The sequence below is a fragment of the Luteibaculum oceani genome, from assembly GCF_007995015.1.
In the GTDB taxonomy this organism is placed as follows: domain Bacteria; phylum Bacteroidota; class Bacteroidia; order Flavobacteriales_D; family Luteibaculaceae; genus Luteibaculum; species Luteibaculum oceani.
Genome location: NZ_VORB01000002.1, coordinates 1 through 57,671, shown reverse-complemented (window position 1 = coordinate 57,671; position 57,671 = coordinate 1). Strand labels below are relative to the sequence as shown.

The 57,671-nt window shown below is 40.5% G+C and carries 25 protein-coding genes (1 of these 25 running past the window's edge); 4 read left to right on the top strand and 21 right to left on the bottom strand.

Annotated elements, in window-relative coordinates; genetic code table 11:
- Together FRX97_RS02355 and gcvT are read right to left on the bottom strand one after the other, a co-directional pair.
- Window positions 1-611, bottom strand: partial view of a 2-phosphosulfolactate phosphatase gene (locus tag FRX97_RS02355; RefSeq protein WP_147012999.1) — the 5' portion only. 112 nt of this gene lie to the left of the window's left edge; the window shows 611 of its 723 coding nt (coding positions 1-611); the start codon lies at window positions 609-611; its stop codon lies beyond the left edge, outside the window.
- A 3-nt stretch (window positions 612-614) separates the two neighbouring features.
- Window positions 615-1,697 (bottom strand): glycine cleavage system aminomethyltransferase GcvT, encoded by a 1,083-nt coding sequence (gcvT, locus tag FRX97_RS02350; protein ID WP_147012997.1) that lies wholly within the window; start codon window positions 1,695-1,697, stop codon window positions 615-617.
- A 65-nt stretch (window positions 1,698-1,762) separates the two neighbouring features.
- On the opposite strand from gcvT, the gene FRX97_RS02345 reads away from it, so the two are divergent.
- Window positions 1,763-3,616: a polysaccharide biosynthesis protein gene (locus FRX97_RS02345; RefSeq protein WP_147012995.1), complete on the top strand. Its 1,854-nt coding sequence runs from the start codon at window positions 1,763-1,765 to the stop codon at window positions 3,614-3,616.
- On the opposite strand, the gene miaE is transcribed toward FRX97_RS02345, so the two are convergent.
- Window positions 3,613-4,191, bottom strand: a complete 579-nt coding sequence (gene miaE / locus FRX97_RS02340; protein ID WP_147012993.1) for a tRNA-(ms[2]io[6]A)-hydroxylase — start codon at window positions 4,189-4,191, stop codon at window positions 3,613-3,615. The genes FRX97_RS02345 and miaE overlap by 4 nt on opposite strands.
- A 92-nt stretch (window positions 4,192-4,283) precedes the next feature.
- Here miaE and FRX97_RS02335 point away from each other — a divergent pair, with 92 nt between their 5' ends.
- Window positions 4,284-10,028 carry a T9SS type B sorting domain-containing protein gene (locus FRX97_RS02335; RefSeq protein WP_147012991.1) on the top strand — a complete coding sequence of 1,915 codons (5,745 nt, stop codon included), beginning with the start codon at window positions 4,284-4,286 and terminating at the stop codon, window positions 10,026-10,028.
- Window positions 10,029-10,075: 47 nt separating this feature from the next.
- Here FRX97_RS02335 and FRX97_RS02330 read toward each other — a convergent pair whose 3' ends face one another.
- On the bottom strand, window positions 10,076-12,769 hold the full coding sequence (locus FRX97_RS02330; RefSeq protein WP_147012989.1) for a T9SS type A sorting domain-containing protein: 2,694 nt from the start codon (window positions 12,767-12,769) through the stop codon (window positions 10,076-10,078).
- A gap of 303 nt (window positions 12,770-13,072) precedes the next feature.
- Here FRX97_RS02330 and FRX97_RS02325 point away from each other — a divergent pair, with 303 nt between their 5' ends.
- Window positions 13,073-13,477 carry an RrF2 family transcriptional regulator gene (locus FRX97_RS02325; RefSeq protein ID WP_147012987.1) on the top strand — a complete coding sequence of 135 codons (405 nt, stop codon included), beginning with the start codon at window positions 13,073-13,075 and terminating at the stop codon, window positions 13,475-13,477.
- Window positions 13,478-13,581: 104 nt separating this feature from the next.
- On the top strand, window positions 13,582-14,196 hold the full coding sequence (locus FRX97_RS02320; RefSeq protein ID WP_147012985.1) for a phosphoadenosine phosphosulfate reductase domain-containing protein: 615 nt from the start codon (window positions 13,582-13,584) through the stop codon (window positions 14,194-14,196).
- A 43-nt stretch (window positions 14,197-14,239) separates the two neighbouring features.
- On the opposite strand, the gene FRX97_RS02315 is transcribed toward FRX97_RS02320, so the two are convergent.
- From FRX97_RS02315 to FRX97_RS02235, 17 genes are all read right to left on the bottom strand, one after another.
- The gene (locus FRX97_RS02315; protein WP_147012983.1) at window positions 14,240-15,694 is read right to left on the bottom strand and encodes a glycosyltransferase family 39 protein; all 1,455 of its coding nucleotides are present in this window, start codon (window positions 15,692-15,694) and stop codon (window positions 14,240-14,242) included.
- Window positions 15,687-16,955 carry a glycosyltransferase 87 family protein gene (locus tag FRX97_RS02310; RefSeq protein ID WP_147012981.1) on the bottom strand — a complete coding sequence of 423 codons (1,269 nt, stop codon included), beginning with the start codon at window positions 16,953-16,955 and terminating at the stop codon, window positions 15,687-15,689. Before FRX97_RS02310 ends, FRX97_RS02315 begins: the two co-directional genes overlap by 8 nt.
- A 120-nt stretch (window positions 16,956-17,075) precedes the next feature.
- Window positions 17,076-17,672, bottom strand: coding sequence for a 4'-phosphopantetheinyl transferase family protein (locus tag FRX97_RS02305; RefSeq protein WP_147012978.1), 597 nt, complete (start codon window positions 17,670-17,672; stop codon window positions 17,076-17,078).
- Complete coding sequence (locus tag FRX97_RS02300) at window positions 17,669-18,358, bottom strand: thioesterase II family protein (protein WP_147012976.1); 690 nt, start codon at window positions 18,356-18,358, stop codon at window positions 17,669-17,671. Before FRX97_RS02300 ends, FRX97_RS02305 begins: the two co-directional genes overlap by 4 nt.
- Before the next feature lie 4 nt (window positions 18,359-18,362).
- On the bottom strand, window positions 18,363-19,604 hold the full coding sequence (locus tag FRX97_RS02295; RefSeq protein WP_147012974.1) for an MFS transporter: 1,242 nt from the start codon (window positions 19,602-19,604) through the stop codon (window positions 18,363-18,365).
- 20 nt (window positions 19,605-19,624) lie between these two features.
- A complete protein-coding gene (locus FRX97_RS02290) occupies window positions 19,625-30,340 on the bottom strand; it encodes a non-ribosomal peptide synthetase (protein WP_147012972.1) in 10,716 nt (3,571 codons plus the stop codon).
- A gap of 10 nt (window positions 30,341-30,350) precedes the next feature.
- A complete protein-coding gene (locus FRX97_RS02285) occupies window positions 30,351-34,172 on the bottom strand; it encodes a condensation domain-containing protein (protein WP_147012970.1) in 3,822 nt (1,273 codons plus the stop codon).
- Complete coding sequence (locus FRX97_RS02280) at window positions 34,169-35,230, bottom strand: HAD-IIIC family phosphatase (protein ID WP_147012968.1); 1,062 nt, start codon at window positions 35,228-35,230, stop codon at window positions 34,169-34,171. Before FRX97_RS02280 ends, FRX97_RS02285 begins: the two co-directional genes overlap by 4 nt.
- Window positions 35,231-35,240: 10 nt before the next feature.
- Complete coding sequence (locus FRX97_RS02275; protein ID WP_147012966.1) at window positions 35,241-36,209, bottom strand: 3-oxoacyl-[acyl-carrier-protein] synthase III C-terminal domain-containing protein; 969 nt, start codon at window positions 36,207-36,209, stop codon at window positions 35,241-35,243.
- Window positions 36,210-37,361, bottom strand: a complete 1,152-nt coding sequence (locus FRX97_RS02270) for an acyl-CoA dehydrogenase family protein (protein WP_147012964.1) — start codon at window positions 37,359-37,361, stop codon at window positions 36,210-36,212. It lies immediately after the preceding gene.
- Between the two features lie 5 nt (window positions 37,362-37,366).
- Window positions 37,367-37,618, bottom strand: a complete 252-nt coding sequence (locus FRX97_RS02265; RefSeq protein ID WP_147012962.1) for an acyl carrier protein — start codon at window positions 37,616-37,618, stop codon at window positions 37,367-37,369.
- A 25-nt stretch (window positions 37,619-37,643) separates the two neighbouring features.
- On the bottom strand, window positions 37,644-38,483 hold the full coding sequence (locus FRX97_RS02260) for a 3-hydroxyacyl-CoA dehydrogenase family protein (RefSeq protein ID WP_147012960.1): 840 nt from the start codon (window positions 38,481-38,483) through the stop codon (window positions 37,644-37,646).
- 8 nt (window positions 38,484-38,491) lie between these two features.
- On the bottom strand, window positions 38,492-53,161 hold the full coding sequence (locus FRX97_RS02255) for a non-ribosomal peptide synthetase (protein WP_147012958.1): 14,670 nt from the start codon (window positions 53,159-53,161) through the stop codon (window positions 38,492-38,494).
- Window positions 53,162-53,759: 598 nt separating this feature from the next.
- Window positions 53,760-54,542: a hypothetical protein gene (locus FRX97_RS02250; protein ID WP_147012956.1), complete on the bottom strand. Its 783-nt coding sequence runs from the start codon at window positions 54,540-54,542 to the stop codon at window positions 53,760-53,762.
- 96 nt (window positions 54,543-54,638) lie between these two features.
- Window positions 54,639-55,376 (bottom strand): TlpA disulfide reductase family protein, encoded by a 738-nt coding sequence (locus tag FRX97_RS02245; protein ID WP_170226994.1) that lies wholly within the window; start codon window positions 55,374-55,376, stop codon window positions 54,639-54,641.
- A gap of 243 nt (window positions 55,377-55,619) precedes the next feature.
- On the bottom strand, window positions 55,620-56,207 hold the full coding sequence (locus tag FRX97_RS02240) for a T9SS type A sorting domain-containing protein (RefSeq protein WP_147012952.1): 588 nt from the start codon (window positions 56,205-56,207) through the stop codon (window positions 55,620-55,622).
- Between the two features lie 124 nt (window positions 56,208-56,331).
- Entirely contained in the window at window positions 56,332-57,291 is a 960-nt protein-coding gene (locus FRX97_RS02235; protein ID WP_147012950.1) for a Fic family protein, read from the bottom strand.
- Between the last annotated feature and the right edge of the window lie 380 nt (window positions 57,292-57,671).

The window sequence follows — 57,671 nt, the reverse complement described above, 5'->3', positions numbered from 1 at the left end:
CTGTGGGATGAAGATTTAAGAAAACCAAAATAGTTAGTCTTTGCACTTTGGTATAAATACTTTGCCGCTACCGACGAATCGTGGTCCGAAATATGAGAACCTTCTGCAACGAGGTAATCTACAATTGCACCTCCACAAATGGTATCTTCGAGATTAAATCTATCCTTCCAACCAGAGCAAAGAATAAGGGTATCCCTTTGCTGCTCTTTTAAATATTGGTTTACCGCGTCGAGGTTTACAAAACCAGCAGCAATAACCGTTTCGGCCTTGTTAGCTGTGTTTATGGCACGGGTTCCATTGGTTGTAGTTAGGACTATGGTTTTACCATTGAATTTATCTGTCATAAATCCTGTTGGTGAGTTACCAAAATCGAAACCATCCACTATTTTCCCATTTCGCTCTGCCCCAACTAAAAATCCCATTCGCTGGTATTCAATCGCCTCTTCTAGGCTAGATACAGGAATGATTTTCTCCACTCCATATTCGAATGCAACACACATAGCTGTTGTCGCACGTAAGACATCAATTACAACTACAATGGGTTGGCCCTGATAATATAAATCGAAACGATCGGGGCTAAAACAGACTTCTACACTTGGTTTATCTGCCATCGCTTATTTTAAAAATGGAAATTTAACGGTCTTCGCTTTTAAGATTTTATTTCTCACCTTTATACCAACCTCGGTACCTTCGGAACTAAAATCTGTAGCAACATACCCCATGGCTATGGCCTTTTTCATAGAAGGAGACATGGTTCCAGAAGTAATAAAACCTATCTTGTTTTCATTGGCGTCAACAATGTCATAACCTTGTCTAGCCACACCTTTATCCACTAGCTCAAATCCAACTAGTTTTCTCTTTACCCCTTCTTCTTTCTGCTTTTGAATAATATCCTTAGCAGTGAAGTCTCCTTTTTGGAATTTGGTAATCCAGCCTAAACCAGCCTCTAGCGGTGACGTTTCATCGGTTATGTCATTTCCGTATAAACAATAACCCATTTCTAGCCTAAGGGTATCACGAGCAGCCAATCCACAAGGTTTTAGGTCTACCTTATTCCCCGATTCAATAACAGCATCCCATACCTCACTTGCCTTAGCAGCTGGAATGTAAAGCTCAAACCCGCCGGCCCCGGTGTATCCCGTTGCGGAGATAATTACGTTATCTACGCCGGCAAATTTCCCTTCTTTAAAAGAATAGAAAGAAATAGCATCTAGATCTTCATCGGTTAGCGATTGAAGCGCAAAAGTAGCCTTGGGTCCTTGAACCGCTAAAAGTGCATAAGAATCACTAACGTTGGTTAGCTTAGCATCACCCTTTAGGTTCTTTTCTATCCAGCTAAAATCTTTGTCAATATTAGAGGCATTTACTACTAATAAATACTTGTGGTCGGCCATTTTGTACACCAAAAGGTCATCGATGATTCCACCTTGTTCGTTTGGCATACAGGTATACTGGGCTTTTCCATCCACTAACTTCTCTGCATTGTTAGTAGTAATGGCCTGAATGGTTTCTAATGCCCCCTCACCTTCGAGAAGAAATTCACCCATGTGCGAAACATCAAAAACACCAGCGGCAGTTCTTACTGCTTCATGTTCGGCATTAACCCCTTCGTATTGAACAGGCATTAAAAAACCTCCGAAATCAATGATTTTAGCATTTAAGTCTACGTGCTTCTGGTATAATGGCGTTTTCTTCATAATCAAAATTAATTGCCGGCTAAAGTAAGTAAAATGCCATATTCGCAATTGGTTAATTTTGAAGAATGGCTGTACTAAGTAAAGACCAGGTGGGCCCTAGGTGGATAATTTTTATCGCAGATATTTTTATTTGCCTGTTATCCATTGTGTTATCCTACACATTGCGATTCGAATTTAACATTCCCGAGGTAGAAATCGAATTGATGAAAATTGCTCTTCCCATCTACATAGCGGTGCGTGCCATCTCCTTTTTAATAGGTAGAACCTTTGCCTCCTACGTTAGATACACGAGTATTGAAGACAGTAAGCGCATTGTACAGGTAATTTTTCTAGGCACTATCGTACTATTTTTATCCAACCTAGTTCGCTACCTTTTTATCGACGGACTTTTTGTCTTTCCCACTTCCGTTTTACTCATAGATCTATTCCAGTCGGTTTTATTCTTAATGGGGGGAAGGATATTCATTAAAATGGCCTATTACGATAGGAAAGGCACCCAGTTAAAGAAGAAGGTAATTATCTATGGTGCCGGTGAAATGGGGCTGGTTACCAAAAGAGCCTTAGAACAAAAAAAAGGTGGAAATAAATCGGTAGTTGGTTTTATCGACGATGACCAAAAAAAGGTTGGTATGCGTATTGAAGGAGTAAAAGTGTACTCCTCTAAAAATCTGGATAAAACCATTGCAAAATTTAATGCCGACGAGGTCATATTCAGTATTTTAAACCCTTCCAGAAGTAAGCAGCAAAAGGTTGTAGATCAATGTTTAAATACAGGAGTAGCAATGCTTCATGTCCCGCCAGTAAACGATTGGATTAACGGCGAACTCAATGTCAACCAGATTAAAAACTTAAAAATTGAAGATTTACTGGATAGGACAGAAATAAAACTTGATCCAGAAAGACTAAGATCCTTTTTAGGTGACAAGGTGATTTTGGTGACAGGTGCAGCAGGTTCTATTGGATCCGAAATTGCCCGCCAAATAGCACTAATTGGTTGTAAAAAACTATGGCTTTTAGATCAGGCAGAAACACCCCTCTACGAGCTAGAACAGGAACTTTTGGGTAAAGGCCATAGAAATTTTGAGGCCATTATTGCCGATGTCACCCAATTTGATAGAATCAGGTACATTTTTAACACCATAAATCCCGAAATAATTTTTCATGCGGCGGCATACAAGCATGTCCCTCTAATGGAAAACAACCCAGTTGAGGCCATAAAGGTAAATGCCCTAGCCACAAGAAATTTGGCTGAGTTGGCTCAAGCTGGCAATGTGGAAAAGTTTGTATTTGTGTCTACTGATAAGGCGGTAAACCCAACAAATGTAATGGGCGCCTCCAAGCGTTTTGGTGAATTACTAATTAAAAATTTAGGAGGCGATTGTCACTTCATTTCCACCCGATTCGGAAATGTATTGGGATCTAATGGAAGCGTTATCCCGCTTTTTAAAAAACAAATTGAAGCGGGAGGTCCAGTAACTATTACTCATCCCGAGATAACGCGGTATTTCATGACCATCCCAGAGGCCTGCTCCTTGGTGCTCGAGGCTGGATTTATGGGCGACAAAAATCAAACTTTCGTTTTTGATATGGGGGAGTCAGTAAAAATAGTAGACCTCGCTCGAAACATGATCCGGCTTTATGGTTTAGAACCCGAAAAGGATATTTCTATTATCTATACCGGATTGAGACCTGGGGAAAAGCTGTACGAAGAAACTCTGGCGGATGGTGAAGTAAATGAAAACACCCACCACCCTAAAATTCAAATATTTAAAGATCCAACCCCTTCGAGCTTAACCATAGATTTCGACCGCATTGAAAATTTGGTAAGCAACAATGACAATGAAGGGCTGATTAAAGAATTAAAACGGATTATTCCAGAGTTCAAATCCAACAATTCGGTGTACTCTAAGCTGGATTAACCGTGTATCGTTTCCTTTTTACCGTATTTCCTCATTAAGCCGGCTTCAAATTCTAAAAATTGCTGCCAGATTGCATCTACATCTCCTTCTCCATATTTACGAGCGAAACTTATGAAGGTAGTGTAATGATTAGCCTCTGAAATCATTAGTTCTCTATAAAAAGACTTTAGGTCGGGATCACTTATTTCTTCTGATAGAATCTTAAATCGTTCACAACTTCTTGCTTCTATCATAGCTGCAAATAACAAACGATGTGTTAGTTGGGTCATTCTAGACCCTCCTTTCGGGAGAAAGGCACGTAAATCATTTACATAAGGGTCTTTTCTCTCAAAGCCCAATTCAAACCCGCGCTCTAGTATTTTATCATGAACCATTTCAAAATGTTGCATTTCCTCTTGGGCAATGGCACACATTTCTTTCACTAAATCTGGAAATTCTGGGTACTTAACAATAATTGTAATTGCATTGCTAGCGGCCTTTTGCTCACAGTATGCATGATCCGTTAATATCTCGGAAATGTTCTTTTCTACGATGTTTACCCACCGTGGGTCGGTTTCTAATTTTAACCCTAGCATTGCGTTATAAATTTGTGCAAAGATATTAATGTTTAAAAGTGACGCCCAACTAGCAACTTTGGGATTTTTATTCGTCTACATTTGTGTTCCGCATGGCGCTTAGACTCGTTTATAGTATACTTTTTTTAGCCCTCGCAGTAACGGGTTGGGCGCAGTCTCCCCCAAACAATCTTTGCGACGATGCTAAATCCATTGTTTTTAATAGTGAAGGAAGTGCCTGCGTTTTTCACGATGCTCTAACCCCAACCGAGTCTGGATTTACCTTTACCACCACTACCAATTGTTCGTTTACACCCAGTGGTCCAGATCTTTTCTACAAGTTTACCGCGCAGGCTTCGAGTTTAACGATAGAATTAACGCCCTCTGGGACTTCAGCAATAAAAGACCCCGTAATTTTCCTCCTTTCTGGAGATTGCAATAATTATACAATCGAAAAATGCTCATCCACTCCCGGATTTAACAAGCTTACTCTTAATGCAACCGTTACTGCGGGAGAGAATTATTTTGTAATCATCAGCTCCAAAACCGAACAATTCGGACATTACCAATTGTGTTTCACAAACAACTTTGACACCGAAGACCCGGGAGACCGATGCGATAATGCTGGAAGAGTCTGCAATAAGAGCACGCTGGAATTTGAAAACCTCGTAGATTACCAATCATCTGGGATGTGGCCAGATTGTTTTTCCTTTGAAGTAAGGAGAGATGTATGGCTCATGTTTACCGTTTCCAAAACGGGAACGCTAGAATTTATAATAACTCCAAAGGGAGATAGCGAATACGACTGGGCACTTTTAGATATTACCAACGGATGCCCGTCCACCTCTTCAAGGCCGGTAGCAGAGCAGTGCAATTACAACTTTGCAGGTGAAGATGGAGCTCCAACCGGTATGGCTCCTAACCCAGGATCCTATCCCAATCCAGGAGAAATTTCTCCTGTTATTACCGTAGATAAAGGCAAAACCTATGCCTTACTCATTGATAACTTCTCTAAAACTACCGATGGCTTTGTTTTGGAATGGGGTGGATCTTTTGAAATTGTCAACTCTGACTTTGAGATTGATGAATTTTTAGGTTGCGACTCGCTTGAGGTAAACATTACACACTCTAGCGCTACCAATTTAAATTACACCTGGGATTTTGGTGATGGTACATCCCATATTGGGCCCAATCCCCCATCCAAAAAATACACCGAACCAGGAAATTACATCATTAGTTTATCGGTAGACGATATTGCTTCGGGATGTAGCTCGGTAAAATCTAAAGTCGTTACCGTTTCCAAACCCATTGCCTCCATAAACAACAATGACACCACCATTTGCGAGGATGAAGACTTATACCTAACGGGCAAGGTGAAGCTCACCGAATTTGCTTCTCCCCTTCAATTCAGCAATAGAAAAGACCGAGTAATTCCAGACAATAACCTCAACGGAATTAACTCTGGTATTGACGTTAACATAACCGGAGCTGGTAAGCTAGCGGCGGGAGATTTGGTTGGAGTTTGCGTGAATTTATCACACACCAGCGTAGGTGACTTAACCCTTAAATTAAAGGCACCAAACGGTTCATCTATAACTCTGGTAGACAAGGTTGGGCCCGACAGTATAAATTATGAGGGCACGTGTTTTACTTTATTATCCAACACCTCTATAGCAACTGCCAACGCACCCTACACAGGTAGTTTCCAGTCTAAAAACAACCTCAACGACCTAGTAGGAACAGATATAAATGGAACTTGGGTATTGCAGGTAATAGATAATATTTCGGGCAAAACGGGTTATTTAGATGATTGGTTTTTAAACATAAAAAACGAAAACAAAGCCACTACCCTTTGGCAGCCACCTGGATATTTTTCGGATCCTAACAACCCCACACAAACTGTTAATCTCTCAGCAAATGGTGGCAACCAGGAATATTTGCTAACCTTTTTGGCAGAAGACAAAATTGGATGCCGATCTACAGATACCATTCGAGTTACGGTGATTGACAAATTAAATGAAGGTAGAGGCGACACCCTTTATTTATGTCGTTTTGGTACCATAGACCTGGATAACCAGCACCAAATGAAACCCAAAAAGGGAGGTATTTGGAATGGAAGAGAATCGTCATTAGGCTTAAATCCTAATACGGGTGAATTAGATTTAACTGCGAATCCTCCCGGAACCTATCACTACGATTATACCCTACCATCCAATGCTCCCTGCCCGCCGCAGCAAACCACCATAAAAATTTACTTAGAAGAAAGACCTTCACCGGGATTGGATAAAACAGTTACGGTATGCGCTTCTACCGACAGTCTGAAACTGGAAGACGAGTTGAGTGCCGATGCAGATTTAGGTGGTCTTTGGGAAGACATGGATAATAGCGGTCAGCTAGATGCCGCGAGAGGCGAAGTTTTAACTGAGTTTTTAAACGGGACATACCGATTTAAGTATAAGCACCAGGCTAATAACAACTGCCCAGAATCTGAAGCGATTATTTCTGTATCCGTTCGCCAAAGCCCTGAAATATTTGTAGACAGCATTGTATGCAATAGCGAGAACAACGCCTACCGAATTTACGCATCAATTTCTGGCGGAGATCCAAACAGCTATTCGGTTAGTCCCGCTACTGGCACTTTGGTTGGCAACCGTTTTATTAGCGACTGGATGCCAACAGGATCGAATTACAACTATACCGTAACCGATCAATACAATTGTACACCCATGGATTTTAAATCGCCGAACATTAAGGGTAGATTTTCGTGCGATTGTATGTCTGATGCTGGAAGTTTTCCTGGTGCTCCAGGCGATTTATTACTGTGTTATAACGATACGCTGGACTTAAACCATTTAGGTGACCACCACCTTGATGCTAACGATACCATAGTGCAATATTTGCATACTAGCCCAACTTTTAACCCCAATGAAGTAGTTGCCCAGTATAGTTTTTATCCCAACCCCAAAGTTTTTTACCAACCCCATTTAAATTTTGGAACCACTTATTATTTAACCACAGTAGTTGGGGATAAAAACGCTAACGGGGTAGACTTAAATGACCCAAGTGGTTGCATGGCTAAGAGCGCTACCTACTCAGTTGCTTTTTCGCCCAAACCCGAACTTATTATAACTCCACTTTTTAGCAATCCACGCTGTGTAAATTCTGAGGTACGCTTTTTATTAGAAAGCAAAAAAGGAGACAACACCTTTAATTTTAAAGCCAACGGAAACACCATAAACGATATAGAAAGTGGGGAAACCTTTGGAATTAACATTAGCTCTGAGGGAACCAATAATGTGTTTCTAAGTGAGTTCAGGGATGAAATTGGATGTCCAGCAGATACCTTAATCAACATTACGGTTAACGCCACCAAACCGGTAGATCATACAATACTTGCTATAAGTTGCGACGCTAACAACGAAAATTATAAAATGCGTATTCGCATTGACCAATCAGATGGTTATACTGTGGAGCAACGAGGCATCTCTAGTTTTACCGATTTGGGGAATAATGAGTATTTGAGTGAAGACATTCCCAACGGAAATGAAATCTATACCATATTCAATTACAGCACTGCTCATTGTCCAGAAGACACCTTAAGAACAAAACATTTTTGTTCATGTGGAAGCGATGCAGGACACCTCAATACGCTTTCTAAAGGCCTGTTTTGCGAAAGCGAAACCATTCAGTTAACAGAATCCTCGCCTGCAGTTGCCGAACCCAATGACAATGTATTGTTTGCAATAGCTACAGACTCCAATAATATCAATACCGTTATTGATTTTCAGTTGTCCTCGATAATTGATGTTTCCAATTTTATCTCTGGACAGGAGTATTTTATTTCTAGAATGGTTGGAAATGCGATTGGATCGGACTCCATTCAACTAGCAGACACCTGTTTAAGTGTGAGCAACTGGATAACCTTAACCGTCTACAAAAACCCTGGGATTGCCGACTTTTCTACCCAAAAGGACTCGATTTGTGAGGGAAATACCTTTAATCTGGATATTACCCTATCGGAAACTCCCGCTTTAGATGGTTATGTAACAGGAAGAATGAGCGGGTCGGTAGATACTAGCTTTACTATCCCCTTTTCTGCTGGGCAGCTGAATTTTAATAAAATCCTGCCGCATAGTGGCTTTGGAGATTTCATCCTTCACATAGATTCTGTCCAATACACCCAAACCCCAAAATGCTTTAGCAAGGTGGATTTGCAAAAGAGCATGTATGGAATTCCAATGCCAGAATTTGAGGTTTTAGGTCAATATCAAATCTGCCCCGATGCTGGTGACAGCGCAGCGATTATTGTAAGGCATATAAAAGGTGATTTTCCAGTAGAAATAACTTTAACCGATGGAACGGATGAGTGGAAACAAGTCCTTTTAAATGAAAACGACTCCATTTTCACAATGAAACTGCCTAGCGGTAGTTACTCCATTACGGGAACAAAAGCTACAGGCCTAACATCAGCTGGATGTAGTGGTACCATAAATGGGATTGCTGGCTTATTGGTTTTTGATGAACCAAGGATAGATTGGATTAAATTTAATGACCCCATTTGTCAGGATGGTCCATTGGAAATTGATTTCCAGATTCTTGGAAATAATGCTCCCTATCAATTTAGAATTCGATCTAGTGATCAGTTTTTCGATACGCTCTACACCAATGTAAATGGACCAGATGTTAAGTTTTTCTTCCCATCCCTGTCCGAGACGACTGGAGTTTACTTTGAAGATATTGTAAGCAGGGATGGCTGTACAGGTCACTGGAGATATAGCACTGCATGGACCAAGCCTAGGCCTTATTTAACCTATGAAACTCCTCAGTACTTTTGCAATGATGAAACAAGAGTGATGGCTATCTCTGGCTTTGGAGGCGATACGGTCTCTTTTGAAATAAAAGAAAATAACGACACCACTTATTCTTTCGAAATCACATCTAATCCTTCAAATAATTCTCTATTTCCAATAAACCCCAAGCTTGGAGAGAATATCTATGAAGTAACCTCGATAAGATCGGACAATGGGTGTGAGGCCTTAGGTTTGCCAGATACTATAAATGTGTTAGTTAAGCCCAATCCAAGCACAGATGTATGGTTAAACTCCGACAGTAGCTGTTCATATATCGACGCAGAATTGGTGGTAAACGCTGACATCCCTTTACAAAACTGCCGAATTGTATTCGATCACCATTTATATACCTCCTGCGATACCATAAAGCGCCGGATATATAACAGCGAACTAATGCCCATTAAGATCGATGTTTTGGGTGAAAACAACTGTTCGAGCGATACAACCATTTACAGGCGGTTTAATGTATTCCCCGACCCTATTGTTGATTTTACACTAAGTCCAAAACGCGTTACCAGAACTGCACCTAGAGTGACTTTCACCAACCATGGATCTAGAAGCAATAAATATACTTGGGTAATCGGTGGACTGGACACCATTCCGAAATTTCAGACGGATTATATTTTTCCCAGAAACGACACCGGAACCTATGTCGTAGAGCTAAAAGGTGAAACACCAAAAGGCTGTAGAGACTCATCGTGGCAAAAAGTTATTGTAACGGATAAATTAAATGTATTTATCCCCAATTCTTTTACCCCAGATGGAGATGGAATTAACGACTATTTTATCCCAGTAATACCTGATTCAGACCTTGAATATTTTGAAATGACGGTTTATAATCGCTGGGGAGAAATGATTTTCAAAACCCAGAATATCAATAATGGCTGGGATGGTAAATACCTCGGAAAAGAGGTGCCAACTGGAGTTTATTCCTTCATGATAAAGATTAAATCGGTATTTGAAGACCAACTCTATAAAATGCCAGGGTCGGTAAGGGTATTGAGATAAAAAAAGCACGGCCAATACCGTGCTTTTTCTAATATTAAGATCAACTACTACTTAATCACTACTTTTTTCACCTGGGTTCCCCTTGGTCCATTAATCAGCAACATATAAACTCCTGAATCCCAATTTTTACAAGGGATATTATTAATTCCTTGGTTCAAATCACTTTCAAAAACCTGCTTTCCACCAAAGTCTATAAGCGTTACTTTTAAATCATTTGCTTGCGCTACATCAATGGTTAAAAAATCTTCCGCCGGATTAGGAAAAACCTTTAGGCTATACTTAACCACATTTAAAACCCCTACCGATGTAGATTCCTTTGTTGGACCAGAAGGCGTATAGCCGTTTTGGCGTAGCACCTTTGGTGGCATCCAGGTGTTTTCTTCCTCAAAGATTCTTTTCATCACCTCTGCTCTTTGTTCCGCACTCACACCTTGAGATTGTGGTGTCCACCATTTACTTGCTCTTAAACCAGGGTATAAGTTGCTATTTCCATTACTATTAAACCAGTTTTGCATATCATAACAAAAGCATTCAGAGCTCGCGTTTCTTTCATCGTTACACATATCATTTGCATCTACAATGGCTATCCAGTTACACAACTCTTGAAGCGCGTGGCCAAATTCATGTACACCGTGATCGAACCTTCTAAATCCAGTGTCCATAGGTCTATTTACAATACCTGTTTTACAGGTTAATTCCTCCGATACCAATATCCATCTACGAGGAGCTAGATACCCCGCAGAGCCTCTTAAAGAAGCTACGCTAAAAGAGTTGAATCCCTTGGTAAAATAGTAATTAGGTACGCTATAGTTTAAGTCGTTCTTCCCTATAATTACCAAGCTCTGCCCTGCCATCACATCAAGCTCATTAATAAGAGAAGGATTCACTTTCGGATCGGCGGGCTTAGGTTTTTTAACGGCATTCATCATATTATCAACGGTTAAATAGTAATTAACCGTAACCCAATCAGAACATGTGTTTGTAGAGAAAATGGTTACCCCATTACTCGCTTTAAGGAATTTGTTATATGCACTTTCAATTTCGCTGGCATCTGTGCTTAAATTGAAATTTGGATTATCTGTATAATGAGTCTCCAAATTACTACGAGTTGGTACAGGTAGGAAATAATCCCTTACCATTTGGTTAAATTGAAACAACCAAGTTTGAGTGGATCCAGACTGAACAAAATCTCCTAGAGCAACACCAAATACATATTCTAAGGCCTTGTTACCATTATCTCCAATTACTTGGTAGCCATTTGTTCCGTAAACCTCTTTATTGGAAACTTGTACATCCCATAATTTCTTACCCTCAGTTTTACTAAAAATGAGAGTATTTTGATTGGAAAGAGCAAGCATGGTATCACCCTTAGCTTTATTAAAAATGTATTTTTTACCATTGCCGGCATCAACTACTCGCCAGAGAAATTCCTCACAATTTCCAGTTTTTGGGATAATTCCTACTGTTATCTCTCCAGTACTTGATACCTTAAGACCCTTAATGTGATCAAGTTGCACGTTGCTACTTTCAAGTAAGGTTTTAGGTTGCCAAAAACACCAAAATCCTTCATCAGAAGCCTCTGGACTTACGCCTGTAAATAAAGGGGTGATTGATTTCCAGTTTTCTCCATTCCATCTAGAATATTTTCCCTCAGCATCAATTTTAATTAATTGATTGTCGTTGTCTTGAAGCAAAACGGCGGAATTAGAAATTTGCCTGGATTGACTACCCGGGCGTGTTAATTCCCAAACCGATTTATCACTGGATTTAATGATGTATGATATTCCAGCTACAGTAATTATTTGATCAACATCTACCCATTTTTCTTGCCCAGCAGGCGTGTGCAATTTAATTTTACCTTCTCGGGTATGAACAAGGGCATTTCCGTTTTCACATCTTAATACATCACAGTTATCTAGGGTTTGTACATCCTGATAATAGACCTTATCCCCGTAAAGAAATATTGGAAACTGTTGGCAGTCTAATTTTTGCTTTAAGTACTGGGTATTAAAATTTTCATTAAGAAACATTCTAGGTTTTTCTTCTCCTTGTTTCATTATGGATAAAACATTGGCATCTACGCCTTCCCCCGTTGAAACATTAGTCACATAACCCCAGTCTTTTTCAACCGATATCACGTTTGACTCTATAGGAATAAGCTGCTGCCCAACCTCCTCATATAATGTGCCATTGTTGAGTACGAAGGTTCTGGTTACCCCATTTATGTTTACCGGTATCTTTTGTTGAACAAACAAATCATAGGTACCACTAGCACCCTGCCAACCATCTACTATAACGTAATATAAACCTTGGTCTAAATAGGCGTTTATATAAGAATCTGCAGTTCCTGAATTTCCTCCACCAGAGTACGCAAAATCATTATTATCACATGCGTTTAATAAAATAAGATCTAATCCTGCAGATTTATTTGTTAGCGAAATTAGCACATTACCTCCTGGCCAATTTAACTCATGTACCTTTTCGGGACCCGTAAGTTGCCACCATGGGTCGTTATTGTAAGTGGACACATTACTATTACCGCCAACGGTGGTTCCACTATAGGTTTGATTTAAGGCAAGTTCTGCAGCACCAGAACAATTTAATTGTGCATTAACCGCTTGGTTGGTGGTAAAAACAAGTACCACTAGACAGAGTATAAACTTGATATCGCCACCAAAAATCACTCTAAATCGTTTTAAATGCCTTTGAGGATAGGCCAAATTAAGTTTTGAAAAGATCATGGAATTTGAATTTAAAGGAGGCAAGATATTCCATTTATTACAAAAATCACTAAACAGTCTATGAATAAAAGAAAAAAGGATCGAAACCTTATAAAATTCAGATGATTGAAAATATTTAGTATTCCTAAAATGGAATTAAACAAAATTACAGGTTCACAACTATATTTCAAGCCCGTTTTACCACTGGAGTACCTGAATTCCCATTAGGCACAACTCACAAAACACATGTTGCATCCAAGAAAACATTTACATTTTCACCGAATTCTACTTCCGATAAAAGCGATTAATTGCGTTATTTGAATTGTGATTTCCAAGAAAACTAAATACGGATTAAAAGCGCTGGGCTACCTTGCCAAAACGCCTCCTGGCGAACCCATTTCTACCGCGGAAATTGCTAAGAATGAGAACATCTCACCAAAATTTCTGGAAAGCATATTAGCAGAGCTTAAAAAGCAGGGCATCATTGCCTCTAAAAAAGGTAAGGGAGGTGGATGCTACCTAATGAAACCGTCTAAGGAAATAAGTATAGCCTCGGTGATTAGAATTTTAGAAGGGCCTATTGCTTGGCTTCCCTGTGTTAGTTTAAATTATTACGAAAAGTGTACCGATTGCGCTTCTGAAGAGAGCTGCTCGGTGCATAGCATGTTTGAAAAAGTACGGGACAACATTCTAGAAATAGTTGAAAACCAAACACTTGCGGATTTGTAATATATTTTTTCCACTTTAATCCTACTTAACCTATAGGATTTACATATGTTTGTACTCAGAAATTAATGCTCGAGGGTTTCCTCATCAAAAAACTATTCTACGGCATGAATGACGAGTTAGTAAATCTTGAATTAGCAGGAAAAGAACCAGTTGAAATTGTTGCTTGGGTACTTCAGCGCGCTAAAAATCCTATCATAACCACCAACTTTGGTCCGCGTGCCGCCTCTTTACTTCATTGCGTTACACAACTTAAACCTGATATTCCAGTGGTGTGGATAGACACAGGTTATAACACCTCGTTCACCTATAAACACGCGGTTAAGCTTATTAAAAGACTAAAACTGAACATAAAAATCTTTGTGCCCAAGCAAACTGCAGCTTTTAGGAATAGCGTTTTGGGTACCCCACAACCAGATACAGAAGAACATGAGATTTTTACCGAACAGGTGAAATTAGAACCCTTTAAAAGAGCATTAGCCGAATTGAACCCAGATTTTTGGTTCACCAACCTTAGAAAAGGTCAAACTGCGCTGAGAAATAATTTATCCCCAATAAATAAGGGGCCAAACGGTATTTACAAAATCTGCCCATTTATATCTTGGACGGATGAAGAAGTAGATGCCTACCTACAGAAGTATCAGCTACCCTCTGAAAATCGCTATTACGACCCTACGAAGGTATTCGAGCACAGAGAATGCGGATTGCATAAGCTTAACTAGAGTAGATCACCCTAGTTACTGATTCAGATGGAGTAATTGTGATTTATTGGTTAACGCTGTATTCGCTGATGGTTAATACCTTAAAATCCTGATTTACCTCCTCCAAATGGAAATGTTGATCTAAATGTGATTTAATACTGTTTTGAGGATCGACCAACTCTGTCCATCCTGCTACAAAAATTAATTTAGAAGCATTGGTAAGCATGGCTACATCTATATCCTGGGCCGTATACAGGGCCAATACATTTTTTTGCGCTAATCCTTCCTCGAAATTCCTGTAATCCTTAAAAATGTTAGAGTAGAGGTGGTAACTAAAACCGTGATTTAGCCAAGGCGGACAAAGCAAAATAACAGTGTTATCGTCTTTTTTTGTTTTAAGGTAGCGCACAGCCTCTTCCAAATCCCCATCGGGTGCATTTTGATAATTACAGGTAAGGATCATCATCAAAACCAATCCCCCTCCTACAATGGCATACACCTTTTTCGAATTAATAAGGCTTTCCAACGAGATGGCCAATAACATATAGAAAGCTACAGAGATAAAAATTAGGTAGCGATCTAGGAACATGGGAAGCAAGAAGGAAATAAGGAAAATAAAAAGGAAAGGGAAGAAAAACCATAGCGTTAATAATTTAGTTGCCGCATGTCTCTTTTTAATTCCCATTTTCATCCGAATTGCAAATGCTACCCCCGCCGTTATTAACAGAAGAAGGAAAATTGAAGTATTAACTGGAGCGTTACTAAATTTCCAGAGAAGATTATAGAGACTTTCCCACTTAGGCGCTGCCACCCAAGTCCCCCCGGATGAAGCTAAAAAGCGACCCAAAAAAATCTTTAAGTACGGTATGTAGGTAAGAAAAACCAATACTACGCTGTACGAATAAGCCTTAAAAAAATGTTTTCTATAATCCGAGATTAACAAAACCCCCAAAGCCTGAATAACAATAATAAAAAAGCCAAAGAAATGCGCATAAATAAGCAGGGTATTGCTAAGCACCAACAGGGTAAAATAAGCACCGAACCTTTTCGATTCTCTGGCATTTAAAAAAGCGTACATGGAGAGTACCGTGAGCAATGCGAAAAGAGCATAAACCCTGGTTTCGTGGGCGAAATAAAAATGAAAGCTGGAAAAGGTAAATAGCAAAGTCCCTAACACCGCTACCCGCAAATTAAAAAACTGTTTGCCCAATTTAAACAGGTAGACTGCGGTAAGGGAACTAAAAATTAGCGATGGAAAGCGCGTTGAAAATGCAGAAATCCCGAAGCACTTTATCCAAAAATGCAGGATTAAAAAATGAAGTGGTGGATTGTTTTCATTTCGGAACAGCTCGAATAAATCGGCAAGCTTTTGTTGGGAATAAAAAATGGTAAAGGGTTCATCCCCCGAAATGGAGCCTGCATCAAGATAGATTATTTTAAGCCCCAGGTTTAGAAAGAAGATCAAAATTGGTAGCACCACCTTATATAGCTTATCCATACCAATCCAAGAACTACTCATTGTCTTCCGAAATTTGAAGGTTTGGTTTCACAAGGATCAGAGCCCCAATTAGGAATAAAGCCCCCCAGGTTATGGTCTTATAGTGTTGTGTAATATTGCTAAGCTCCCTGCCTATTACTCCATCTGTTGTTAGGGTCATTAGTACAAATCCAATTCCCATAAACACCAGTATTGCAACCCATCGGAATTTCCCTATCGCTTGATTTCTATTAGCATATTGGGAAAAAACAAAATGTAGAAGATAAAAACATGCTGGCAGAATCAGCGTGAAGGCATATTTCAGTTGATGCGGAAAAATTAGGGGAATTAGCAGGATGATGTATGCAATAGCCCTAAAGTCGTAAAAAGCATTTTTTGCTTTCTTAAAGGGTAACGACGATAGAAAGTAAATGGTGAATGCAACTAAGGAAAATCTAATGGCGTTGGATATGCTCAAGGCCCAATATTCATCTAGGTTAAAAAGATTGCGCTTTAAATCTAATTTCCCATCTGTTTCCGTCAACAAATTTGGTATAAGCGCAGTTAAGCTATGTACTCCCAAATCAGTTTCAATAGTATGTTCCGGATTGCTAGGATTAATTACCATCCACCAATCCTGCAAAAGGATATAATTAACCGACCATCCTAAATAAATTGATGGTAAAAGGAGTAAAACCATTAGAAAAAAGAGACTGGACAAAAAGCCTTTGTAATAAGCCCTGTACAACAAATATGGAAGAATTACGATGGGGAGAATCTTAACATTAATAACGAAAGCAATCAGTAATCCCCCTAATCCAAACCGCCCTTTTCTTATAAGATCCAATCCCTCTAATATTCCCCACAGCAAAAAGACAGTCATTTGGATCATTCCAAAGTTGTACAGTAAAAACCTCACGGTCATGACTACGCACAGGAACTGAATCCAAAACACCTTTTTCTGAGACAACTCCTGTAAATTAAGGTAGTTGCCCATAAGCCGAAAGCAGCGTAAAAGAAGAAGGAAGTTTAGCGTTAACCAAAGTAGGTTAGGTACAAAGTTGGGTAAGTATGAAAAGGGAATCAGCAGGGTGGCCCAAAGAGGGCTGTAGTAGTACAAGCAATAGTTTCCTTCACTTACAAAAATCCATTTATTATATGGGTTTTCACCATTTCTAAGCATTTTGGCCGCTTCCAAAAACACTTTAAAATCACCATTGCCCATCGCTTCTTTAATAAAGTAAACGGCCAACAAAAGGTATAGTAACCCAAAAGCTATTCTAGTATATTTTTTAGCTAACATGGCATATAGGGTTAAGGCTAAGTGAATTTATATTCATTGCAATATCCACCTGATTGGGTAACTAATAACAGCAAACACAAAGTCGGTTAAAAAGCCCAAAATTGGCAAAATAATTCTTCATTAGGACTGGTAAGCAACCGCACAAAGATGATCCTCAGATAAGAAGCGAGTTTCAACATGAAAAAATTTACCATCGAGATTTGCGGAATGGTTGCTAATAGCAACTTTATTCAGTGGCACACTCAATCCCCTACCATCGGCTTTCAACACGGCCTCTTTTATGGTCCACTTCCTGTAAAAAGTGTGTTTTGGCTCCTCACTACACTGGATCTCATTCCATTCCTGGGTGGTAAAAAACTGCTGAAAATCTATAAATTCTACTTCCCTTATTTTTTCTACATCTACCCCAATTACATCTTTTGCAACCGCACAAACAACCAATTCTTCGGTATGGGAAATACTAAAATTGATTTCCTCGTTTAAAAAGGGTTTTCCAAATCTATCCACCTGTACTCTGGCCAAATAATCATCATTATTTCCATAAAACTCTTGAAGAGATGCTTGGAGCAACTCTCGCGATATTATGCAAGCCTGGCGGTCTTGCCATTTTTTGTATCGCAAGGCTTTTTGTTTTATTTCAAGAGGCAGAGCCGTTAATCGAGAGTTCGTTTCCTGATCACTCCACTTATCTCTATTAAAAGCATGCTTAAAGATCATGCATCAATATCTTGTTTAAGGCAGTTCAAAAATTGCTGAGCATTAGAGAAAATAAAAAAGTGGTTGCCACTTATTTCAGTTAAGGTTATTTTTTTATCCGAGATAACCTGCCAATTTTCGCACTCCTCTTTAGTACACTTATCATGCGATCCGTAGTAAACAGAAACTGGGATATCTAATTTGTTAATCTTCGGATAAAGGTAAGTCTCCACCGCCTCAAAATCAGCTCTTAAAATGGGTTCCATTAACTCCATTAACTCAGGATTATCTAATACTTCCTTAGGGCTACCGCCTAGCTCAAATACCTTTTTCTTGAAATCATTCGGGGGTAATTTATGCCATTCTCTGTGGGTAATCTCCGTATCTGGCCCCCCTCTTCCTGATAGCAGTAGTTTTTTTGGTAAGGGCTTATCGAGCTCGTGCAATTTTTCGCATATGCGCTGACCTAGAATTGCTCCCATACTGTGGCCAAACAGGTAATAAGGTTCGTTAGTAAAGGGAAGTATTTGATTATACAGATCATGGGTCATTTCGTCTATCGACCTCAACAAAGGCTCATTAAAACGCATTCCTCTTCCAGGTAGATCTAATCCAATAAAATCTAAGGAACCAACACCCATATTATTAAACTGGTTGTACGCATACTTAGAGGCTCCAGCAAAAGGAAGACATATAATTTTTGGCATATTGTTAGCCGTGTTTTTGATTTTTATCCGATAAACTCAATTCCATTTTAAAGGCCAGAAAAGTTTTAGAGTAATTGGCATAAACGCAAAGTCCCAGAATAATAATTGCCGAAACCAGGCATATGTATCTCCATTCGAAAGATTGCAGGAAACTTCCAAATAAAAACATTCCAACCGGGGTAGACACCATCATAAAAACGCTTACAAACCCTAGTACTTTTCCCCTTAAGTTATCTGGGATGGTTAACTGTATGTATGAAAATAGCGGTACGTTCTGAATAACGTTAAGTAAGCCAATGATGAGTAAATTGGCGGACAAGAATATGCATACTGCCCACTTTAAGTGTTCAAAATGCAGTTGTTCGGGAAGAACCCATAGCAGGATTAAAATAGCTTGAATGGCCAGCAAATAAAAAAGTTTTTGGATGTAGGGAATGGTGTTTTTTTGGGTGGCAATAAATATCCCACCTAAAGCACCCCCAATAGCCCAAGCGGCCTCTATAACAGAGAGTTGATAACTGGAAACCTGCATGATTTCATAACTGACAAATGGAATTACCAATAAAATTAAGGGCATGTATAATCCATTGATCACAATTGCCAAACCAATAAACAATCTCAATACCGGCTTTTTCACCAAAAACTGGTATCCATCCTTCATTTCGCTCCAATATCCGTAGGATTGAGCCTGAGCAAGTACCCGAATAGGCTTTAGAGTAATTTCAAGCAAACCGGCGGCCAAAAAAGAAATGGCATCTAAAATTAGGATAAACTCCATGCTAAAAATAGCATAGCACAATGCTCCTAACATGGGGCCAACAAAAGAAATAAGGGTATTAACCACTTGTAAAATAGAGTTGGTGGCATTCACCTTTTCCTCTTCGACCAATTCGGGGATAATACTTAGCACCGCCAAATTGTTCAATGCTTGTATCATGCTCAAAAAGGCAGAATACAACACGATAAAAGGAATAGATTCCTGAAACTGTGTCCACAAGGGCAACATCAAAAAAATGCACAAAGCAGAGAGTACATCTGTGGCGATAATGATGCTTTTCTTGTTCCATTTATCTACCAAAGCCCCAGCAAACAAATTCACTAAGACCCCTGGAATCAGGGCGAAGCCCAAAACAACAGAAAACAAAAAAGCAGACCCACTCACGTCGAGCACGTGTAGGCTAAGGGCAAAACTAAATATCCCAGACCCCAACCCAGAAATAAGTCTTCCTCCTATCAATGTGTACATAGGAATTGTAGATTGATTTTTCAATGGGCAAGAAGATTTTTAGTAGATGTTATTTCCTGGTTAATAGCCTCAACAATCCACTCACAGTTTTTAACTAAATGCTCTCCTTGAAGCATCTCACGATGCAAACCATATCCATTAAAATGGATAAATTTTTCACATAGCTTCTCCCAGCCCTGCGTAGCAATTCCATTGCTTCGAGACTCTTCTGAACTGATTTGATAAATGGTAGTTTTTGCCAATTGAGTACTGTGAACCATTCGATATAACAAGGCGTCGTATGATTTTATCTTAGCGGATATGGATTCCCTTACTTTGGGATCGGAAAGCAGCGGATGCACCGGTTTTTCATCGGGAGCTCCAATTAAAGAAATCACCTGTTTTTCCAGGTCTTTTTCCTCAAAACGCTCTTCTTTTTCAGCACATTTACCATCAATAAAAATTAACTGAGAAACCCTTCTTCCTTTTTGTTCCAGGTATACAGCAAGCTCGTAACTAAGATTCGCCCCTCCAGAGTATCCCCCTAGAATAAGTTCCCCAGCTGGTTGAACCTTAGAAATGTAATTGAAATACTTTTCAAATCGATTTTCGTCATTTAAGTAGTTGGCTGCATAGACATTAAAATCATGCAATTGATCTGCTACCTCTCTAAAGGCAAAATAAGCACCTAACGCAGGCGGCATGAAAAATATAGATTGCTTCTTTCCTTTGGTCAAACAATGGAAAGGCTTTTCCAATTCCATTAAAACTTCTTGGTTTTCGGATTCGAAGGTTCTAACCTCAGCAAAAGCATTCAACATTTGTTGCAGATTTGCTTCGAAAATCGACGCCAACTGTCCTATTGCCTCATTATCCACCCCAGTTCTACTCTCGAACTGGATATGGAGTATTCCTTGTGCAATCGCCGCAGTTATAGAAAGGCGAATACGATCTATATTAGATACTGCCACACTTAACCCGGTATCTAAGGGGGCTAAACCAAAATCGGTTCTATCTTTTGTTGCGTTATTTAAATGACCTAAATAATTAAACTCTACTTCAGGTTCATTTAATTCTTTATCCAATTTGTCCACCCAAAAATCATAACTAGCCCCTTCGTGTGGCAGTAATGATCTTTGGTTTTTATGAAATTCCAGTAAGTCACTTAAATTCCAGAATTGCTCATTTTTTAATTCATAGGGATACACACTGGTAAACCAACCAACAGTTTGAGAAAGGTTTAAAGCTGGATGTCCATTTCGGCCGTGTCCTTCCAGCAGAATTTTAACGCTACTCTTTCCTTTCCAATGCTGTACACTTTTGGACAATGCTGCCAACAATACATCATTAACGTTATACCCCTTACCAGCGTAGTCCTTAATAATAATCTGGGTTTGTTCTGGAGATATTGATACTCTGAAAGAATCCGATTTCGCGTTTTTGGTCTTGGGAACTTCAAGATTTTCTATCGCTATCTTTTCTTGCCAAAAGTTTGCCCAATCGTTGTCTCCAGCCTCTAAGAGGCTATTGTATCCATTTAACCAATCTTTAATGCTGTGGGTTCTTGGCGGTAATTGTACGGAACTACCCAGGGCAAGTTGAGTATAGGTGGCAGCCAGATCTTCGGAGAGTATTCGCCAAGAAACAGAATCAATAATGAGATGGTGGCAAACCCAATGAAGATAATTTCGTTGGTTATGGTTGACCACCCCCAAGTTCATTAATTTACCCTTTTCGATATCTAAGCTGGCCTGCCAACTATTAAGCAACTCATCAGTAAGCGACAAGGCAGCATTACGCCCAATAATTTCAGGGAAATTAAACTCCGATGCCGGGACTATAGTCTGTAACCATTCCTTGCCTTGTTTTTTGAACTGCGCCCTTAATCCATCGTGCTTTTGCAAAAGTAAGGTTAGCGCTTTTTCAAGTGTTTTTTCCTCATAATTATCGGGCAGCTCAAGTAAAACGGCTTGGTTGTAGTGGTTTATGTTTTCGAAGTTCTTTCTAAAAAAGCGCTTCTGAATTGGTGACAATGGCAATGCTCCTTCCAATGGATCTTGTGGAATATCGATAAGCCCATTTTCCATTGCAGCAGCCATTGCTTGGAGTGTAGGGTATTGAAATATCTGTCCAATTTCAATACTGCGGCCCATCTTTAGCAGACGTGCACTTAACTGAATGGCCTTTATGGAATCTCCTCCGCAATGGAAAAAATTATTTTCTCTATATACCTGGTCTAGGCCAAGCAACCCTTTCCATATTTCGGCAAGTTCATTTTCGGCAGCCCCAATAGGTGAAGACCATTTTTCCTGAGAAAATTGCTTATCCAAACGCAATGGCAGTTCCTTCCTATTTAGTTTTCCATTGGCTGTTGTTGGAATGGTTTCCAGTTGTATCAACTGATTAGGAAGCATATATGCTGGCAAATTCTTGCCAAGGGCCGTGGTAATTTCGTTTACATCAATTGTATTTTTGCCCGTGAAATACCCGATAACTTGATCCTGACCGGATTCATCCTTAATGGTAATTACCGCGGCATTATCCACCTTATCCATGGATAACAGTTGTTGTTCAATTTCGCCGAGTTCTATTCTAAAACCTCTTATTTTCACTTGAAAATCCAGTCGCCCGTGGTAGGCAATTTCGCCCTGAGGAAGCCAAGAAACCAGGTCGCCTGTCCGGTATATTTTCTCTTCATTTAAGTGTGGTGCGGCAACAAATTTCTGTCGGTTTAAATCCTCCCTATTTAAATAGCCTCTCGCCAATCCGTCTCCAGCTATGCATAGCTCTCCAGGGGTTCCAATTGGCTGTTCTTGCAGATTTTTGTTCAATACATAAATCCTGATATTAGAAATAGGTCGTCCGATAGGAATCGCGGAGAATTCGCTGGCTCTTGCACAATCAAAATGAGTTACATCTATGGCGGCTTCTGTTGGACCATATTTATTCACCAGTTGTACCCTGCTTCCGAATAGGTTTTGGAATCGATCTACCTGATTTTTATTTAAAGCCTCGCCTGACACATAAACCAATCGAAGTGATTCCAGAATTGGTTTTTCCGTCATGGACTCTAAATATTCTAACCAAACCGAAAGCATGGAAGGTACAAAGTGGAGCACACTAACCCCATTCTCAATAGCCCTGTTAATTTCGGTGGGATCCTTTTCTCCTCCGGGGTTTAGGATACTTAGTTTAGTTCCAGAAATACACCACAAAAGCATTTCCCAGACAGAAACATCAAACGTGTAGTTGGTTTTCTGAAGGATAACATCAGAAGTACTTATAGGGTAGGCCTCTAGCATCCAATTTAATCGATTCAACAAAGCTCCATGCTCTATCATCACCCCCTTTGGGGCGCCTGTGGACCCAGAAGTGTAGATAACATAGGCCAAGTTTTTGGCAGAGTGGGACACAGCCGGAAGTTTACTTTTCGTTTGTATCAGATCCTCAATTCTAAGCCCATTTGGATGCAAATCTGATATTAAGCCTTTTGCCTTACTGTCTTCTAAAATGAAATTAAGCCTAGATTCTGGCGTGTTTGGATCTATAGGTAAATAGGCAGCTCCCGATTTTAAAATCCCCAATATTGCTATAGGCATCCATTCGCTACGCTCTATGGCCAGCGCTACAATGTCATTGGCTTTAATCTTTAATCGGTCGATAAGACCTGCTGCAATTTTATCGCTTAATTCATGAGCCTCTTGGTGGCTATATATTTTCCCCTGAAACTCAAGCGCTGGTAATCCTGCATAGGAAGCTCGACCCTCATCCATTTTTGACAAAAGGGTTGTTTCTGGATAGGGTGCAGTTTGGGTGTTATTGAATTCCCTAATAGTATCTATGTCCTTTGGTGAAGTGGCTTTCAGCTGATTTATTGGAACATCGGGACGATGGATTACCTGAGATGCCAGGGTTTGCAATTGTTCTAACAATGAATCCATTCTCCAGCGGTCGAATAAATCCGTATTGTACTCCAGCAACACATGAAGGCCCTCTGTTTTTTCCTTGAAATAGAAAGAAAGATCAAATTTGCTTACTTGTCTTTCCACCTCAATGCCCTCCATTTTTAGCCCGGAAAACTGCGCATCGGTCTCATCGTAATTTTCCATTACCACCATTACATCGAAAAGAGGCGATCTACTGGTGTCTCTATCCACAACTACCTCATCTACCAAACGATCGAAGGGATATTGTTGATGAGCGAATGCTTCAAGCGTGCTTTCTTTTAACACTTGAAGAAACTGTTCGAAAAGACTTTCGCTTGGAATTGCACTTTTTAGGGCTAGGGTATTTACAAAACAACCAATTAAATTTTCTGTCTCAAGCTGCTCTCTTCCTGCAACCGGGGTACCAATAACAATTTCTTTTTGTCCACTCTGTTTGTACAGTAGCACCTTTGTAAGGGCCAAAACAAACATAAAAGGGCTCACTTCTTTTTGTTGACAATAGGCTTGGATTTCGCTACTTAGTTTGCCATTAAAATTAAAAGAAATTGCGGTTCCAACGTTGGTTTTAATTTTTGGTCTGGATCGATCTGTAGGCAAGTCCAGCATTGGAATTTCTCCGCTAAACTGATGCATCCAATAAGCAGCCATTTTCTTACCAGCCTCGCTTTCTAAAAGGTTGTTTTGCCATGCACCAAAATCCTTGTACTGAATGGAAAGATCTGCTAACCTTAACTCCTCCCCTTCTAGCTCGGCATGATAGAATGCAAGTAGTTCTTGAATTAAAATATTAATAGACCATCCATCAGAAATGATATGGTGCATATTGAATAAGCAAATAAATTCATTTGCTTGTTGCTCCAGCACCTTTAATCGAATAAGAGGTGCTTTCCCCAAGTCGAAGGGATCCACAGCATCCTTAGCAGCTATGCGCTCAATTTCTGAAGGGCTTTTGGTTGGATGGCGTTCTAATTGAATATTAACCTTTAAGTTATCGTGAATTACCTGAACAGGAAGTTGATCTTTGACATGGAAGGAAGTTCGAAGTGCCTCATGGCGGTCTACCAATTGCTGGTATGCCTTTTCTAGGGCCTTGATGTTAAGATCTCCAATTAATTTAAAGGCCGCAGGAAGGTTATAGGCAGATTGTTGTTCTTGAAATTGATGCAAAACAAAAAGCCTTCTTTGTGCGGCTGATAGCGGATAACTATCGGCTTTTTCAATGGGCTTTAGTTGCTCGGTCTCGAAGGCTTGCCCTTTTTCCAGTATTTTACTCAACCCTTCAATAGTAGGATTCTGAAAAAGATCGGCCAATTTTAAGTCGAGTTTGAGTTCTTTGTGCACTCTTGATATGACCTGAGTTGCTTTTAAGCTATGCCCGCCTACCTCAAAAAAATTATCGGTTATTCCTAAATTATTTCTATCCAGCAGGTCTTTCCAAATCACCAATAACTGAGACTGCAACTCATTTTTAGGCAGAACTACCTCGCCCTTTTTGCTAACTAGAACATTTTGTCCTAAACGGCGTAATTTTTGAGTATCGGTTTTCCCGTTGCTGGTTAAAGGCCAATCTTTTACTTCAACAAAGTGCCATGGGACAATTGCCTCAGGTAAAATTTCCAAAAGCTCTTCCCTCCAAGCAACATTTCGATCGGCTTTATAATAACCCACCAAAAACTTATCATTTCCATCTTGATGCAGAAGAACCTGACTATACCGAACTCCATTTAAAGACCGCATTTGAGATGAAATTTCTCCCAGCTCTACTCGCTGTCCCCTAATTTTTATCTGATCATCTATTCTGCCTAAAAAGTGGATTTCACCTTCTTTAGTCCATTTAGCAAGATCGCCTGTATGGTAATATCGTTTTCCTCCAAGATGTTGATGATATTTAAAGGCCTTTTGCGTTTTTTCTGGATCGTTTCTATAGCCCCTTGCAAGGCCTGGTGAACTAATGCATAGTTCCCCTGGGGTACCCACACCACAAATGGCATCCTGCCAGTTTAAAATTCTAATCTCCGTATTGGGATAGGGTCTACCAATAATATTTTCGTTAAAAGATCGAAGATTCTGGTTACAGATCACATCAATGGAGGCCTCTGTGGGACCATAGTGATTATCGATAAAAACACGATCCCCAACAAAGGATCTGAGCGATTTGAATAAAGCAGGATCTAGAGATTCTCCTCCCACACATATCACGGATAAATGGTGATCTTCTTCCAACCTTACCCCGCTCTCAATCATGCTTCGGTACAGACTGGGCGTACCTTGGAAATTGGTAACCTTCTTATTCTTAATAAGTGGAATGAGGTATTCAAAATCCAACACTTTTTCATGGTTTGGGATGAATAATTTTCCACCTACCAAAAGCGGAAGAAAGAACTCCAAAAGGGCTACATCAAAAACAGGATTTGTTTGTTGAAGGGTTACCGTACTTTCACTCAATCTTAATATATCTCGTTCCGACCAAAGCGTGTGCATTAGGGAAGCATGCTCTATCTCCACACCTTTAGGCTGCCCCGTTGACCCCGATGTATAGAGCACATAAGCCAATTGATTTCCTTTTGGTAATTGGTACTTGTACTCTTTTTCTGGCAGTACAGAAAGGTTTAATAGCTCGAGCTGATCCTTCTTACGGTTTTCTATTTGCTCTTGGTTAGCAAGCATCTTTTTTATACCCGCATCGTTCATAAGGTTTTTTATCCGCTTACTCGGATGATTTACATCGAAAGGAACAAAGCAGCCTCCCGCCTTCATTATCCCTAGAATGCAAATGAGATAATCAATACTTCTTGGCAGTAATATTCCCACACACTCTTCTGGTGCTATACCACTCTCGATTAGAAGTGCTGCTAACTGGTTAGATTTTGCATCCACCTCCTTGTAACTGAGTGCGGTGGTATCGTCTTCTACACAAATGCGATCTCCATTTTTTAGAACTTGACTGGAAAAAGCCTCTACAATAGAAGCAAAAGGCGGCGCTGGAATATCTTCTCCAAAAGAAAACCGCTCCATTAATTCGGCTTCTTTTTCTGGGATAAAAGAAACGTCGCCAATAGATAACTGGGAATTATCTGCTATTTTCTTCAGGATGGTAACCAACCCATCTCCCAAACGCTCCATTGTAGTTTTTTGAAATGCCGAAGCAGGATAATTAAATCGCAGTACAAAGGCCTTTTCTTTTTCTTCTACCTCCAGGGTCAAATCAAACTTAGCTACCCTCTCGTTTGATGCAATAGGTTCTATTTCTAACCCTTCAAATGCGAACTCATCAAATTCAATGTTTTGATATACAAAGAGGGTTTGGAAGTAGGGATGTTTATGTCTGGGAACTTCAATTTCCAGTACTTCGGCCAAATCCTCAGTAGGATAACATTGATTCTCATATATCTGAAGTCTGAGTCGATTATTTTTTTCAATCAACTCATCTATGCTATCTACTTCGGAAAGGTCCAAACGGTGGGGCAAAGTGTTGACAAACATCCCCAAAACCTCTTCCATTTTTGGATTAAGTCGTCCGGCATACACAGTCCCTATAGAAACATCCTTTTTATTAGCCCATTGACTTATCAAAAGCTGATAGGCACTAAGAACCAGTGTATATGGAGTAGATTTTAATGCTTTCGCTTTGTTAAAAAGGTCTTCGGAAATCTTGGCAGGCAAATGGACTTCGAAATTTTCACCCCTGCTATGATCCTCTTCGGCGGGTATTTTGTCAAAGGGAAGCTCTAAGGGTTGCAATCCCTGTAATTGATCCTTCCAAAATTGCTCCTGTTTTTGAACCGTACTTTCTGAAAGATTATTGAGCCAATAGGCAAAATCCTTATAGTGGTAGGCCTGAGTTTTCAGGTGTTTGCCTTTGTATATGGCATCAAATTCGCGTAAAAACTGACTGGCTGAAACTCCATCAGAAACAATATGATGCATATCTATCAGCATCAGATATTTATCTGTAGACCATTTGCAACATCCAATTCTCAGTAAATTTCCAGAGGCCAGATCAAAGGGGCGTATAAAGCGGGTTAAGACTTCTTCAATAGTTTCCTCGTTACGGCTTAACCACTCGATCTTAAATTCGTTTTTATCAATGATTTCTTGAACAGTACTCCCTTCCTTTTGCACAAACCTAGTCCGCAGTCCTTCGTGTCTTTGAATCAGGTTTAAAAAGGCATCCTCGAACCGTTCAAAATCTACCCTTCCGTTAATAAAGAAGGCTCCAGGCATGTTATAAATGGTGCTCTTAGGATCTACAGCCTGGGTTAAATACATGCGCTTTTGGGCATGAGATAATGGGTAGTATGCTAGGGAAGGTGCTTTCTCTATTTCATAAATAGATTTAGAATGGTCATCAGCACTCAATGAGGCCGCCAATCCTGCAACCGTATAAAACTGAAAAACAGATCTAAATGGAACCGATATCTTGTGATTGTCAAAAAGGTGAGCCACCAATTTTGCCGCTTTAAGCGAGTTTCCTCCATAATCAAAGAAGGAATCGTTAATACCCATTTTACAATGGAGAACCGCTTCGAACGAAGCTAGAATTTGTTTTTGTAACTCGGTCTCTGCTGTGGCAACTTGGGCAGATTCAATAAAAAATTTAGGCTCAGGGAGATTCTTCCTATCCGGTTTTCCATTTCTAGTTAAAGGGATTCTTGGGATAAAATTCCAACTCGATGGAATCATATATGCAGGTAAGGTACTGCCCAAATATTCACGTAAAACCGTTTGTGATGTTTCTGTACTTACCAAGTAGGCACATAACTCCAACTGGCCATCTTTTCTTGCTGCTACAACAAGAGCTTCGGAAACCGCCTCGTGTTGCATCAACACCTTTTCTATTTCACCAGGCTCTACCCGGTATCCTCTAATTTTAAGCTGATTATCTATTCTCCCAATAAAATGAACATTCCCCTCTTTGTCCATCACAACTCGATCGCCGGTAGCATAAATTTTATGAGGATGAATGTGCTTATGAATAGCGAATTTTTCCCGAGTTAATTCGGGTCTATTCAAATATTCAATAGCCAAACCTATTCCCCCGACGAAGAGCTCTCCTGCAACACCAACCGGAGCCCTTTGTCCGTGCCGATCTAATACAAATAGTTGCGTATTTAAAATGGCTGTACCAATAGGTACTACGCGTTTTTTGGGTTCTTGAGAAGTAACCCTAAAATAATTAGATCCCACTGTTATTTCACTGGGACCATATCCATTTAAAATCTCTAATTGTGGTAGTGCATCTAAAAATCTTTGCAGTTTTTCATCCAGGATGGCCTCTAAACCAACGTGCAATTTTTTTAAAACGAAATCTTGCGGATTATTGGCTATTATCTCACCAATTTCCTGCAAATAAATAGGCGGCAGATAACAAAACGCGATTTTTTCATTTCGTAAACATTCGGCTACTTTTTCTGGGTTCACCACGCGTTCTTCCTCTAAAACATAAAGCGTGCACCCAGTGTGAAAAGCAAGAGCATACTCGTATAAGGCAACATCAAAGGCTGGATTGGCCATACTTAAGCAACGATCTTCCTCTGCAAACCACTCGTCGTGCCGATCTTGTATACTATGAATATAGTTTCCAAGTGCATCGTGGCGGATTACTACTCCCTTAGGTTTTCCCGTAGAGCCCGACGTATAAATTATATAACAGGGGGCTTCAGGTGCAATGGGCTCAAAGGGGTATTCTTTTTCTGGTAGCGATTTGTTTAAAGACCATTGGTAAACGGAAGCGTCAACATCTACTTTAAAATCCTTTGAAGAGATAACCAGCTTAGTATTGGCATCTTCTACGATAAAATTGGTTCTATCCGGTGGATTGTTGAAGTCTATAGGTAAATAGATGGCGCCAACCGACTGGCATGCCAACAGAGTTAAGGGTTGTAGAACAGACCTCGGAGCACAAACGGCAACAACATCCCCAGCCTTAACATCACTTGCCACCATTTCATTCTGCAGGATCTGAATTTGCCGAAGCGTTTGCTCAAAAGTTAGGGTACAGACTGCATCCTCCAGAGCTATTTTTTCTGGTGTTTTTTCTGCCTGCTCTAAAAAGTAGTCTAATAATGATCGAAATGGCAGATTACTTGTGGTTTCATTAAATGCATCTAGGTGGCTCAATTGATCCTTACTGAGCAAGGATAAAGATCCCAAAGAAGCTTCGGGGTTTTGGAGCATAGCACCCAGTAACTCCTGATAAGACCATGCCAACTCCTTTAAAACAAATTCATTGTGATTTTGAGTAAAGGCCCTAAACGTAATAAAGTAGTTTCCTCCTTCGCTAGCCACCTGCACATCAAAGTTGGATGTTTCATTAATCGGCGCCAGATTTTCATACGCATACCCAAAATGAAAATTGTCTTCGAACCCGCAGTTATTGGCTTCTAACTTTGTTTTGAGCTCAGCAACAGCAGCCGATTGCTGAGACCATGCTTTTTTTAGGTCCTCTTGCAAATGTCTGAACAATTCTTTCACCTTCATATCCCCCGAAATTTCGGCCTCCGTAAAAAGAAAACCATTGGGGTTATTGTCGTTCAATGCAGGAGAAAGGCTTCGAATAAAGTCGGAGTTCGACAGTTTAGAACCCAAAAGAAACAGGGGAGCTTGAAACAAGATGAATTTCGAAAAATCCTTGTTATTGCTTCGCTGATCTATCAACTTGCCAATGGCCAAATTAAGTTTCTCCTTATGTTCTATCCTGGTTCTATCCTCATTGGTATAAACTCCTAATCTTAAGGGGTCGATAGGGGTTTTGAGTTTATTGAACCAATAATCGACAGCTTTTTTAGATTGCAGTAGGTCCTCGCGCATGCTTCGGTTATTAAAAGTTTAGTTCGAAATCAGGAGCACTATTCCCAGATATTTCATTGCTTTCTTCTCCTATTTCATGAATCTCAATGGCCACGCTATCTACCGTCTGATCAACAATCTTCAGGTACTTCTGGGCCATAAGCTCCATTGTAACCGAATCAAATAATTCGGCGTTGTAATAGAGGTTTACTAGGTAATTAGCACCATTTTCATTGATTTCCATGGTCAAATCGAATTGAGCCGTTTGATTGGAAAAAGGCAAAGATGAAATCTCAATATCCTCCAATTCAACCTTCTTTTTCCCCAAGTTTTGCAACACAAAAAGGGTATTGAATAGTTTTGCATTTTGCATACCAAGTTTTTCTACCACCCTTTCGAATGGGTAGTCCTGATGCTCAAAAGCTCGGAGCGCGTTTACTTTAACTGTTTCGAAAAACGCTTGAAAATTTCCCGTTTCCGCCGTGCTATTTCTCAAAGGGAGGGTGTTTACAAACATCCCAACTATTTTCTCCATCGCCTGCTGCGACCTTCCTGCAATAGGGACACCAACTGTAAAGTCTTGTTGGCCACTATACTTGCTAAGCATTAAATGGTAACAAGCGAGTAAATGCATAAATGGAGTCCCCCCCATTTCATTACTGGTTTTTTTAATCTGCTTAACCTGTTCTTCGGATATTTCAAATGAATAGGTCGCCCCCTTTGGAGCAACTGAAGTTTCTGATTTAAAATCATAAGGCAATGCCAAAAGCTCTGGAGCACGTTCAAAAACCGATGTCCAATAGCTTTCTTGCTGCTGCATATAACCATTACTGAAAGCAGCCTCCTGCCAAAGGGCGTAATCGCTATACTGAAACTCCAATTCATTCAGCTCATTGCCTTGATATGCCTCTAGAAATTCCGAAGTAATCATTCCTAAGGATACCCCGTCAGAGATAATATGATGCATATCGAATAGCAGCAGATATTCATTTTCAGCCACTTCCACACACCTCACTCGCCATAACGGAGCGTTTTTAAGATCGAAGGGTCTTAGAAAATCCGACTTTATTTTTTCCAAATCTTGGAGGGACCCAGAAGACTTTTCCATTTGAAAATCAACTTCCGTTAATACACGCTGAAATGGCGTCCCTTTATCTTCGTCAAAAATGGTGCGAAGGGAATCATGTCTTGCCACCAATAATCTGAGGGTTTCCTCCGCTTTATTGAGGTCAAACTTTCCTTTAATTTTTAGTGCTGCAGGAAGATTATAGGCCAAGTTACTGCCTTGGCTCATTTCATGAATTTGCCAAAGTCTTCTTTGGGCTTCAGATAAGGGGTACTCCTGCCGTCTCGGTTGCTTTGTCATAGGGTGTTTGTGGTTGGATTTTTGTCCCGATTCCAGCAACTCATCTATCCCCTGAGCAAGCGTTTTTACCGTTGCAAACGTGAATATATCTTTAAAAACTAGCTTAATTCCATAGGTACTTTCTATTCGCGAAATTACCCGAGTGGCCATTAGCGAATGCCCTCCCAATTCAAAGAAATCGTCTGTTAAGCTGATGGAGTCCAGACTTAAAACCTCAATCCAAATGGCGGCCACCTTTTGTTCCGTTTTCGTCCAAGACTCCGGTATTAAATCCCTATGTTTTTCTTCATTTACAGCACTTAAGTCTTCCTTTGGTTGTAGTTCAATGGAAGCTTCATCTACCGAGTCTATTTCCTTTTTATGCTGCCCTGTGCTTACCGGCTTGAGCCAGCACCTTATTTTTTCTAAAGGCGTAGAAGGAAGGGGATATTTCTGCAGCGGTTGATGGTATACTTCTGTCCATTTCACGGGATAACCAGCCAGGAAAATTTTCCCCATTAACTCATCCACTGACGCTTCATCGTCCAACCAAATCAGGTCCAATGACTCATCTTTGTCGGGATAGGGTAATTCATTCAATTGCCTGCTCAAGCAACCTGTAGTTCCCAATTCAACAAAAAGGGTTTTCTGCGCTTCGGTTTCTCTTTGTATCAGAGATCTAAGTTTCTTTTTCAGGTTTTGCGCTTCCCATGCTTCCAATCCGTGGGCTTCTGAAATTGCTTCTTCAAAAGTCATTTCTTCCAAAATACAAGCCACCACTAAATCTCCAGTTCCAAGTCCTAGTAGATTCTCAGATAAAATCGCGCGGCTTTTTAGCGCATTAAAAAGCCCAAGCTGCATTACAAACCTTCTTGAATTGTGGTTAAGTTCACCCACTACCTTCATTGCTTTTTGCGCCAGCATCGAAATTTCTTCTTCAGTTGAACATAGCTGTTGAAAAGCAGTTGACGTTATTTCAGAATCAGGGGAAAAGAGAAAGAGAATTTTTTCTGCCGGAAGTTGATCCTCAGGAGCATATCTTGATTCTGAAAGAGTTCCCGTAGCAGAGATGGTAAAATAACCTTTAGTTGGCAATTGGGTTCGCGCCGTACAAGCTGTATATGCTGCAGCTGTTTTTTCTTCTGGAGATTTATCCCCAAGGCGGGCTCTGATTTCCTCATCCAAAAGCATTAAATTTTCTTGGCTTTTAGCCGAAAAAGCAAGAATACAATTTTTGGCTTTCGGCCATTTTATTTCAGGTGCTTGTTCAACAACCACGTGAACGTTGGTGCCGCTGAGACCGAAAGAGCTAACGCCACACTGGCGAAGGTTTTGAGACACCTCCCACTTTTCGTACTTTGTTTGCACCTGGCAAACCGACGCATCGAAATTGATAAAAGGATTGGGTTTATGGTAGTGCAAAGAGGGGTAATGCTCACCAAACTGCAGCGCTAAAACCGCTTTAATCAGGCCACTGATCCCTGCAGCACCGCCGGTATGAGCTATATTTGACTTTACAGAGGAGATTTTTACGCTGTTTAGCGGTTTATCCATATCAGCAAAGGCCTGATCTATTCCTCCAACCTCAATAGGGTCGCCTAATTTTGTTCCCGACCCATGAGTTTCAATAAAATCTATGTTGGTCGGATCTATCTGTGCCTTGTCCCAAGCTTTTTTTATGACTTCTGCCTGCGCTTGAGAACTGGGGGCGGTTAAACTACCCGATAACTGAGCGTCTTGATTGGCCGCAGAACCCTTAATAACTGCATAAATGATATCCCCATCAGCTTCGGCTTTTTCCAAGGATTTAAGCAATACAGCTCCAACGGCCTCACCTGCACCCGTTCCATTGGCATCCTCGGAAAAGCTTCTCGTTTTTCCATCGGAAGACATTATGCCTAAATCAACGCCCTCCTTTTTTTCCTCGGGTTGAATAATGAGTCGCACTCCACAAGCTAAACTCATGGATGCATCTCCGTTTATAATTTCCTTACAGCCCATGTGCACGGCCAATAAGGAAGAGGAACAAGCAGTATCCAACATGGTTGCAACTCCTCTTAAATTAAAGTGTCGAGATATGCGGCCTGCCGTGGTTGCGCTTGAACTTCCAGTTACCAGGGTCGGGTCGAAAACTGTAGCCAACCTATAGTACTCCTGATCGGTATCTCCTATGAAAACTGCTGTTTCTGAACCGTGGAAATGCTCCATCGGATATCCAGTGTTCTCCAACGCCTCGTACGCCACTTCTAACAACAACCGTTGATGTGGATCCATGTGAATGGCCTCAGACTTGGAGATATTAAAGAATTTGTGATCAAAACGATCTATATCGTCGACAAATCCAAGTGGCATATAGGATTTTGATAAATCACAACTGGTATTGGCTAATCGATGGTGATCGGGTTCTCTAACGCTATCAACTCCCTCGATTAAATTTTGTCGAAATTCCTGAATGTTTTTGGCCTCCGGAAACCTTCCAGCCATTCCAATTATTGCAATATCTTTCATGATGTAGCTTGTAAATCAGGAGTTTGCACTTTTATATATTCGGGGTATGCTGGAATCTTCTCTAGGTTATGTTCCAGTACTACTCCTCCATTTTCTAACTTCCCAGCCTCTGTAAAACCCGAGAATTTGTAGGTTACATACATCAGTCTGTTTCTATCCGTGGGTAGGAATTCGGCTTGCAGTCTCGTATTTTGGGACTTTGCTTTGTGCATGATATACGAAAGCAAAACGCCTCCCACACCACGCGACATCACCCGGCAGCTCATTAACAAAAGCTTTAAATTCCAGATTCCTTGGTTAAACTCAGCCATTGCAACACCTATTTTTCCGTAGCTACCATATCGATCGGTAAGCTCGGCAACAAGCAACATATGGTTTGGAGAATGAATTAAAGTTTCAAGTTCATCGTAGGAGTAGGAATACCCAGTGGCATTTAACTGATTAGTTCTAATGGTCAGTTCCTCAACGCGCTGTAAATCGTCAACAGTAGCGCGTGTAATACGAAAATCTAGGTCTAAGGATTTTAGAAATGCTTGGTTATTACCTATTTCTTTTTCCTCGTTGTTACGAACCTCATCATCTAGATACATTTTTCTCCTCAACGAAGATTCTGGTGTAATAAACCGAGGCTTAAACTGATGGAGTATTTGAGGTATAATATCTATATCGTAGCAGTGTACCTTATGGTGAACGAAATTCACTTCTTCGCGCTCAAATGCTTGATCATCAATAAATGCGATTGCATCGAATCCTATGTTTAATTTTTCCTGTATCGTAGAAATAGCATTGGATTTTAAATCCCATGAAATTTGTGGGTACAGAAAGTATTCCCACAATCCGTATGATTCCAACTTCGCCTTGGCATCATCAAAATTATTTTTACTAGAAATACTATTGATTATTCCCCATTGGTCTAGAGTTTGAATAATTTCTTTTATTCCATCTCGCAATTGCAGTTCATCATGCTCCAAAAGCACGCCGTTCCACAAGGTGTTATCCAGGTCCCAAACGACACATTTGATCACTGGTTTTTTGGTTGATGAGCTTGGTGTTTTCATGTGCACGATTTTAAATTTCGAGGAGTACGGTACTCCAGGCAGCCGCGGGGCTATTATTCATAATTAATACGTTTTGTCCTTCCTGAAAAAGCCCCGAATCCACACCAGTTTTAAAATTCAGAAACACATCTCCAGATCCAAGATGTCCATATTTGCTCAGGTTCATCTGGCAAATGGGAGAGAGCTTTATATCGAAAGCTTGCTCGTAATATTCATAGGCCCTGCTCGATATATTTTGAAGCATGTAATGGTCTATTTCAGAGGATGTAAGACCGTTATGGTCTAAAACTTTTTGGTTTAATTCCTGAAACCTGTTCTTACTTTCTATCGCCAACTCAAATCCATATTTGCGCAAATTGGAGCAGGTCTCCTTAAACTCCTCATCCTTTTTACCTCGATATTCCATTTTAAATAAATCCCAATACGCACCATTAGATTGCATTTGAATGTCTAGGATTTGGTTGTTCTCCGTTCTTCCAATAAGCGCGGCAATTCCTCCATCCCCCATAACCGTAACAGGATATCTAAAACGATAATTAGAGTACAACTTGTTACCGTAACAAATGAGCACGTTTTTCGCCTTTTTATTGGCTTTTAAAAGGTCCATAGCCAACTTAATGGCCATAGAAGAATCGGCACAACCCAAATTAGAAATTGCAAAAGCCATGGCAGAATTTGCTCCAAGATCGTGCTGTAATCTCGTTGCTTCGGAAGAAATAAAATGCTCTGGGGTTCTGCTTTGGATGTAGATGATAAAATCTAAATCTTTTCCCTCCAGTCCGTTTTGTTCTAAGAGTTGTTCACTAGCACCTTTGGCCAAATCATAGCTTTGCAGGTTTCCCGAATCGTAAACCGTGTCAATACCAACGGTTTCGAAATATTCACGCTCAACAGCATTGAGGTTTTTAAACTCATTGGATTCATGAACGGCAATTGGAGTGCCTGGTGTAAAGGATTGTATGGATTTTATTCCGATCATTTAGGAAAGTATAGAGGACAAACTAGCTAGTCCTTGATTGGCAATTAAAATTTGTTGAATTTCCGAGGAGCCTTCGATAATCTCCATGATCTTAGCATCTCGGAAATAACGCTGAATGGGTCTGCTATCGTGGCATCCAGCTGCTCCATGAAGCTGCACCGCCTCGCTGGCAATTCTGTTCGCAGCTTGTGTGGTATAATATTTCGCTACGGTGGTCTGAATAAAAGAATCGGGGTTTTTTGTAGCTCTTAGGTGTGCCGCATTATAACACAATAATCGGGCAGCCTTTACCTCGGTTATCATATTTGTAATTTTCTGTTTAATCAACTGGTGATCCTTTATAGGAGATCCAAATTGTTGACGCTCTTTAGCATAGGCAACGCTATCTTCTAAACAGGCACGAGCAATTCCAAGCGAACCACAGGCCACACTAAATCTACCGTTATCCAATGCGGTATTTACAATTTGGGCAAAACCAAAACCTGGACGTCCCAGCAGATGGGCTTCGGGTACAAAGCAATCCTCAAGTATGATTTCTCCAAGCATTGAAGCCTTGGTTCCCAGCATTCCGGTTAACGGATTTACCGTGCATCCTTCCGTAACACTCTCCACTAGAAAGGCACAAACCCCTTGGTCTCCCTTAGCAACGATTACAAATAAATCGGCCATTTGAGAGAACGTAATCCACTTTTTGTGGCCGTTTAATACATAACCGCCATCAACCTGGGTATATGTAGTTTGCACGTTTTGTGCATCGCTACCCGTTGTGGGTTCCGATAAGCCAAAGGCAGCCACCTTTTCTCCCTTACACAATTTAGGTAACCATTGCTGCTTTTGGGCCTCATTCCCCCATCTTGAAATGGTTTCGGCCGTAAGAGAAGAATGTACCGTAAGTAAAGAACGAACCGACGAACAGCCTCTGCCTATTTCCTCATGAAGAATACCATAGCGCACCTGATCTAATTCTAATCCCCCGTACTTTTTGGGAATGGTAGGACAAAGCAAGCCTTTATCGCTCAGCTTTTTTACGATTTCACGAGGAGTACTCTCTTGTCTATCCCACTGCTCTGCATAGGGCAGAATTTCCGACTTCACAAAGTCCTGGACCGATTTGCGAAAATGCTCCTGTTCATCCGTTAATTGAAATGACATAGGAATTATGCTTTTTTGCGAACAACGAATTTTTCAATGTTGGCCACAGAACTAAAATTGTTCAAGTCGAGATCCTCGTTTTCCACGGTAAAACCAAAAGTATTCTCCAAAAAAACCACAAGCTCTAAAGCGAACAATGAGTTTACCAGACCCAACTCGAAAATATCGTCTGTAACTTCGAATGAAATATCTTCTCCTATTCTTTTCTGTAGGAAGGTTTTTACCGTTTGTTGAACATCAATAATTGGTGTTGACATAGTTGTAATTAATTTGTGGGGTTGCCTAATTGTATTTAAAAAATCCTTCTCCGCTCTTGCGGCCATGTAAACCGGCGTCTACCATTTTTTTTAAAAGTGGTGCGGGTCTAAATTTTGTATCCTGATAGCTTTCTACTAGCACATCTAGTGTGTAAAGGATGGTGTCTAAACCGATAAGATCGGCCGTTTCTAATGGCCCCATGGTATGGCCAAAGCACTGCTTAAATATTTTATCTATCGATTTTGCATCTGCCACGCCATCTTGCAGGGAGAATATGGCCTCATTTACCGTTAGCATTAAAACTCGATTGGAAATAAACCCTGGATAATCGTTTACCACTACCCCCTCCATTTCAACAGATTGAAGCAGGGTTTGGGTTGTGTTAATCGTTTCCTCGGTTGTATGGAAACCTCTGATAACCTCAACAGTTGGTTTTAAATGCACGGGGTTCATAAAGTGTATACCCATTATATTCTTTGGTTGAGGAAGAAAAGAAGCCAAACGAGTTATGGAAACTGCCGATGTATTAACCGCAAGGAGGGCATCATTCGAGATGTACTTGGCGATCTCTTGATAAAGGGTTTCTTTAATTTTTATGTTTTCGGTAACGTTTTCAATGATAAAATCGGCAGATGAAATGGACGATAAATCCGTAGTACATGTAATTTGATCAAGCGCTACATAAGTGCTTTTCGACTTATGCAACAGTTTATCCAAGCGCTCGATATTTTTAATTTTCTTTTTTGCATCCTCCAGCACTTCATCAGACAGATCGATAAGTGTTACCTGATATCCAAATTTTGCAAATTGGTAAGAGACACCCTGTCCCATTACCCCAGCTCCTATAACTGCTAGTTTTTTCATGATATATTTTAAAATTCTACACGTCTCAGACGCTTGTTTTGGGATTGTAATTGTTGCTCTTGCTCCTCGGAGTTACCGTTTTGCTCTTTTGTTGACTCCGCATTCTTCTGCTTTAGGGCATCGATATGTGCTGCTTGAAGCTGAATTGTGGGTTTATCGAATAGGTCGTTTACCGCAATTTGATTTGGGAACTGCTCTTTCATTTTACCAAAAAGTCCAATGATTTTAAGCGAGTTTCCTCCTAGTTCGAAGAAATTCATGTTAATACCAATTGGCTTGGTTTCTAAGGTTTCTTCCCACCAAGATTGAATTAGTTTTTCGGTATCCGTATTTGGTGCTACGTAATCCTCCTCACTATGCATTAGGTTTCGCTCTGGTACTGGTAATGCCTTGCGATCTACCTTCTCGTTTTTGGTTAATGGAAAATAATCCAAAGCCACAAAGTGCTCTGGGATCATGTAATCGGGAAGTGAGGCCGATAAATGAGCCTTTATTTCTTCCTGTTTCAGCTCCTCTTTTGCCGTATAATACGCACAAAGATATTTCTCCTCCTTATCGTCTAAGGCCAATACCAAAACTTGTTTAATCTTTGGAATGGCCAGCATTTGGTTCTCAATTTCGCCAGGTTCTATTCTAAATCCGCGAATTTTTACCTGAAAATCCTTTCTCCCCACAAACTCAATAGTTCCGTCCGGAAGCCACCGCGCGATATCGCCTGTTCGGTACATTCGCTCGTTTTTAGTAATCGGGTTCATCGTAAATTTCTCAGCGGTTAATTCTGGCTGATTTAAATAACCTCTGGCCAATCCTTCTCCAGAAATACATAACTCGCCAGGTACCCCCACCGGTTGTAACTGATCAAACTCGTTTAAGATGTAGATCTGGGTATTGAATATTGGACGACCAATAGGAACAATGTCTCCCTTAGGTTCCTGCACGGGAACATCTAAAGAGGTACAATAAATGGTAGATTCAGTTGGTCCATAGCTATTCATAACCACCATATTCGGATGGAGTGCCTTAAAGGATTGAAGCACATGATCTCGAATAGGTTCTACCCCTACCATCAACTTATTAAACTTTAGATTCCCCTTGTGAGGTAACAGTTTGGCATGTACATCTTGCAATAATGAGGGGGGGATGTAAGCAAAACTCACCTCCTGCTCAATTATAGTATGAGCTAAAAGGTTTATGTCATAAATATCCAACCTATCCAACATGAACAATTTTGCGCCATGCACTAGGGAAATAAAAATCTCGCAGACACTAACATCGAAGGAAATGTTAGTTAAACTCAAACAAACATCTTCATCACTAAAGACATTGGCATATTGTGCCATGGTGGTTTGCAAGAAATTGTTTAACGAAGCATGCTCTATTTGTACGCCTTTAGGATTTCCTGTAGAACCCGAAGTGTAGATAACATAGGCCAAATCCTCTGTTGTAATTCCAACCGGGGAGAAAGGCTGTTCCGGATTAAAAAGTTTAGGATCTTCTATATTTAATCGGCTTGTTCTTACTTCTAGGTTTTCGTGAATACCAGGTCTAGCGATGATAAACTTGGCTTTGCTGTCTTTAAGCATGTATTCGGCTCTGCCCTTTGGTGCGGTCGCATCAATAGGTAAATAGGCTCCACCTGCAATCATTACTCCTAAGATACTTACAACCAAGTCTACGCTTCGCTCCAACGAAATTGCTACCACATCTCCTTTGCCCACCCCATTTTGTTGTAAAAAGGCAGCTAATTGCTCGGATTTAAATTGAAGCTCGCTGTAGGATATTTGATCGTTCTTAGTGGCTACTGCAATCTTGTTAGGATTTTTAAGCGCATTTGCCCCTACCCTTCTATGCACTAACCTTGCGTTGTGTCCAGAGCACTTCCAAACTAGAGAATCTACTGTGGTCTCTGTGGGGCCATAGTGGTTATACAACTCGTAGCCCTTATTTAATACTTGCGTTTTTAATTCCTTGTTTAAGCGCTCGCCTCCGCAAATTAAAATCTTTAAAGAGGACATTTTTTCGTTCTCTACGACCAACTTTTGCAGGGTAGAGGGTACAAATTGAGCGATATCAATTTGTCGGCTTTCCACAAACTCATAAAACGCTTTTTTATCCAATACAACCTCCCTAGACGCAATGTGGACACAGGCTCCATACATCAAGGGCACCAAGGTTTCCTCAACCGCAACATCGAAACTCATGTTCGTCATTTGAATAAGATTTCGGTGCTGCCTTAGATTATACGCGTTGGAGAACCAATGCGCCAGATTTAAAACGGATTTGTGCTCCACCGCAACACCTTTTGGCATTCCGGTAGTTCCTGAGGTGTATATGATGTAGGCTAAATCATCTTGCGATGAGTTGCTTTTAATGGTTACATCACAAGGAGCATTGAGCGCATCAAAGGAAAGTTGTTCACACTCAACCCCTGCAACTGGAGTGGGACTAACCAACAAACCAGCATTACAGTCACTTAAAATGTAAGCAATGCGGTCTTCGGGTAATTTTGGATCTAAATAAACGTAGGTATAGCCTGCCCTAAGAATTCCCATTTGCACCGCAATTAAGGCAGCAGACCGCTCCATCATCATTGCCACCTTAGCATTTTTCTTTAAACCAAGGCTTTGCAGCTTTCCTGCAATTCTTCCGGTATACGCTGCAAGTTGGGCATAGGTCCAGGAGTTACGGTCATCAACCACGGCATAATCGTTGGGATATTTTAAGGCACTTTCCTCGAACATACCACCAATGCACACGCTTCTTCTGAAATCCATTAGGGTATTATTAAACCCGTAGATCAACTGCCGTTTCTCAACATTTGTAGGCAACTCAAAGCTAGCTAGCGCCTGGTTTGGCGTAATTACAAATTGCTCAAGCAAATATGTAAAGTGTTGCGATAACCGCTCTATTGTACTCTTTTTAAAGAGCTTAGTAGCATATTCAATGCTTAAGTTAAATCCACCATTATCCTTTCCGGCAACGTCGAGGGTTAAATCCATTTTGGAAATGGGATGCTCGAAGTTTATCGGAGTAAAATTAGATTCCGAAAAACGAATGGTTTCGGTCCCATCATGCTGGTAAGAAAACATCACATCGAACAAGGGATTTCGACTCATATCCCTGTGCACATTCAATGCATCCAAAAGATCTTCGAAAGGATAGTTTTGGTTCGACAAGGCGTTATAGCTGGATAAGCGTACCTCCTCCAAGGCTTTAATTAAGGGGGTATTCCAGTTGAGCTGACTTCGAATGGCGAGGGTATTCACCATCATCCCCATAATCGCATCCAATTCAGGGTGTGTCCTACCCGAAACCGGTGTTCCAATTATGAGATCTGTTTGACCGCTATACTTTGCCAGAAGGAGTTTAAGTCCCGTTAAAAACACCGTAAATGGGCTTGCTTCCACCTCCTTTGCAAGCGTGCGAATTTTATTTCCCAACTCCGCTGGGATTTGAAAGTGATAACGAGCTCCCTCGTTTGATTTCACCGCTGGCCTTACAAAGTCCGTTGGAAGGTTTAATACGGGAACTTCCTCCTCGAACTGCTCAAGCCAATATGCTTTCTCCTTCTGATAATCGGCTCCTTTAACCCATTGTTTTTGCCAACTGGCAAAATCCTTGTATCCGATATCAAGAGGCGATAACCGAGTTCCTTGATATAAATCGTTTAACTCGGAAATAAGAATTTCCATGGATATGCCATCACAGATGATGTGATGTATATCGAAAAGCAAATAAATATGCTGGCCTATGTAGGTAATTTGTATTCGGAATAAAGCCTCTTTTTCCAAATCAAATGGTCGTACAAATTCACCAATTTCTTCAGAAAGTGCGCGTTCACTCGATTTTACCGATATGGGTACCTCCCGTTGATCGTGGACTGTTCGGTGAACCGCATTGTTTTGCATGAAAAAGTTGGTCCGTAATACATCATGCCTTTCTACCAGATCGTTTACGGCTTTTTGAAGCCTTTCCAGGTTCAACGCACCATCAACCTCAAATACTCCAGGAATATTGTAGGTCGTATCCTCAGTATGCATTTGGTGAATTACAAATATCCGTTGCTCGGCAGAGGAACATGGGTAAAACTCCGATTTTGCAACTTTAGGTATCCGTTTTGCCTTAGCTGACTGCTGCTCGTCTAATTTCTGAGCTAGCCTTTGTATACTGGGATTAGCAAATAAAAACGACAGTTCAATTTGCTTTCCAAAGGACTCGTGTATTTTTCCAACCACTTTAGCCGCTGCAAGCGAGTGCCCACCTACCTCAAAAAAGCCCTGATCCGCACCAAATTCCTCAATCCCCAGTACTTCCGACCAAATAGATTGCAACTGCTTTTCTGTTGGCGTATGCGGCAGGACTATGTTTTCGGTTGTTAACCGATCTAGATGAGGAATCGGAAACGCTTTTACATCAAGTTTACCGTTTTTGGTAAGTGGAAAAACATCCATTGGAACAAACCAAGAGGGAATCATGTGTGCAGGCAGGGCAGCTGAAAGTGAACGTTTAACTTCTTGTTCTGATATTTCCCCGATATAATAAGCTGCCAAATACGATTCTCCCCTAGCATCTTTGTGGGCCAGAACGGTAGATTGCTTTATTTGATCTAGGTTCAAAAGAACATTGTTAATCTCTCCTATTTCTATGCGGTATCCTCTTATTTTTACTTGGCTGTCTGCTCTACCGATATATTCTACCTCACCATTCTTTTTTAGGCGTGCCAAATCTCCAGAGCGGTATATATACCTGCTGACAGGAGCAGTTATATGCGTAAATTTCTCTTTTGTTAGTTTCGGTCGATTTAGATACCCTTTAGAAAGGCCCGCTCCATAAATGCACATTTCACCCACAACACCTTCTGGAACGATGTTGAGCTGATTATCTAAAATTAGCATACCCAGCGTAGGAATGGGCTTTCCTATATTACTCCATCCCGCCTCAATTTCTGCTTTCCCAATCTCTTTGTAGGTAACGTGAACTGTAGTTTCCGTAATACCATACATATTAATGAGCTGCACATCGGGGAATTGATTGAACCAGGGCTTTAATTGCTTTACCGCTAAGGCTTCTCCTCCAAAAATAACCTGCTTAAGATGGGATAGATTTAATTTTTTGGCAATCGCAAAATCCGCAAAATTGAAGAAAGCACTCGGGGTTTGATTAAGAACGCTAACCTTTTCCTTTTCCACCACCGAAGCAAAAGCTCCTGAATCTTGGGCAAGTGCCTTGTCTACAATAATTAGCTTCCCCCCAAACAACAGCGCCCCATACATTTCCCATACACTAAAATCGAAACAATAGGAGTGAAACAATGTCCAAACATCTTTTTCTGAGAAATCGAACAATTGTTCTTGGTTAAAAAACAAGCGACTTACATTTTGATGGGTTATAGGAACCCCTTTCGGCTTACCCGTAGAGCCTGAAGTATATATAACATAGGCTTCAGAATCAGAAGAAATAGCGTAATCTAGGGGATTGTTTCCGCGCTCTTTTAACGCAGAGGTAGCGATAAGTTTTGTTCCATAATTTCCAAGTATCGCATGATCGCACAACAATAGGCTTGCTTCGGAGTCTTTTATGGTAAAGTTTATTCTTTCTTCAGGGTAGTTTGGATCTATAGGAACGTAGCAGTTTCCAGATTTTAAAACGGCCAAAATAGAAGCAATCATCTCAAAGCCCTTATCAAATAACAAGGCTATTCTTTCGCCTCCCTGGGGCAAATGACTTGCAATTAGCTCTGCGCGTTTGTTTAAGTCGCGGTACGATAATGTTTCTCCTTGGTAAACTAGTGCTGTTTTGTCTGGATATTGCGCTACCTGTTTTTCAAAATACGTGTGAATTAGCTCCCCGTGATCGAAAGCTACGTTCGTATAGTCTGTCGCATTTATTATCCTTTCAATTTCCTCTTGGTTAAGGAAAGGAATGGTCCCAACTTGCTGTTCAGGAGCCGCTATTAATTCGCATAACAACGATTGGTAATCACGGGCTACTTGCTCCATAAATTCAGCATCAAACAGGTCCGTAGAGTATTCCAGTTCTAACTGTAAGTGGTTGTTCATTTCGACCACCTCTGCCAGGAGATCGAACTTGGCAGACCGGTGTTCCAGCTTAAGTTGCTTAATGTCTAAACCAGACAACTTAAACTCCTGTATATCTGGTTTTAAATAGGAGAATGCCACATCAAAAATGGGATGTCGACTTCTATCGTGTTGAAGTTTTAATGCATCCACCAGTTTTTCGAAAGGAAAATCTTGGTGGTCAAGTCCCTCAAGTTGTCGGTCTGAAGCTCTTTTTATAAAAGATAAAAAGTCGTCATTTGGATTTATTTGATATCGGTGCGCGAGAGTATTTACAAACATACCAGCCATATCTTGCGTTTCGGAAAGTGTTCTTCCAGAAACCGGTTGTCCAATCACCAAATCCGACTTACCAGTGTATCTATGTACTAGAACTATCCAAGCCGCATTAAGTACTTGCTGGAGCGTACAATTATGGCTTTTTGAGAAACTTCTAAGCCTCTGTAATACTGCTTCGTCCCAAATTTCTGTATGTCTTTTTCCCTTGCCCGAAAGAGATTTTGGTCGAGGGAAGGAGCTTGGAAAATCCAGAGTTGGAACTCCATCCGAAAATTGACTCAACCAATAGTTTCTCAGAACCTGTTGTTGTGCATTATCCTCTTGATGTTGGAACCAAGCGAAATCCTTGTATTGAAAAGTGGGTTTGCTTCTCGAAATCCCAGCGTACAAGTTCATCAAGTCTCTAACCAGAACCTGAACTGTAACCCCATCCGAGATAATATGGTGTATATCCATCATTAATAAATGATGGGTTGCTGTGAAACTATTCACATGCAAACGGAACAGAGGGGCCTTACTTAAATCGAAGGGTTGAACAAAGGTTTGAAGAACTTCGTTTAACTGAGCATTTTTCTCGTAAGAACGATCTATTTGTATTTCAATTTGATCGTGCACTTGCTGCACCGGCAACCCGTTCTCCAAGTGAAAAGAAGTTCGCAGTACCTCGTGCAATACACTGAGTTGAAAGAATGCCTGTTTCAGTTTTTCCAGATCCAACTTGCCTTTCAATTCAAAACCAGCAGGCATGTTGTAGGTAGTTGCCTCAAGATCCATAGCCTGGAGCAAATAAGTCCGCAATTGAGCACTGGACAAAGGGTAAAAGCGCCGAACTGGAGCCTTAGCCAGACCCAAATCATTTTTTGATTTATCTGGCCAGTCTAACACAAAATCAATAATCCTTGGAGCATTAAAGATTCTATTTAAAGGCAGCTTTACCTTCAGCTCCTTTTTTATCCGGGAAACCAATTCCGTGGCCCTTAACGAGTGGCCACCTAGCTCAAAAAAGTTATCTGCAATTCCAACCCTTTCTCTATTTAAAACACTGGCCCAAATGGCGCACATTTGCTCCTCGAGATCATTTCTCGGTTCGACAAAGGTGGAAGACAACTCAGACTGTTCAATTCCGGGTAATGCAGGGTAATCGATTTTACCGTTTGGAGTTAAGGGGAAGGTTTCAATAAAAATAAAGTGTTGGGGAACCATGTACTCTGGAAGCATTGCAGAAAGAACTTCCTTAATTCTTTGTGGCTTTATTTCCTTAGCTGCTTTTAAATAGGCTACCAATTGTCTATCTCCGTCTAATTTCGGAGCGGAAACAATGGCTTTTTCGATTTCCGAAATCCGATTAAGCTGATACTCAATCTCGGCCAGTTCAATGCGATAACCTCTTACCTTAACTTGGTTATCGGTTCTTTCTAAAAATTCCACATCCCCATTCGGAAGCCACCTAACTTGATCTCCCGTGGCATAGTACTTTTCATCATTAATTTGAACGAACCTTTCGCGCGTTAAAAGGTCTTGGTTCACATATCCTTTTGCTAAGCCCGTTCCACCAATGTAAAGTGTACCCGGAATACCCACCGGAACCTTTTGTTTGCGATAATCCAAAACCAACATTTTGGAGTTATGCAAAGGTTTTCCAATGGGGGTAGTTTTGCAGTACAGCTTTTCTGGGATTTCGTCCTCAAAACACGCAGAATCGATACATGCTTCTGTTACCCCGTAGCTATTAATAATTCTGATATCCTTCGAAAATTCTGCTCTTAACCATTTATAGGTTGCTATCTGCAGGGTATCAGAGCCAATGATAAGAAGTTTTAAATAGCTAAGCGACTTTCCGTTTTCGGATACATATCGCATTAAGGGTTCCACTAACCCAGGAGTTCCCTCAAACACATTAATTTCGTGTTCCTCCAACAATTGATACATAGATGCTGGATCGAGGCGAATATCAGAAGGACAAATGATTAAATTCCCTCCATTTGCCAAGCTTCGTACAAAATCTCCCGTGCAAACATCAAAGGAAAAACTGGCCAACTGCAATAATTTAGGCCTTTCTTTATCCAGTCCGTAAGTCTGTGTCCAAGACTGAGAAATGTTAGATAAGGCTTTGTGTTGAACCTCCACCCCTTTTGGCACACCAGTAGTTCCAGAAGTGTATATAATATAGGCGCTATCCTCTGGGTTTAAAGCTACGGGAACAAAGTCCTCTTTTTCTTGCAAGACCACATCGAAGGAGCTTGCTTCAAACGTATTTCTCCAATCTTCAACATCACTCAGTACCAATTTTGGTTGCGCATCTTCTAAAATGTATGCTATTCTTTGCTCTGGAAGATCTGCGGCTATCGGTATGTATACTGCACCCGATTTTAAACAAGCCAAAACGCCCGTTAACATCCAGGGACCGCGATCGCAAATTAGGGCTATACGGTCTCCTTTGTTCACTCCACTATTTGCTAAATAATGCGCCAGCTGATTACTTAGCTTCTCCAATTCACCATAGGTCCAAGCTTGATCTTTGTACACCAAAGCCCTGCTGTTCTTTACCGAATCTAGATTCCTATGGTAAAGGCTGGTAATGCTTTGAAAATTAAAATCGGCTGGATTTTGAGCCCATAAATCCAATTCACGTTCCTCCTCGGGAAGAGTCCATTTTAAGGCGCCAATAGTGGTAACCCCATTCACCAACTGCTCCGATAGGTATATCAAACGCTGCATGAAATCCCTACCATTGAACACGCTTAGGTCGTAATCCAATCTAAAGTCGAAACCTGTATTATTCTCTCCAACGCGTATCTCTACCTGCTCTTTCATAACATGAAATACCTGGTAGAGATAACTCATCTTTAATGCGGAATCGGGCTCTAAGAATTTTTGGAAATTGAAGTAAAAGGATAGCGGTTCATTTCCAATAATTTTATTTTGTGCCGAAACCGATATGTTTCCAGCGTCTTTTGTGCGGATCCCCTCCTTCTTAATAGCCTTACAAAAATCTGCAAACTCTTTATCGGAGTCACATTCATCTTGATAAATACGCAAGGGTTTGGTAGACATAAAACACCCTAGCGTGTTCAGATTACTTTTGGAACGACCAAAAAGATTTTCGCGCAAACAAAAGTCGGTATCGGTGGCACAAACTCCCCTTACAATAAGGGCGACTAATCCTTTGAAATAAAGGTCGGGGCGGATTCTATTTTCCTTGCAAAACTTTTTAACTCCATCGGATAACTCAGAGCTCATATTAATATGATCCGTTCTATACTCTGCGTTCCTTTGTACTACCCCTCGGTAATTGAGCGGTTCTACCCCTTTTAGATGCTGCTCCCAAAAATTAATCATTTGAGGGCGATCGAAACGATGCTCTATATCGTTGGCGAAACGGTAAAACGGACTGGTATAGGGGTTTTTCACATGCTCCTGCTGTTTCGCTCGCGCAGTGTAAAAACCATCTAGTAATTCATAAAAATAAGAGAAAGAACTCCCGTCTAAAAGCATGTGATGTGCACTCAAGACCGACACATAACAGGTGTCATTTAGCTTAAAAAGCCAATGATTTACAAGTTCCTGATGAACATCTTGTGATATTTCACAGTATTCGATCACCAATGACTTCACATCACTTTCCAAAAGGTTCTGAGACGAGAAATCTATGTATTTGAAGTTGGTTTTCTTGGACCTCCGAACGGCTTGATAAACCTTTCCATTTTTTTCGACCGTAGTCGTCCTCAAAATGGCTTCTTGTTTTGTAAGATCTTCAAGTGCTTGTTGCCAAATTGGAGCATCTATTTTTTCTCTTACAAATAGGTACCCCAAAGTCCTCAACGCCCCCTCATTGGGAGCCAACTCCGAGGTTAGATACATATCGCGTTGCACCGCAGTTAAAGGAAAAGCCCTTTCGTATTGGGTTTCTGGTAGCCCTAGGTATTTTAGGGTTTCTGCTTCAGAACCATCCGCTAACTTTAAGTCCAAAATGGTGCATTCAAAAGCATCCTTACTAAGCACTTCCAGCAACACATTCTCCCAATATTTGAGCATCAACCTAGCCGTTTGGTCCTCAAACAAATGGGTGTTGTAGATCAAATGGGTTTGTAACTCCCCCGCCACTTCTTGGAAAGAAAACGACAGATCGAACTTACTCACTCCATAATCTAATTCTAACGCTTTAATGAGAGGGTGATCGTGATGGTACCAGGAACTGGATTTATTTAGGTTTTGATCATCCATACTCACCAAAACATTGAAAGCAGGACGGTTAGCTTCCGGAAGGGCGTCCACTGGAAAGTCTTGATACTTCAGTGCATCCAGGGTTTCAGTTTTGATTTGCTGTAAAAAGTCTCCCACGGGAGCTTCTGCATCAATTTTAGTCCTAAATGGAATCGTTTGTACAAATAATCCCATGGTGTTGTGGTATTGCACGGTCTCCCTTCCAGAAACCGGTGCACCCAATGCAAAATCGGTGGACTTACACAACTTGTGTAGCATCAATTTTGTAATGGCTTGAACCAACATAAAGCGACTCAACTGATGTTGCTCGCAAATGCGTTTTATCTTTTCATTGATGGTTGCAGACAGGGTTAGACGTTGCACCTTACCCTCAAAAGATTTAGCTGTATGGGGAGATCCATCGTATGGCAGCTCCAATGGACGTAGTCCCTTCAGCTGATTTTGCCAATACTTCCAAGCCAGTGCATTAGCCTTGTTTTCAATTCCCGAATTAAGAGCAAAGGCATATTCTTTAAACCCTGCTTCTATCTTAACCCCTTCTTCTCCCCTATACAAAGATTCCAAATCCTCTAAAAAGAGATTCATCGACCAGCCATCTGAAATAAGGTGATGAATGGATAAGAGAAATAAATGCTCCCCTGATGCAAGAGGCACCAATCCTGCCTTTAACAGTGGTGCCTGGGTTAAATCGAATTTATAGTGAATGTACTGCTTTACCAGGGCGGATAGTTCCTCATCATTATGAAGGTTAACCGCAACTTCTACGTTTTCACTAAATCCTTGTTCAAGCTCTCCGTCTGCCTCTATAAAATAAGCACGAAGAACCTCGTGTTTTTGAACCAGCTTATTTAAACTCTGCTGAAAAAGATGGGTATCTAAATCGCCTTTAATGACTATCCCAACCGGAATATTAAAAGCAGCTGCTCCTTCATTTAGCTGCTCTGCCAACCAAATATTTTTTTGACTAGGCGTAAGGGCTATGGTTTTAATTGCACCTAAATTTTTTGGAGTGTTCTTCTGAAGTACAGGAGCTGCATTTTCCAGGGTTTGTGCTAAGGAGCCTAATTGTGGATGCTCGAAAAGTACCGCTAGAGGCACTTTGATACCTTGTTCCTTTTCTAAAAGACCAATAAACTTAGCTGCTTTTAGACTGTGTCCACCTAATTGGAAAAAATTTGATTCTTTTCCTACTATTTCAACTCCAAGAAGTGTTTTCCACTTTTCAGCAATCCAAAATTCAAAATCCGTTTCTAAATTTTGACACTCCTTCGGATTCGATAATTTTCTATACTCAATTTTATGCAGTACATCCCGGTCCACCTTACCATTTACCGATAAAGGCATTTTTTCCAGCCGATGAAAAAAGCTAGGTACCATAAATTCGGGTAGGAAGGCCCCCAAATGCTCTTTTAATTCAGTTTCGCTGAGTTCCTTATTAGAAACATAGAAAGCAAGGAGGTAGCCCTCCCCAGAATGATCGGTTTTTAAAAGCACCCCTGCGTTGCTTATTTCGGGGTGCTCTATCAGTCCATTTTCAATCTCCCCTATTTCAATCCTAAATCCACGAAGCTTTATCTGATTATCTGTTCTTCCCAGGTAAACAATATTTCCATCGGGCAAGAATTTACCAAGATCCCCTGTTTTGTACAGTTTTTCTCCCTTGGCAAAGGGCGAGGCAATAAAACGTTCGGCTGTAATCTCAGGGCGGTGTATGTACCCCTTAGACAACTGGGCTCCTCCCAAATATATTTCACCAACACTTCCTATCGGCAGCAGGCTTAAATCTGCATCTAGTATATAAACTTGGGTATTGGGCACCGGCTTTCCAATGGGCATATTTATACCGGTTGGAATCCGCTCGTCGAATTCGTAAAAAGTAGAGGTAACTGAGTTTTCCGTTGGCCCATACACATTAAAATGCCTACAATATTGTGCAATGCGTCTTATATCCTTGCGTTTAACGGCCTCTCCTCCTGTTAATAGCGCACGAACTCCCTTAAAAGCTTCTGGACGCAGTAAGCTTAAAAACGAAGGCGTTACTGTTAGGTAACTGATGCGCTCTTGTGCTAAAAAGGCTTCAAAATCCGATGGGTTTTTCCTGGTATCTTCTGGACAAATATGCAGACTAGACCCAGAAAATAAGGCCATGAAGATCTCCGCAACAGAGGAATCAAAGGACAAAGAGGAAAAAAGCATGCAGCGATCTGATGGACTTACCTCGAAGGCCTTGACTTGCTCCAAACTTTGATTCACCGTTCCTCGGTGCGTTACAACAACACCCTTGGGTTGCCCGGTTGATCCCGAAGTGTATATTAAGTAGGCAGAATCGGAAGGGTTTATAGTTAAATTTAACGCCGTAGTAGGATAACTATCCAGTACTTCATCTTGGATTTTCAAAGCGGGTACACCCAAATCCACCTGCTCATCACCCGCTGTAATCAAGCTTTTAATTTGGGCATCTTCAACCATATACCTTTGTCGTTCAACAGGGTAATTAGAATCTATGGGCAAATAGGCACCACCCGCCTTTAGAATGGCTAAAATTGAAATTATGGTGTGAACCTTTCTATCGGTTCTAATCCCTACAATATCCCCTTTTGAAATGTGATTAGCAGCCAGTAAATGCGATAATTGATTGCTTCTTTTATCCAGCACTTCGTAGGAAATTTCTTCCTCCCCATCTGCTACGGCTAATTGATTTGGAAATTGATCAACCGCATTAGAAAACATTTCTACTACAGTCTTGCCCAGTGCATTATCGGCATAATTCCATTCCTTTAATTGTTGATCGAGATCGTCAGGCGTCAACAAGTTTAGCTCGGATATCGGTTGTTCAATCAATTGATCCATACGCGCAAGCACGCTCTGGAATTGATTCACAAACTGACTGGAATGGAAATCATCCCATATTTCGCCCCTAAAATCCAAGTCGATAGTAACCGGCTCACCAGCGCCATATTCACGAACATATAATGCCAGTGGAGTTTGCTCATCCCCATGTGGAAGGGCCTCTTGTTGTGTTGTTGCAGCTCCAAACCGAACCTGATAGTCGTGCTTTTCAAAGGACAACACCGCGTCAAATAACCGGTTTGTCTTGGGATAAGTCTTCTTGAGTTCCTGCACCAAATGGCTTAAAGGAAATCGTTGATGACGGAAATTCTGACGAAGTTGCTTGCGAAGGTTTTGCCCTATTTCCGAAATGCTTAGGTGTTTAGGTCCTTGAATTCTAAGGGGGCTTATCCCGGTAAATAGACCAACCGTATTTTTAAAAGCTTTACTTGGCCGATTCAGTATCGGCGTACCCATACATAAATCATCGATTTGATAGGACTTTGAAAAGTAGGCGTATAGAGCCGCAAGAAAAAGATGAAAAGTACTTTGGTTATGCGCTCTAGCCAATTCGTTGAGCGCACTATAGGATTTCCATGACAGAGAAAATGATTTTCTAAAACTTCCTTCAATTTCTGGTGCAGCAGGCGTGGGCTCTGGAAATTTAACACTACTGGGTAGCGTCTCAAATTGCTTTAGCCAATACCTTTTATCGTTTTCGTACTCATCGCTCTCTACATATTCCAGATCCTCTCGAACGGCCGCCTCAAATAGGGGAAGCGGACTCGAAAGGGTTCCCTTTAATAAAAGTTGGTTGTAATTTTCACTGGCCTTTTTTACCAGCACCGAAACAGCCCAACCATCCATAAGCACATGATGCACTTTTATATGCCAATAGCTGAGGTCATCGGAAAGGATAAACAAGCCAAAAGAAAACAATTCACCCTCGTTCCAATTTAACGGGATTTTATGCTCGTTTTTTAATTGTGCTTTTAACTCAGATTCCGTTTTGTGCGTTCCTCGTAAATCATGAACCTGAAAAGCACTTGAATCTATTTCCGAACCAAATTGAGGCTCTCCCTCCACAAGTTGAATGGATTGTTGGAAAATATCCGCAGAAGCAATGGTTTCCGAAATTGCCTTTTCAAGCAGATTCAAATTTAAATCGCCGGCTATGCGCACATACCCGCCGAGGTTATATAATGAGGAATTGTAATGAACAAGTTGATCAAACCAAATGGCTTTTTGGTTACTAGTTAATGTCTTCATTTTCAATTGGCTGGCGGGTAGAGGTTGGTTGGATTATTGCTGGTAACAATTAAGGCTTTGCCCTTTTGCGCAAAAGTAGTTAAAATAGAAAGTACAAGTCAACTCTCACTTCCCCTTCCTGCATAGTAGTAAAGTCAACAATTTCTTGTTAATTACCATCAGTCATTATTGAGCGTCAAAGAAATAGCTCAGATTCTTATTTATACTAATAGCCTCATACTTTTTTAAAAAAACAGGTTTTATCCCAAAATCACAAGCATCCATCAGTCTCGCCCTACCTGTGCACGGACCTCAGTGACCCGCTATAAAATCGGGTGCCCCCAGTCACAGTTCCTAGAACATTGCAGAACTATTTCTAGGGTCATTGTCTGTTTGGATCGAAGAGCAAAATACTTTTCGAAAAAATTTAATGGAAACAGCGCTACCGCCCCCCTAACCTCCTCAATTCCATGCTCTTGGGGTTATAATCAAATGTTTTGGAGTTAAAAACCAAAGTCTACCCAATATGACCTACGATTGTGATACAGCTGCGCTTGTACTTTTCTACATCCAGTTCAATCCCGCTACCTCTCCATTTTCAAACGCAAGTTTACTCAGCCTATTCACTCTCCCCGGTTAATTGAAAGGCCAAACTTTTTTCATGTAGAGCATAGTACTCCCGAAGTCTTTTTCTTAACTCCGGTTCTCTCCTCATTTCTACCATCAGGTTCTTCCTAACATCCAACAAATATTGGTCTAGGTTTTCAAGAGAATCTTTAGCAGCTTTTACAACTGCCCTTTTATGTAGGTCGTACATATTATCCAGGGCCGAGGAATCCTTTATTACTTCAGTAAAAATTGCCTCATAGCAAAAAGCTTCCAAAAGCAGCCTGTCATCCATCCATTTTGCTTCTTCCACCCCATTTATCCCTATGCAAACTTTTGTTCTAACGGTAGAGTCTGGATTTACCTGATCCGCGTAGAAGAACACAGATGCAACTTCTAGCGCTTCGTCCATCGTATAAATCTTCTCCTTTCTAAAATTGGGGTCCATAATTGCAGCTATAGAGGTCTCAAAAGCATTTACCATTCTTTCATCTTTGGAATACTCCTCCAAGAACATTCTAATCACTCGATTGGAATCAGGGTAATGGGAACCGATGGAATCCATTTTATACCTATTCTCGGGAGCATGCAGTTTGGGCACTCCGGTAAGCAGGTAGGATAAACGCCAATGATAAGGCGCTAACCCCTCTGATTTGACTAATTCTGGCATAGCGTAGGCCGTATCTCCAGATGCAAATGGAATAAGTGCAATTCGAACATGATCTTGAAACCTTGGAATAGCGTTATTACAAGCCAAGCAAAATAAAACCAGGAAAAGACTAAGAATACGAATCATCGATATCAATTGTTAGGTATGAGAATTGGTGGTAATTACGGAGGTAAACTTAATAGAAATTGTTTTCACACATCTACCGCCTACTATGGTTATTTACTACCCCTTTTTTTCTGCCAGAAGTTTTTTGATATCGAATTGAATTTGCTGGATGGATTTAATATTTTCTTCAGTATTTACCGATGCACCGGCATAAATTTTTCTCACGATTCCTTTTTCATCTATCAACAAATTCGTGGGGTAACCAAAAATTGAAAGAGTTTTTGCAACATTTGCAGAATTAGGAATTATCTCGAGATCAATATCTACTGGCAAATAATTTTCATAATTGACCGAACTCTTCGCAGTAGATTCAAAATATAGCTTACCGGCCTTACTTTTCACACTATCCCTAAAAAGAGAGTAAATTTTAAAATTTTTGTCGCCCCTATATATGGAGTCCAACATATTAAGTGCCGGAATTTCTGCCATACACGGAATACATCCATAATACCAAAAGTTTAAGAGAACAACCCTACCCTCTATCAGGTTTACAAGATTCAAAGAGTCATTATTAAGAAGAGGTAAAACCGATTTACCAATTAAATGATATTTAAAGTAATTCTGGAAAACATCAAATTGCTCAGCCGACATTGGAGTTGGTATGGTCCCTGGAGGAATTTTCCTCCAATTGTTATTGAAATGAGGATTTGAATTTACCTTGACTGCAACTTCTCCATCGAGGCTTAGCAGTTGAAAATCTGATGTGTCTATGGCCAATATAAAAAGAGTACTGTCTTTTTCTTTACAGATGGCATTTCCTTCAACAAAGAATCTTGTTCCGACTGGAACATTCAAATCCGAAAATGGAATTTTAAACCAATCAAGATAGGTGACCTCAATTTTAGTGACCTCGCGATTATTACAGGAAAGGACGGTAATTAATAAAAACTGAAAAACTAAAAATCTAAAAACAGCCATCGGGATTAGCAAAATTCGAAAAATGATTATACCCAACTTTCTTCGCACAAAGTAAAGATTTAAGCCCTGCTGAAACCCTAACAAACCGATATGCTCATAGATTACTTAGCTTTTAAGTAATTAATGTAAAATTATCCGCTTCGAAATTTTTGAGTTCCACAAATAAACCCTTACCACATAGGTCCCAGGAATAAAATTATATAGCTCCATCTTAACTGTATTTCCCCGCATACCATCTCTAAACAACAGCTTTTTCCCAACTAAATCCATGAGCTCCACGGAATGTATTGGCTCCTTGGCTTGTATGCTTAGCTCATCTTGTGTAGGATTAGGAAAGATAGAAAGGACCTCATCATTAGAGTAAAGATCTTCTATGGTTGTTGTTTGGGTTTTAGTAATGAGCCTATTTTTTTCCCCGGAGTTAACACGATATTCAACGAAGTAGGTTCCCTGCTCCAGAGAATTGGCAACTAGTGTATCTTTTACATTTCCACTTAGTACGGTATTAACGTAAAAGGACTGGATTGTTTCTCCCCAGCGATTAAAAACCCGAAGGGTAATAGTATCCTGCTCGAGGTTCTTAATTTCAAAATGTGCAGTATCGGTAAATGGATTGGGGTAAATGATAAGGGTGTCATTGTCTTGAGCCGAAAGGCTGCATATGAATGCGAGAAATGCAAAAAGAAGTATTAACTGCCTGAAAATCATGTTTTAAATAGTATCAATTGATCGTATAAAAACGGAACTAAACCCTTCATAATCCATTCAGGTGTATTAAAAATTTTTTCAAAGCTAGGATTTCAGCTCAGATCATTGTTGTACACCGTATTTTTTACTCCTTTAAATGGTAGGTGGTAAGCCTTTTGTCGCCTGACTTTGTGAATAATCCAATCTCTAGCCCAGCCTTTAAGTCTCTGCTGGCGGAGGCACTACTTAGATGTTTAAAAACCTGCATATAGTCTTTCCGTGTGAATGAATTTATGTTCAAGGAGTAAAAGTGTTTTAGTCGATCATCTTGATTCATAATGATTGAGACCGTATTGTTAAGTAACGCCTCCAAAGCATCATTAACTACGGATAGCATATACTCTATAAAAAGGGTGGATTTACCGGTCTTATCACAAATCGAAAGCACATTGTAGTAGTCTTCTTGAGTCTCTGAAATCAAAGTTTCAAAAGGTATAAACTGAAAGACAGGGTATTTGGACATCAAAATAATAGTCTGCCATAAACGCCCCATTCGCCCATTTCCATCAGTGAACGGATGTATAAACTCCATTTCATAGTGAAATACACAGCTTTTTACTAAAGTGATTTCATCATCTGATTTTAAGTATTTAAAGAGATCAGACATTAAATACCGAACATTCTGGGCAGGTGGAGCCATATGTTCAATTTTTGATCCTTTAACGATACCCACACCTTCTTTTCTAAAGACTCCGGGATCAGAGATTAAGCCATCCATTAAGGTCTTATGAGCATCAAGAAATGAGTTTAATGAATCAAACTTGAAATTTTCAATCTGTTCATAGACCTTAATCGCGTTATGAACCTCCTTAATGTCCTTTTCTGGTCCTATCACCCTTTTGTTCTCTAGAATAGCAGTTATTTGCTGTTCCGTTAGAGTATTACCCTCAATCTTAAGAGAAGAGTGGATGGTTTTTATTTGATTCTGTTTTCTTAAGCTTGGCGAAGACTTGACCAGAAAAGAGGCATTTACTTCACCTATTTTCTCAGAGATGGAAGTAACGAGCTTTAGGATTTTGGTGTTTATCTCATAGGGCGGCTTCATGATAGTATCATTTGATAGTATCAAAGATAGTGGAATCCCCTAATTTCGAAGCGATATTTTATATGGTGTACAACGGCCTCGGCTATGAATAGTGCGGGATTAAAGGCGTTTAGTCTTTAATCCGCACGAAGGTTAGCCGCGACTTTTATTTGGAGGTTAAAATACCCTTTAAAAACTGGAAAATAAAAACACGGCGGAAACACCAGGCGAAAAACTTTGTTTAGCGAACATTTCCCGCATTATTTATAGGCATCCTAAGCTTGCAAAAGATTATATTCTCAAATAAACAGAAAGAACAAAAGAGCGGACTAAGTTTAATATAGCCATAGTGCTTCGAGCACGTCAACATAGTTAATCCCCGCTCTTTTTATATCCAAGTA

Excerpts from the sequence above, each read along its gene's own strand:
- gcvT (WP_147012997.1), bottom strand. The coding sequence starts at position 1,697 with ATGAAGAAAACGCCATTATACCAGAAGCACGTAGACTTAAATGCTAAA.
- FRX97_RS02345 (WP_147012995.1), top strand. The coding sequence starts at position 1,763 with ATGGCTGTACTAAGTAAAGACCAGGTGGGCCCTAGGTGGATAATTTTT.
- miaE (WP_147012993.1), bottom strand. The coding sequence starts at position 4,191 with ATGCTAGGGTTAAAATTAGAAACCGACCCACGGTGGGTAAACATCGTA.
- FRX97_RS02335 (WP_147012991.1), top strand. The coding sequence starts at position 4,284 with ATGGCGCTTAGACTCGTTTATAGTATACTTTTTTTAGCCCTCGCAGTA.
- FRX97_RS02330 (WP_147012989.1), bottom strand. The coding sequence starts at position 12,769 with ATGATCTTTTCAAAACTTAATTTGGCCTATCCTCAAAGGCATTTAAAA.
- FRX97_RS02320 (WP_147012985.1), top strand. The coding sequence starts at position 13,582 with ATGAATGACGAGTTAGTAAATCTTGAATTAGCAGGAAAAGAACCAGTT.
- FRX97_RS02315 (WP_147012983.1), bottom strand. The coding sequence starts at position 15,694 with ATGAGTAGTTCTTGGATTGGTATGGATAAGCTATATAAGGTGGTGCTA.
- FRX97_RS02310 (WP_147012981.1), bottom strand. The coding sequence starts at position 16,955 with ATGTTAGCTAAAAAATATACTAGAATAGCTTTTGGGTTACTATACCTT.
- FRX97_RS02305 (WP_147012978.1), bottom strand. The coding sequence starts at position 17,672 with ATGATCTTTAAGCATGCTTTTAATAGAGATAAGTGGAGTGATCAGGAA.
- FRX97_RS02300 (WP_147012976.1), bottom strand. The coding sequence starts at position 18,358 with ATGCCAAAAATTATATGTCTTCCTTTTGCTGGAGCCTCTAAGTATGCG.
- FRX97_RS02295 (WP_147012974.1), bottom strand. The coding sequence starts at position 19,604 with ATGTACACATTGATAGGAGGAAGACTTATTTCTGGGTTGGGGTCTGGG.
- FRX97_RS02290 (WP_147012972.1), bottom strand. The coding sequence starts at position 30,340 with ATGCGCGAGGACCTACTGCAATCTAAAAAAGCTGTCGATTATTGGTTC.
- FRX97_RS02285 (WP_147012970.1), bottom strand. The coding sequence starts at position 34,172 with ATGAAAGATATTGCAATAATTGGAATGGCTGGAAGGTTTCCGGAGGCC.
- FRX97_RS02280 (WP_147012968.1), bottom strand. The coding sequence starts at position 35,230 with ATGAAAACACCAAGCTCATCAACCAAAAAACCAGTGATCAAATGTGTC.
- FRX97_RS02275 (WP_147012966.1), bottom strand. The coding sequence starts at position 36,209 with ATGATCGGAATAAAATCCATACAATCCTTTACACCAGGCACTCCAATT.
- FRX97_RS02270 (WP_147012964.1), bottom strand. The coding sequence starts at position 37,361 with ATGTCATTTCAATTAACGGATGAACAGGAGCATTTTCGCAAATCGGTC.
- FRX97_RS02265 (WP_147012962.1), bottom strand. The coding sequence starts at position 37,618 with ATGTCAACACCAATTATTGATGTTCAACAAACGGTAAAAACCTTCCTA.
- FRX97_RS02260 (WP_147012960.1), bottom strand. The coding sequence starts at position 38,483 with ATGAAAAAACTAGCAGTTATAGGAGCTGGGGTAATGGGACAGGGTGTC.
- FRX97_RS02255 (WP_147012958.1), bottom strand. The coding sequence starts at position 53,161 with ATGAAGACATTAACTAGTAACCAAAAAGCCATTTGGTTTGATCAACTT.
- FRX97_RS02250 (WP_147012956.1), bottom strand. The coding sequence starts at position 54,542 with ATGATTCGTATTCTTAGTCTTTTCCTGGTTTTATTTTGCTTGGCTTGT.
- FRX97_RS02240 (WP_147012952.1), bottom strand. The coding sequence starts at position 56,207 with ATGATTTTCAGGCAGTTAATACTTCTTTTTGCATTTCTCGCATTCATA.
- FRX97_RS02235 (WP_147012950.1), bottom strand. The coding sequence starts at position 57,291 with ATGAAGCCGCCCTATGAGATAAACACCAAAATCCTAAAGCTCGTTACT.